The 55,784-nt window shown below is 59.5% G+C and carries 60 protein-coding genes (2 of these 60 running past the window's edge); 25 read left to right on the plus strand and 35 right to left on the minus strand.

The window, feature by feature from the left end:
* The 5 genes from ASC96_RS25475 to ASC96_RS25495 all read left to right on the plus strand — a co-directional run.
* Positions 1–249 carry the end of an arsenate reductase ArsC gene (locus tag ASC96_RS25475; protein ID WP_060505853.1) on the plus strand. The gene continues 276 nt to the left of window position 1, outside the view, so only the last 249 of its 525 coding nucleotides appear in the window; its start codon lies off the left edge, out of view; it ends in the stop codon at positions 247–249.
* A 4-nt stretch (positions 250–253) separates the two neighbouring features.
* Entirely contained in the window at positions 254–1,312 is a 1,059-nt protein-coding gene (gene arsB, locus ASC96_RS25480; protein WP_060505854.1) for an ACR3 family arsenite efflux transporter, read from the plus strand.
* A 2-nt stretch (positions 1,313–1,314) separates the two neighbouring features.
* Positions 1,315–1,737, plus strand: coding sequence for an arsenate reductase (glutaredoxin) (gene arsC / locus ASC96_RS25485; protein ID WP_060505855.1), 423 nt, complete (start codon positions 1,315–1,317; stop codon positions 1,735–1,737).
* Positions 1,694–2,440 (plus strand): arsenical resistance protein ArsH, encoded by a 747-nt coding sequence (gene arsH / locus ASC96_RS25490; protein WP_060505856.1) that lies wholly within the window; start codon positions 1,694–1,696, stop codon positions 2,438–2,440. The genes arsC and arsH overlap by 44 nt, the downstream gene beginning before the upstream one ends.
* Before the next feature lie 81 nt (positions 2,441–2,521).
* A complete protein-coding gene (locus tag ASC96_RS25495) occupies positions 2,522–3,103 on the plus strand; it encodes a cation transporter (protein WP_060505857.1) in 582 nt (193 codons plus the stop codon).
* 86 nt (positions 3,104–3,189) lie between these two features.
* On the opposite strand, the gene ASC96_RS25500 is transcribed toward ASC96_RS25495, so the two are convergent.
* The 3 genes from ASC96_RS25500 to ASC96_RS33240 are packed head-to-tail and all read right to left on the minus strand — an operon-like array spanning position 3,190 to position 5,006.
* The gene (locus ASC96_RS25500) at positions 3,190–3,996 is read right to left on the minus strand and encodes a sulfite exporter TauE/SafE family protein (protein WP_060505858.1); all 807 of its coding nucleotides are present in this window, start codon (positions 3,994–3,996) and stop codon (positions 3,190–3,192) included.
* Positions 3,997–4,033: 37 nt separating this feature from the next.
* On the minus strand, positions 4,034–4,900 hold the full coding sequence (locus tag ASC96_RS25505; protein ID WP_060505859.1) for an ATP-binding protein: 867 nt from the start codon (positions 4,898–4,900) through the stop codon (positions 4,034–4,036).
* Positions 4,857–5,006: a hypothetical protein gene (locus ASC96_RS33240; RefSeq protein WP_156407483.1), complete on the minus strand. Its 150-nt coding sequence runs from the start codon at positions 5,004–5,006 to the stop codon at positions 4,857–4,859. The genes ASC96_RS25505 and ASC96_RS33240 overlap by 44 nt, the downstream gene beginning before the upstream one ends.
* A gap of 176 nt (positions 5,007–5,182) precedes the next feature.
* Between ASC96_RS33240 and ASC96_RS33025 the strand changes: the two genes are divergently transcribed.
* Positions 5,183–5,359, plus strand: coding sequence for a hypothetical protein (locus tag ASC96_RS33025; protein ID WP_156393889.1), 177 nt, complete (start codon positions 5,183–5,185; stop codon positions 5,357–5,359).
* A gap of 49 nt (positions 5,360–5,408) precedes the next feature.
* Here ASC96_RS33025 and ASC96_RS25510 read toward each other — a convergent pair whose 3' ends face one another.
* From ASC96_RS25510 to ASC96_RS25555, 10 genes are all read right to left on the minus strand, one after another.
* Positions 5,409–6,608 carry a hypothetical protein gene (locus tag ASC96_RS25510; protein WP_244482314.1) on the minus strand — a complete coding sequence of 400 codons (1,200 nt, stop codon included), beginning with the start codon at positions 6,606–6,608 and terminating at the stop codon, positions 5,409–5,411.
* Between the two features lie 44 nt (positions 6,609–6,652).
* Positions 6,653–7,615, minus strand: coding sequence for a DUF2950 domain-containing protein (locus ASC96_RS25515; protein WP_060505860.1), 963 nt, complete (start codon positions 7,613–7,615; stop codon positions 6,653–6,655).
* Between the two features lie 24 nt (positions 7,616–7,639).
* The gene (locus tag ASC96_RS25520; protein ID WP_060505861.1) at positions 7,640–8,998 is read right to left on the minus strand and encodes a DUF3300 domain-containing protein; all 1,359 of its coding nucleotides are present in this window, start codon (positions 8,996–8,998) and stop codon (positions 7,640–7,642) included.
* A 376-nt stretch (positions 8,999–9,374) separates the two neighbouring features.
* The gene (locus ASC96_RS25525) at positions 9,375–10,808 is read right to left on the minus strand and encodes an FAD-binding oxidoreductase (RefSeq protein ID WP_060505862.1); all 1,434 of its coding nucleotides are present in this window, start codon (positions 10,806–10,808) and stop codon (positions 9,375–9,377) included.
* Between the two features lie 153 nt (positions 10,809–10,961).
* A complete protein-coding gene (locus ASC96_RS25530; protein ID WP_060505863.1) occupies positions 10,962–11,723 on the minus strand; it encodes an ABC transporter ATP-binding protein in 762 nt (253 codons plus the stop codon).
* Entirely contained in the window at positions 11,720–12,553 is an 834-nt protein-coding gene (locus ASC96_RS25535) for an ABC transporter ATP-binding protein (RefSeq protein WP_060505864.1), read from the minus strand. Before ASC96_RS25535 ends, ASC96_RS25530 begins: the two co-directional genes overlap by 4 nt.
* On the minus strand, positions 12,550–13,485 hold the full coding sequence (locus tag ASC96_RS25540; RefSeq protein WP_060505865.1) for an ABC transporter permease: 936 nt from the start codon (positions 13,483–13,485) through the stop codon (positions 12,550–12,552). The genes ASC96_RS25535 and ASC96_RS25540 overlap by 4 nt, the downstream gene beginning before the upstream one ends.
* Entirely contained in the window at positions 13,482–14,543 is a 1,062-nt protein-coding gene (locus tag ASC96_RS25545) for an ABC transporter permease (RefSeq protein WP_060506072.1), read from the minus strand. The genes ASC96_RS25540 and ASC96_RS25545 overlap by 4 nt, the downstream gene beginning before the upstream one ends.
* A 20-nt stretch (positions 14,544–14,563) precedes the next feature.
* Positions 14,564–16,207, minus strand: a complete 1,644-nt coding sequence (locus tag ASC96_RS25550; protein WP_060505866.1) for an ABC transporter substrate-binding protein — start codon at positions 16,205–16,207, stop codon at positions 14,564–14,566.
* A 47-nt stretch (positions 16,208–16,254) separates the two neighbouring features.
* The gene (locus ASC96_RS25555) at positions 16,255–17,310 is read right to left on the minus strand and encodes a dipeptidase (protein WP_060505867.1); all 1,056 of its coding nucleotides are present in this window, start codon (positions 17,308–17,310) and stop codon (positions 16,255–16,257) included.
* Between the two features lie 358 nt (positions 17,311–17,668).
* Between ASC96_RS25555 and ASC96_RS25560 the strand changes: the two genes are divergently transcribed.
* Both ASC96_RS25560 and ASC96_RS25565 read left to right on the plus strand, forming a co-directional pair.
* Positions 17,669–18,712: a DUF4105 domain-containing protein gene (locus ASC96_RS25560; protein ID WP_060505868.1), complete on the plus strand. Its 1,044-nt coding sequence runs from the start codon at positions 17,669–17,671 to the stop codon at positions 18,710–18,712.
* Between the two features lie 40 nt (positions 18,713–18,752).
* Positions 18,753–19,772 carry a substrate-binding domain-containing protein gene (locus ASC96_RS25565; protein ID WP_060505869.1) on the plus strand — a complete coding sequence of 340 codons (1,020 nt, stop codon included), beginning with the start codon at positions 18,753–18,755 and terminating at the stop codon, positions 19,770–19,772.
* On the opposite strand, the gene ASC96_RS25570 is transcribed toward ASC96_RS25565, so the two are convergent.
* From ASC96_RS25570 to ASC96_RS25585, 4 genes are all read right to left on the minus strand, one after another.
* On the minus strand, positions 19,769–20,821 hold the full coding sequence (locus ASC96_RS25570; protein ID WP_112834494.1) for a Gfo/Idh/MocA family oxidoreductase: 1,053 nt from the start codon (positions 20,819–20,821) through the stop codon (positions 19,769–19,771). The genes ASC96_RS25565 and ASC96_RS25570 overlap by 4 nt on opposite strands.
* Positions 20,821–21,606, minus strand: a complete 786-nt coding sequence (locus ASC96_RS25575) for a ThuA domain-containing protein (RefSeq protein ID WP_060506073.1) — start codon at positions 21,604–21,606, stop codon at positions 20,821–20,823. Before ASC96_RS25575 ends, ASC96_RS25570 begins: the two co-directional genes overlap by 1 nt.
* A gap of 121 nt (positions 21,607–21,727) precedes the next feature.
* A complete protein-coding gene (locus ASC96_RS25580) occupies positions 21,728–22,069 on the minus strand; it encodes an SMR family transporter (protein ID WP_060505870.1) in 342 nt (113 codons plus the stop codon).
* A 19-nt stretch (positions 22,070–22,088) separates the two neighbouring features.
* Positions 22,089–22,649, minus strand: a complete 561-nt coding sequence (locus tag ASC96_RS25585) for a TetR/AcrR family transcriptional regulator (RefSeq protein WP_060505871.1) — start codon at positions 22,647–22,649, stop codon at positions 22,089–22,091.
* Between the two features lie 155 nt (positions 22,650–22,804).
* Between ASC96_RS25585 and ASC96_RS25590 the strand changes: the two genes are divergently transcribed.
* Complete coding sequence (locus ASC96_RS25590; RefSeq protein ID WP_060506075.1) at positions 22,805–23,200, plus strand: group II truncated hemoglobin; 396 nt, start codon at positions 22,805–22,807, stop codon at positions 23,198–23,200.
* A gap of 2 nt (positions 23,201–23,202) precedes the next feature.
* On the plus strand, positions 23,203–23,571 hold the full coding sequence (locus tag ASC96_RS25595; RefSeq protein WP_060505872.1) for a DUF423 domain-containing protein: 369 nt from the start codon (positions 23,203–23,205) through the stop codon (positions 23,569–23,571).
* An 82-nt stretch (positions 23,572–23,653) separates the two neighbouring features.
* Here the strand turns inward: ASC96_RS25595 and ASC96_RS25600 are convergent, their stop codons facing one another.
* The 5 genes from ASC96_RS25600 to ASC96_RS25620 all read right to left on the minus strand — a co-directional run bounded on the left by ASC96_RS25600 (position 23,654) and on the right by ASC96_RS25620 (position 26,290).
* Complete coding sequence (locus tag ASC96_RS25600) at positions 23,654–23,968, minus strand: antibiotic biosynthesis monooxygenase (RefSeq protein ID WP_060505873.1); 315 nt, start codon at positions 23,966–23,968, stop codon at positions 23,654–23,656.
* A gap of 10 nt (positions 23,969–23,978) precedes the next feature.
* Positions 23,979–24,248, minus strand: coding sequence for a hypothetical protein (locus ASC96_RS25605; RefSeq protein WP_060505874.1), 270 nt, complete (start codon positions 24,246–24,248; stop codon positions 23,979–23,981).
* Between the two features lie 60 nt (positions 24,249–24,308).
* Entirely contained in the window at positions 24,309–24,728 is a 420-nt protein-coding gene (locus ASC96_RS25610) for a DUF2325 domain-containing protein (protein ID WP_060505875.1), read from the minus strand.
* A 184-nt stretch (positions 24,729–24,912) separates the two neighbouring features.
* On the minus strand, positions 24,913–25,827 hold the full coding sequence (locus tag ASC96_RS25615; protein WP_060505876.1) for an energy transducer TonB: 915 nt from the start codon (positions 25,825–25,827) through the stop codon (positions 24,913–24,915).
* A 25-nt stretch (positions 25,828–25,852) separates the two neighbouring features.
* A complete protein-coding gene (locus ASC96_RS25620; RefSeq protein ID WP_162246394.1) occupies positions 25,853–26,290 on the minus strand; it encodes a hypothetical protein in 438 nt (145 codons plus the stop codon).
* Positions 26,291–26,553: 263 nt separating this feature from the next.
* Between ASC96_RS25620 and hemP the strand changes: the two genes are divergently transcribed.
* The 7 genes from hemP to ASC96_RS25655 all read left to right on the plus strand — a co-directional run bounded on the left by hemP (position 26,554) and on the right by ASC96_RS25655 (position 31,698).
* On the plus strand, positions 26,554–26,691 hold the full coding sequence (hemP, locus tag ASC96_RS25625) for a hemin uptake protein HemP (RefSeq protein WP_244482329.1): 138 nt from the start codon (positions 26,554–26,556) through the stop codon (positions 26,689–26,691).
* Positions 26,692–26,700: 9 nt separating this feature from the next.
* Positions 26,701–27,759: a hemin-degrading factor gene (locus ASC96_RS25630; protein WP_060505878.1), complete on the plus strand. Its 1,059-nt coding sequence runs from the start codon at positions 26,701–26,703 to the stop codon at positions 27,757–27,759.
* A 10-nt stretch (positions 27,760–27,769) separates the two neighbouring features.
* Positions 27,770–28,720, plus strand: a complete 951-nt coding sequence (locus ASC96_RS25635; protein WP_060505879.1) for a hemin ABC transporter substrate-binding protein — start codon at positions 27,770–27,772, stop codon at positions 28,718–28,720.
* Positions 28,707–29,831, plus strand: a complete 1,125-nt coding sequence (locus ASC96_RS25640; protein WP_060505880.1) for an iron ABC transporter permease — start codon at positions 28,707–28,709, stop codon at positions 29,829–29,831. Before ASC96_RS25635 ends, ASC96_RS25640 begins: the two co-directional genes overlap by 14 nt.
* Before the next feature lie 3 nt (positions 29,832–29,834).
* Positions 29,835–30,620, plus strand: coding sequence for a heme ABC transporter ATP-binding protein (locus ASC96_RS25645; protein ID WP_060505881.1), 786 nt, complete (start codon positions 29,835–29,837; stop codon positions 30,618–30,620).
* Positions 30,621–30,763: 143 nt separating this feature from the next.
* Entirely contained in the window at positions 30,764–31,153 is a 390-nt protein-coding gene (locus ASC96_RS25650) for a DUF883 family protein (protein WP_060505882.1), read from the plus strand.
* Between the two features lie 113 nt (positions 31,154–31,266).
* Complete coding sequence (locus ASC96_RS25655) at positions 31,267–31,698, plus strand: hypothetical protein (RefSeq protein WP_060505883.1); 432 nt, start codon at positions 31,267–31,269, stop codon at positions 31,696–31,698.
* 19 nt (positions 31,699–31,717) lie between these two features.
* Here the strand turns inward: ASC96_RS25655 and ASC96_RS25660 are convergent, their stop codons facing one another.
* The 3 genes from ASC96_RS25660 to ASC96_RS25670 form a co-directional block, all read right to left on the minus strand.
* Complete coding sequence (locus tag ASC96_RS25660; RefSeq protein WP_060506077.1) at positions 31,718–33,223, minus strand: HWE histidine kinase domain-containing protein; 1,506 nt, start codon at positions 33,221–33,223, stop codon at positions 31,718–31,720.
* Between the two features lie 178 nt (positions 33,224–33,401).
* Positions 33,402–33,956 (minus strand): RNA polymerase sigma factor, encoded by a 555-nt coding sequence (locus ASC96_RS25665; protein ID WP_060505884.1) that lies wholly within the window; start codon positions 33,954–33,956, stop codon positions 33,402–33,404.
* 8 nt (positions 33,957–33,964) lie between these two features.
* A complete protein-coding gene (locus tag ASC96_RS25670; RefSeq protein ID WP_060505885.1) occupies positions 33,965–34,159 on the minus strand; it encodes a NepR family anti-sigma factor in 195 nt (64 codons plus the stop codon).
* Between the two features lie 142 nt (positions 34,160–34,301).
* Between ASC96_RS25670 and ASC96_RS25675 the strand changes: the two genes are divergently transcribed.
* Together ASC96_RS25675 and ASC96_RS25680 are read left to right on the plus strand one after the other, a co-directional pair.
* On the plus strand, positions 34,302–35,096 hold the full coding sequence (locus ASC96_RS25675) for a response regulator (RefSeq protein WP_060505886.1): 795 nt from the start codon (positions 34,302–34,304) through the stop codon (positions 35,094–35,096).
* Between the two features lie 191 nt (positions 35,097–35,287).
* Positions 35,288–36,301, plus strand: coding sequence for a sensor histidine kinase (locus ASC96_RS25680; RefSeq protein ID WP_244482316.1), 1,014 nt, complete (start codon positions 35,288–35,290; stop codon positions 36,299–36,301).
* Between the two features lie 253 nt (positions 36,302–36,554).
* Here the strand turns inward: ASC96_RS25680 and ASC96_RS25685 are convergent, their stop codons facing one another.
* The 9 genes from ASC96_RS25685 to ASC96_RS25725 form a co-directional block, all read right to left on the minus strand.
* A complete protein-coding gene (locus ASC96_RS25685) occupies positions 36,555–38,135 on the minus strand; it encodes an FGGY-family carbohydrate kinase (protein ID WP_060505887.1) in 1,581 nt (526 codons plus the stop codon).
* Entirely contained in the window at positions 38,135–38,830 is a 696-nt protein-coding gene (locus tag ASC96_RS25690; protein ID WP_060505888.1) for an HAD family hydrolase, read from the minus strand. The genes ASC96_RS25685 and ASC96_RS25690 overlap by 1 nt, the downstream gene beginning before the upstream one ends.
* A gap of 81 nt (positions 38,831–38,911) precedes the next feature.
* Positions 38,912–40,396: a mannitol dehydrogenase family protein gene (locus ASC96_RS25695; protein ID WP_060506079.1), complete on the minus strand. Its 1,485-nt coding sequence runs from the start codon at positions 40,394–40,396 to the stop codon at positions 38,912–38,914.
* A gap of 26 nt (positions 40,397–40,422) precedes the next feature.
* Positions 40,423–41,196: an L-iditol 2-dehydrogenase gene (locus tag ASC96_RS25700; protein ID WP_060505889.1), complete on the minus strand. Its 774-nt coding sequence runs from the start codon at positions 41,194–41,196 to the stop codon at positions 40,423–40,425.
* Complete coding sequence (locus ASC96_RS25705) at positions 41,193–42,194, minus strand: ABC transporter ATP-binding protein (RefSeq protein ID WP_060505890.1); 1,002 nt, start codon at positions 42,192–42,194, stop codon at positions 41,193–41,195. The genes ASC96_RS25700 and ASC96_RS25705 overlap by 4 nt, the downstream gene beginning before the upstream one ends.
* 27 nt (positions 42,195–42,221) lie before the next feature.
* Positions 42,222–43,046, minus strand: a complete 825-nt coding sequence (locus ASC96_RS25710) for a carbohydrate ABC transporter permease (RefSeq protein ID WP_037099024.1) — start codon at positions 43,044–43,046, stop codon at positions 42,222–42,224.
* Positions 43,047–43,059: 13 nt separating this feature from the next.
* Entirely contained in the window at positions 43,060–43,932 is an 873-nt protein-coding gene (locus ASC96_RS25715) for a sugar ABC transporter permease (protein WP_060505891.1), read from the minus strand.
* A gap of 190 nt (positions 43,933–44,122) precedes the next feature.
* Positions 44,123–45,433, minus strand: a complete 1,311-nt coding sequence (locus ASC96_RS25720; protein ID WP_037099029.1) for a sugar ABC transporter substrate-binding protein — start codon at positions 45,431–45,433, stop codon at positions 44,123–44,125.
* 153 nt (positions 45,434–45,586) lie between these two features.
* Entirely contained in the window at positions 45,587–46,543 is a 957-nt protein-coding gene (locus tag ASC96_RS25725) for a sugar-binding transcriptional regulator (protein WP_060505892.1), read from the minus strand.
* A 203-nt stretch (positions 46,544–46,746) separates the two neighbouring features.
* Here ASC96_RS25725 and ASC96_RS25730 point away from each other — a divergent pair, with 203 nt between their 5' ends.
* The 4 genes from ASC96_RS25730 (at position 46,747) to ASC96_RS25745 (ending at position 52,944) form a co-directional block, all read left to right on the plus strand.
* Positions 46,747–48,108 carry an NAD(P)-dependent oxidoreductase gene (locus tag ASC96_RS25730; protein ID WP_037099033.1) on the plus strand — a complete coding sequence of 454 codons (1,362 nt, stop codon included), beginning with the start codon at positions 46,747–46,749 and terminating at the stop codon, positions 48,106–48,108.
* Between the two features lie 15 nt (positions 48,109–48,123).
* Entirely contained in the window at positions 48,124–49,437 is a 1,314-nt protein-coding gene (preA, locus tag ASC96_RS25735; protein WP_037099036.1) for an NAD-dependent dihydropyrimidine dehydrogenase subunit PreA, read from the plus strand.
* A 226-nt stretch (positions 49,438–49,663) separates the two neighbouring features.
* Positions 49,664–51,334: an adenylate/guanylate cyclase domain-containing protein gene (locus tag ASC96_RS25740; protein ID WP_060505893.1), complete on the plus strand. Its 1,671-nt coding sequence runs from the start codon at positions 49,664–49,666 to the stop codon at positions 51,332–51,334.
* Positions 51,335–51,507: 173 nt separating this feature from the next.
* On the plus strand, positions 51,508–52,944 hold the full coding sequence (locus ASC96_RS25745) for a GGDEF domain-containing protein (protein ID WP_060505894.1): 1,437 nt from the start codon (positions 51,508–51,510) through the stop codon (positions 52,942–52,944).
* Positions 52,945–52,951: 7 nt separating this feature from the next.
* On the opposite strand, the gene ASC96_RS25750 is transcribed toward ASC96_RS25745, so the two are convergent.
* Positions 52,952–53,602, minus strand: coding sequence for a TetR family transcriptional regulator C-terminal domain-containing protein (locus ASC96_RS25750; RefSeq protein WP_060505895.1), 651 nt, complete (start codon positions 53,600–53,602; stop codon positions 52,952–52,954).
* Between the two features lie 290 nt (positions 53,603–53,892).
* Between ASC96_RS25750 and ASC96_RS25755 the strand changes: the two genes are divergently transcribed.
* Together ASC96_RS25755 and ASC96_RS33030 are read left to right on the plus strand one after the other, a co-directional pair.
* On the plus strand, positions 53,893–55,146 hold the full coding sequence (locus ASC96_RS25755) for a Zn-dependent hydrolase (protein WP_060505896.1): 1,254 nt from the start codon (positions 53,893–53,895) through the stop codon (positions 55,144–55,146).
* A gap of 202 nt (positions 55,147–55,348) precedes the next feature.
* Positions 55,349–55,784, plus strand: the 5' portion of a protein-coding gene (locus tag ASC96_RS33030; protein WP_060505897.1) for an endonuclease domain-containing protein. It continues 11 nt past the right edge of the window; the window shows 436 of its 447 coding nt (coding positions 1–436); the start codon lies at positions 55,349–55,351; its stop codon lies off the right edge, out of view.

Consider the following 55,784-nt stretch of genomic DNA (forward strand, 5'->3'; position numbering starts at 1 on the left):
GGCGAAGCGTGTCCGGTCTGGATCGGCCATCCGATGACTGCCCACTGGGGTGTCGAAGATCCAGCAGCGGTCGTCGGTTCCGAAGTTGAAATCCAGCGCGCCTTCGCACAGGCGGCCCGCTTCCTGAAGAACCGCATCTCCGCTTTCATCAATCTTCCGCTGGCCTCCATCGACCGCCTGGCGCTCCAGCAGCAGGTTCGCCAGATCGGTACGCTCGAGGGCGCATCCGTGAAATCCGCAAAGGCCTAATGAGATGTCCACGTTCGAACGATACCTGACCGTCTGGGTCTTTCTCTGCATCGTCGTCGGGATCGCCCTCGGCCACATGATGCCTGGCGTCTTCCACCTCATCGGCGGCGCCGAGGTGGCGAAGGTGAACATCCCAGTCGCGGTGCTGATCTGGCTGATGGTCATCCCGATGCTGTTGAAGATCGACTTCGGCTCTCTGGCCAAGGTCGGCAGCTATTGGCGCGGGATTGGCGTCACGCTCTTCGTCAACTGGGCGGTCAAGCCGTTCTCAATGGCACTGCTCGGATGGCTTTTCGTCGGATGGCTCTTCCGCCCCCTGCTCCCGGCCGATCAGATCGATTCCTACATCGCGGGTCTGATCATCCTTGCCGCCGCACCATGCACGGCCATGGTGTTCGTCTGGTCGAACCTCACCAAGGGCGAACCGCACTTCACCCTGTCTCAGGTCGCGCTGAACGACGCAATCATGATCGTCGCCTTCGCTCCGATCGTCGGGCTTCTTCTGGGACTGTCGGCGATCACCGTCCCGTGGGACACGCTGACGATCTCGGTTGTCCTCTACATCCTGATCCCTGTCGCCATCGCCCAGGGCGTGCGCAAGCTGCTCACCGCCGACGGCACCACGAGATCGCTCGACCGTCTTCTCGGTCGACTGCAGCCGCTCTCCCTGCTCGCACTGCTCGCGACCCTGATCCTGCTGTTTGGTTTCCAGGGCGAGCAGATCATCGCACAGCCGACGATTATCGGCCTGCTGGCGGTTCCGATCCTGATCCAGGTCTACTTCAACTCAGGACTGGCCTACCTGCTGAACCGGATGTCGGGCGAACAGCATTGTGTCGCTGGTCCGTCGGCGCTCATCGGGGCCAGCAATTTCTTCGAACTCGCAGTCGCCGCGGCAATCAGCCTGTTCGGCTTCCAGTCAGGTGCAGCCCTCGCCACCGTCGTCGGCGTTCTCATCGAGGTTCCGGTGATGCTGTCGGTCGTGTGGATCGTGAACCGTACGAAGGGCTGGTACGAGGCAGCGCCTGCCGTCGCCAAGAACACCGCAACCGAAAGGACCTGACGATGGACGTCAAGATCTACCACAATCCCGCCTGCGGGACTTCAAGGAACACGCTGGAGATGATCCGCAACGCTGGCATCGAGCCGACGGTGATCGAGTATCTCAAAACCCCGCCGTCGCGCGAGGAGCTGGCGAAGATGATCTCCGATGCCGGCCTTTCTGTTCGAGAGGCGATCCGGGAGAAGGGAACGCCATACGAAGAGCTTGGTCTCGACGACCCGGCGCTCACGGATGACCAGTTGCTCGATGCCATGCTGAAGCATCCGATCCTCATCAACCGGCCGTTCGTCGTCACGCCGCTCGGCACTCGCCTCAGCCGCCCGTCGGAAGTCGTGCTCGACATCCTGCCCGACACCCACAAGGGCGCCTTCACGAAGGAAGATGGCGAGCGGGTTCTCGACAAGGAGGGAAAGCGCATTGTCTGAAGGATTCCCGGCTCTCGATGAAAGTCATCTCCGCCAGCCCGATCTCGACACCCTTCGTCCGTCGTTCTCCGCGCACAAGCCTCGGATCCTGATCCTCTATGGATCGATCCGTGAGGTCTCGTACAGCCGGCTGCTCGCCCACGAATCCCGTCGCCTGCTGGAGCGTCTCGGATGCGAAGTCAGAGTATTCGATCCGAAGGGGCTTCCGCTGCCGGACGATGCACCCGTCAGCCACCCCAAGGTTCAGGAACTCAGGGAGCTGTCAGAATGGTCCGAGGGGCAGGTCTGGGTCAGCCCGGAGCGCCACGGCGCGATGACCGGCGTTATGAAGTCCCAGATCGACTGGATTCCCTTGGCGGTCGGGTCGGTTCGCCCGACGCAAAGCAAGACGCTTGCGGTGATGCAGGTATCGGGCGGCAGCCAGTCGTTCAACGCCATCGGCCAGCTTCGAATCCTCGGTCGCTGGATGCGGATGATCACCATCCCGAACCAGTCGTCGGTCGCCAAGGCGTTTCAGGAGTTCGACGCGGACGGGCGGATGAAGCCGTCGTCCTACTACGACCGCGTCGTCGACGTCTGCGAGGAGCTCGTGAAGTTCACGCTGCTGACCCGCGACGCCTCGTCGTATCTGACCGACCGCTACAGCGAACGGAAGGAGGACGCCGCCAAGCTGGAGCAGCGGGTGAAGTTGAAGTCCATCTGACGCTTCCTTGTGCTGCACCCCTTGACTGCGGTCAGAGCGGGAAGCAGAACCTGACCGACGCAGTAGCAGGAGCAACGGGTTATGGATCAAGGAATTCGGCGGATCGTACTAATCGTCGCGCTGGCGAACCTGGCATATTTCAGCATCGAATTCGTTGTTGCACTCAGAATTGGATCTGCATCGCTTTTTGCGGACAGCGCTGACTTCTTCGAGGACGCGTCCGTCAATCTGTTGATTTTCGTGGCCATGGCCTGGTCGGCAAGAAATAGGGCGCGTGCTGGCATGGCCATGGCGGTCATCCTGCTCCTTCCGGCGGTCGCGTTCCTGTGGACAGCGTGGAATAAGTTCGAAGTCCCTATTCCTCCAGAACCGTTCGCACTGGGTCTGACAGGGCTCGGGGCACTCGTCGTTAACGTATCGTGCGCCTATCTTCTGGCGGCTTACCGCAATGCCGGAGGATCGCTAACCAAGGCCGCGTTTCTATCCGCTCGCAACGATGCGTTCGCCAACGTCGCGATCATCGCGGCGGGAGCGGTCACGTTCTACCTATGGCGCTCGCCGTGGCCAGACCTCATTGTGGGCTTCGGTATAGCTTGGATGAACCTGGATGCAGCGAAGGAAGTTTGGGTGGCGGCGCACGAAGAGCATCGGGCCGTGGCGTAACGACCTAACTGACCGACCGCTACGGCGAGAGGAAGGAAGACGCCGTAAAGATCGAGAAGCGAGTGCAGTTGAAGTCGATCTGATGTCTACTTGTGTCGCCAGACCTTCACGGCGGACAGCAGAAGGATCACCGCCAAAGCCGGAAGCAGAAACGCGTTGGGCACGATGCCAAGCAGCCGCCCCCCGATGAAGGTTCCCACGATCGAGCCAGCGGCCATGACGATCAAGAACGCCTTGTTACGTCCGAGCACGGAGAAGCTCTGATCCTGGCTGTATCGGGTGAACCCCACAAGCATCGTCGGCAGGCTGACGGCAAGCGACAGCGATCCTGCCAGCTTTATGTCGACTCCGAACAGAAGCACGAGGGTCGGGATCAACAGTTCCCCGCCCGCCACTCCGAGCAACGCAGCGACGATGCCAATTCCGAAACCGGCTGCGATGCCCGCGATCAGTTGGGCAACGCCCGTCAGCAGCGGCTGCCCCGAGGTCGCGTCGTGGCCGACGATGAGAATGATCGCGATCGCGACCAACAGCGCGGAGATCACCTTGTAAAGGGTCTCCGAGCGAAGGCGGGTCGCCCATCCTGCGCCTAACCAGGCGCCCGCGAGACTGCCGGCAAGCAGATTGACCACGATCTCCCAGTGGGAGCCGATCTCGCTGAACGGAACAGTCTCGGCACGAAACGGCAGCGCAGTCGCAACGACGACCAGGCTCATGGCCTTGTTGAGGATGACTGCCTCCAGAGCGGCGAAATTGAAGATGCCGATCAGGAGAGGAAGGCGGAATTCGGCTCCGCCCAGTCCGATGAGACCGCCCAACGCACCGATGACCGCGCCACCGAAGAAGGCGGCGGGCTTGCTGCGATCCACTGGCGCATTGGCAGAACCGTCCATGCTCGTTATGTTCCCCGCGATATCACGTCGAGAAGTCTTATGCTGACAAGCCAGACCGCATGCAAGTGGTGTTCGACGGAAGAGGTGACACTAGCCCAGAATCGCTCGCATGAGCATCGTCGCGAGACCCGAAAGCGTCGACCTCGTCGATGAACAGGATTGCCGGCGCCGCATCTCTGGCTTCCTTGAAATTCTTCTGCATCGCCTTCAGGAAGTCGTTGAGGTATCCCTTCGCCTGCCACTTGGCGTACGAGGTGGCGATCAGCTTGACCCGGCATGAAGCAGCGAGGGCCCGGGCGAACATCGTCTTGCCCGTTCCGGGCGGTCCGGACAGAAGCACTCCCTTGTCGACGTCCTCCCAGGTGATCGCACCCGCGCGCCAGTCGGCGAGATCGTGCGCAAGTTCAAGGCCCCACTCCTTGGCTTCGCCGTAGCCCTCCATTTCTTCGAGACGGATATCCGAGAGCGCTTCGGGATCCTTCGTCTGCCTTGGTGCTGACGGCTCCTCCTGCGACATCTTTTCCAGAATTGCGAACACCCGCGAGATTGGCCGACCGCGTGTCATTGCAAGCTTCAGGCGCTTCCAGTTGGATTTTGCGAGGGACTCCGCCTGCTGCTCGGTGACACCGATGCCGTATGCCCAGCGAACCACGCCACGCACCAAGCGACTGTCGGGCGGCGGCACCTGGACGATTGCGTCGAGAGAGTGTCGGAGATCTGACGGGACTGCTTCTGCCGACTTGAAGAGGATGATCGTCTTCGTGTTCTGCAGCATGTCCAGCACCGACTCGATCGAGGATTCGGCCTTCTCGTCATCAAAGGCCCTAACCTGATCCCGGAAGCGGAAATCGAGTTCGCGGTCAACGAGTACGAGCGCCGCCCGGATAGCCGCCTGAGCCCGCAATGAAGCTTGCTATCCGGCCAAGCTTATCCAGCTCGACTTCGGAAAGGTTCCGGAAGACCGCAAGGGCTTCTTCCGGGGAGTAATGCTCTTCGTCAGGCTGTCCCACCTGCTCCTCCGCTTATTCTTGCTCATGTGTCGACCTCCTCCTTGATCTTCACTCTGTTTGCGCGCGGCCACGTAGATTCCGACAAAACTTTTTTCGTGTCGGAATCGTCGGCGTCGCACGCAACCAATGTGGACGAACGTGTCCTCCCAAACTCTATCAACTAGGAATCACAGACCATGACTATCGAACATCAGGAAACTGGCCGCGGCAAGAACACCGACATCGAAATCGCCGGGCTCGACCTCAACTTCCACGCTTTTGCGCTGGATATGGGGGTCACCCCGCCTTCAGTCCGCACTTACGCTAATCGCGTCCGAACTTCGGACATGCTCTCGGAGACTTTCTTCAATTAAATCAATTGGCGGAAATCCGGACTTATGTGCCGCTCTAAAATTTTGATGATCACAGCAGCAGCAACTTCTTTACCAGGTCGAACACATCCTTGAACGGTACCCGCGTCGATGCGACGATCGCGAACGGGAGAAGTGCCGCCGCTGAAACAGGGATCACTGCGGCGCGGTTCATCAGCAAGGTTGATAGCTTGCGCGTGGTATCGAACTGCTTTGAAGGATCCACGACGTCCTGAAATTGCTCGGCTTCGGCTACGTTGTTGGCAACAACGTTGAAGCCTGTAAGCTTGCGCTCCGACAGCCGATGATACTGCGTTGCCTGGGCGCCGAGAACAACCAGCGTCGCCTTCTTGAGATCGCTGAGAGGCTTGGAAAAGGCAGAAAGCGGAAAAGCGAACAGCGCCAATACGATCAGCAGCCAGCTAACCATCAAAATGGTGATGTTCGTCATCGATGCTGTTTCATGCAACAGGTTCTGGCCAACTGCGGCGGCAACGGCGCAGCTCATGCCGAAGATGAACGTGGCATAGGCGTTTGGATAATCCCCCAGAAATCCCAGACCGGCGCGGCCGTCCGGATGCGTCGAGACCAGCCGCAATTCCAGTCGCGCCAGTTTCCGCAGGAGCAGCGACCAGACGAAATGACGCCAAAGCCCGCGCATGACGAGAAACCAGAACAGGGGCATGCTGACAATGACGAACCACCAGCCCGCCAGGGTGATCGAGTTTGCTCCCGGCGCTGCTGCGACAGCCCAGCTTGACGTGTCGACCGTCAGCAGGTGCCGAAGCGCAATGCCCGCAGCGATGATTGCATTGACGAGGCAGACAGCTTCCGCGACGCGGGAATCGCGCCGCTTCAGCGCCTGATTGACGGCTTGTGCTGCTTGCGAAAGGGAAGACGGCGCAACGATCGGCGCCACCGTCACCTGCTGCAGCTTCGCCCGCAAGCGTTGCTCAACCTGTTGCTCAGCCAGCATGAACGCACCGATCGCGACGAAAAATTTCGCCCAGGCGCCCGCATCCAATAGATATGGCAGGCCGTTTGCGGCATCAAACGACAGACTGTGCGGCAGGCCGAGCAGAAGCGGCACCAACCAGGCGAGCCCGATAAAGATCACGGCACGTCTGCCAACTTGCAAGGTGCGCTCTTGCAAAAGACCGAGCCTCGACTGCAGCTCATAAAAGGGACCGCCACGGGAGGCGAGGAAATCAGCGACCGTTTCCGGTTGGTGGTCAACCTGCACATCATTCATCGAGACAGTCTCTCCGCGCATGTCTGCCATCGGGTTCAGGGAGTTCAGTCTGACGTTACGGTCCAGTTGTCATCCGGATTGAACGTGTTGATCCCTGCAGCCATCTTCGCAGTGTCAGCCCCCAGGTCTGCCTGATAGACGATGCCATTGGCATTGACCTCGAACGTATGGATACCCGTCTCGCCATAGCGGATCGGCCACGCAATCAACGCAAACCCGGCGATCATGTTGCCATTGATGATGTAGTCGAATTTACCGCCGGCAATGTTCGGGCCTTGGCTGGTCAAAATCTTGTAGTAATAGCCGAAATATCCTGCGCCCGCTTTCGCCTTGCTCAGCACCGCCTCACTTTTAAACGCGTCGCCTGCCGGGCTATCACCAACGCCGACATCCGGTGCCCAATACAGCCCGTCGGTCTTGCCATCACTGCTGATCAGTTTCTGGGCGTATTCGAGAACGCCGTCATCATCATGATCGACGGAAGAATATTCATGCTGGGCATCAACATAGGCACGCATCGTCGCAATGGCCTGCAGTTCATTCTCTCCGACACGGCGGTTAATGATTTCTTCAAACCCGGCATAGGTGTCGAACGACCACTTGCCGTCCGTTCCCTTGACAATGGGGAATGGCAGCGGCCACAGCCTCTCACCGATATCGAGGATCTTGCGGCCGTCGATATCCTGGATGACGACTTGTTTCTTTGCCCCATCGCGGATCTCGGCGTAGGTGTCCATCACCCCTTCACCCGCCTTTGCCTTTGCCGGATCAAGGCCGAGCAGCGTTGCAAGCTTGCCGAAATCATCCGCCGCGAGCGCGGCCTTGAAGGCATCGACTGCCTGCTCCGGCGTATCGAAGACAGGCGGATCATTCGGAGAGGCAAAGCTCGCAATGATACTTGCCTCGGACGGTTCTGCGGCGAAAGCTGAAACAGCAATAGATGCGTCCCCCATGAGCAGTGCGGCAAACACCGAACCCAGGAGCATGCTTTTGACTGACTTGGTCATAACGGTCTTCCTTGTCCCTGGGATTTAGCGATGACGTCCGCCGCCGCGGGGCATTTGCCGATGCCCGCCGCCGCCACGGTTACCGCCACCCATGGCCTGCCTGCCGCGATCGGACTGCATCTGCGTGCGCCGACCATTGTCGACTTGGCCGAGCGCGGATGGTTTCGCCGCCCGATTGTCAGCCCGCGCCGCAGGCTTCGGCCGCGAGACCGGGCGGTCGAAATTGGCCTTATTCTTGATGTCGCCCGCAGGCTTGTTCAGCTTGCCGCCATCCGGCTTGCGGTTCTGAACCGCCTGGCCCGGCCGGTTGCCTGCCGGGTTGCCGATCTTGTCGCGATTGATCCTGTCTGCATCGATCTTGCTGTTGCGGACATCCTTAACGCTAATGTTTCCCGGCTTGTTGCGGATATTTGCGGCACGATCGTTGCCGATCACATTGGCCTTTGCCTTGAGGTCGTTGCCGCCATCCGCCTTGATGCTGTTCCTGAAGGAGGTGTTATCCAATTTGTTGAACTGGTTTTTGTCGAACTTGATCTTGCTGCGGTCGACATTCTTCCAATCGACGTCGTTGATGTTCACCCGGCCATTGATGTTGTTGAAGCATTGGTTGCAATCAATGTCGACGTCACCTTTCCAACGGCCGCCCCAGACACCCCAGTCGTCCCAGTCGACCACGGAGGCCCAGATTGCCCCCGTAACAGCACCTGCGAAAAAAGTGGCTGTCGGGTAGTAGTAGTTCGGATAGGGATCGGGATAATAACTGATGGGAGCTGCGGCATAGCCCGGCTCATACAGCATCTCGGGCGCATATTGCGGGACGTAGACCTTTTCCGGGTTGGCGGAGACGATAACGACTTTGTCATTCTCCTCACTCACCTTGATCTTGTCGTCACTCTTGATGATGCCGTTAGCGACCGCCTTGTCGCGTAGTTGCTGGATGGCGATCAGCACATCCTTCTGCTGATAGGACAGCGCCCCGCCCAACGACTGTGTCCAGTCCAGATCTTCGCTCATCATCTTGACGATATCGGGATAATTCAGCAGCGAGACGATACTGCCGTCCCAACTCGCCTTCGGCTTGAGCTTGGCATCCTTCTTGAGGTCATCGAGGTAACGTGCCGCTTCGATGACCTGCAACGGATAGAGCGAGGCGGATGATATCACTGCGACGAGTTCATCGGGGTAAAGCGCGATGCGGGCAACCAGTACCTCAAGCTCATCTTCACTCAAGGGCGCCGGCGTATCGTCTGCCGCTGCCGCAGTGTCCGCAGAGGCAGCCTCCTGTGCCAGGGCGACGGACATGATGATGGGCGAAAAAGACAATCCAGTAAGAGCGATCAGGCATACGCCCGCTGCAAGGAGCACTCCATAAGGTCGAGGCATAATGGCAATCCCTTGTATATGTCGGACTTCTCTCAAAGATTAGACGGGCTGGCCTTCCCTGTATCATTCAACGCCTGGCACGATGAATGCAAAGCTCCGTTTATTGCCCTTGGCCGGCTGTCTGTAGTGAACGCGGTCAAAACCTAAGACCTAACCGCAGAAGATATTGAGACCTGCAATAGTTGCAACATCTTTCCTTCACTCTTGAAAAGATATTTCTATCTCGAATTTTAACAGGGAATTGCCGTGTCAGAACTGCCGTTAACGGACGGCAGGCGCAAAGAGCGGACAGCACGGCAGCCGTCGAAGAATGCAGGCTGCCGGTTGGTCGGATGAGCTGGCGCATCCACTTCAAGAAGGGAGTGTCTCCTTCAGACTACCCCGCCTGCCCTTTCGGCTTCACATTCTGGTTCAGACGAAACAGATTGTCGGGATCGTATCGCCGTTTGATCTCGCCGAGCCGCTGATAGTTGCCGCCATAGGCGGCAGCGACGCGGTCGCCCTCGTCTTCCGGCATGAAGTTGATATAGGCCGTCCCGGCAGAATGGGGTTTTGCCGCCTCGAAGAGCTGGCGCGCCCAGCCAATGCAGGCCGCGTCCATCGCCGGTTCGCGCCAGCGGGCATGCACATTCATGACGAAATGTGAGTTCCGCTGCGGGAAAGCGGTGGCATCAGCCGCGATGCGGCCAGCAGCACCACCGACATGGCCGATGAAGATTTCGCATTCCGGACCCGGAAGCTTGCGGACGGCATCGAGCAGAACAGCAATCGCTGCATCGGAAAGCTCGATGAAATCATGGCTCTTCCAATAGTTACGGGCGCCGGGTGTCAGCAGCGGATCGAATGCCTGCTGCCAGCCGGTAAACGGACTGGGGCCGACGACGTCGGCGATCGGCTTGCCAATCGAGCGTAACCGGGCGGTGGCCGCATCGGCTGATGCAGCGTCGCCGCAGTAGCATATGGCAAGGACCAGCACCTCCTTGCCATGCCACTCCTCGGGCAAAAATGGCAGCGGCGGCGCCTGCCGCATCACTACCCAGCAGGTCAGTTCGTCTGGCGCGGTTTGCAGCGCTTGCCGGTACTGCTCGAGCACTGTTTTCGCGTCGGCGAATGGATGAACGACGAGACCGGCGGTCACCTGCGGGCCAAGTTGATGGAGCTTAAATTCGAAAGCCGTGACAATACCGAAATTACCGCCGCCACCTCTCAATGCCCAGAACAGATCACTGTTTTCCGTCGCACTTGCACGCACCAGATTGCCGTCCGCGGTCACCACATCGGCAGAAACAAAACTGTCGATCGTCAGGCCGAACTTGCGCGTGATCCAGCCGAAACCACCGCCAAGCGTCAGTCCGGCAATGCCCGTCGTGGAATTGATCCCGGTCGGTATCACAAGCCCGAAGGACTGGGTTTCGCTATCGACATCAGCCAGCGTTGCTCCGGGCTCGACCCAGGCCCGTTTTGCCGCAGCATCGACGCGTACGGACTGCATCGGCGACAGGTCGATCATCAGGCCACCGTCACAGACGGCGTTGCCGGCAATATTGTGCCCACCGCCGCGCACTGCGACAAGCAGCTGATTGTCGCGGGCAAAGCGTACGGCCCGTACAACGTCCGCAGCGCCGGCGCATCGCACGATCAGGGCCGGTTTACGGTCGATCATGCCATTCCAGATGGCCCGTACGTCGTCGTAGGACGCGTCGCCGGCATCCAGCACGTCTCCGCGCTGCTGCCACGCAAACGCTTCAATGGCCGCCGCGCTTACGGTCGTCTTTCCTGCCTGCAGATTCATGAGGCTCATATCGTTCATGACATACCCCTCCAAGGTAGACCATGCCCCAGCACTGGTATTTTGCGCCTTTCTAATAAACGGCGCAAGGCGGGTCAGACGGAGATCATCAGGCTAGCACGACCGGTGTGGAGGCGGCGTCACGAGCCGGCACAGCAAGCGCCGGAGTGGGACTCAGGCGATGCTTGCGTCGCGCACAAACCCCTTGCTCGCCACCATCAGGTTCTTGGTGTAATCCTCCTTGAGGCGACCCGCGACCAGATCGGCAGACGACAGCCGCTCGACGACTTTGCCGTTCTTCATCACGGCCAACCGCTCGCACATATGCGTGACGACGCCGAGGTCGTGGCTGACCATGATGTAGGTGAGCTTGCGATCGCGGCGGACCTGTTCAAGGAGGTTGAGGACTTCGGCCTGAACGGACGCATCGAGCGCCGAGGTCGGCTCATCAAGCAGCATAATCTGCGGTTCGATGATCAATGCCCTTGCAATCGCAATACGCTGGCGTTGGCCGCCGGACAACTGGTGCGAATAGCGGAAGCGGAACGACGAGCCGAGACCGACTTCATCCAGCGCCCGCAAAATGCGCTTTTCGGCATCGGCAATACCGTGAACGGCCAGCGGTTCCTGCAACAGCCGGTCAACCGTCTGGCGCGGATGCAGCGAGCCGTAGGGGTCCTGAAACACCATCTGAACCTGTCGATAGAACGTCTTGTCGCGGCGCTTGACGTCAAGCGGCTTGCCGTCAAGCACGATCCGCCCCGACGCCACCGGCGAAAGCCCTGCGATAGCGCGCAACAGCGTCGATTTTCCGGAGCCGGATTCACCGACAAGACCGAAGGATTCGCCCGGCGCGACATCGATGCTGACAGCGTCGAGCGCCAGAAAATCGTCATAGGCGACGGTCAGGTTTTCAGCGGAAACGATCGCGGTCATAGTGCCCACTCCGGCTGGCGGTCGAGCACGGGCAGCGGATGTCGGTTGGTGCCGAGCGCCGGCATGCAGTTGAGTAGCCCCTGCGTATAGGGATGCTTGGCATTGCCGAGATCGGACGCTGCCAGTTCCTCGACGATCTTGCCCGCATACATGACGATGACGCGGTCGCAGAAGGACGAGACCAGCCGAAGGTCATGCGAAATGAAGATCAGGCCCATGCCGCGTTCGGCAACGAGCTTGTCGAGAATACCGAGCACCTCCAGCTGCACAGTCACATCGAGCGCCGAGGTCGGTTCGTCGGCAACCAGCAGTTCGGGACCGGCAATCAGCATCATCGCGATCATCGCTCGCTGGCCCATGCCACCGGACACCTCGTGCGGATGAAGATCGAAGACCCGACCCGCATCACGGATCTGAACGGCCTCGAGCATGGCGATAGCCCGGTCGCGAGCCTCGCGCTTGCTGACATTTTCATGTGTGCGCAGCGTCTCGACGATCTGGCGGCCGATGCTCATCACCGGGTTAAGTGAGTACTTCGGATCCTGCAGGATCATCGCGACGCGGTTGCCGCGCAGATTTCGGCGGACCTTCGGCGGAGCCGTCAACAGGTCGATGCCGTCGAAGTTCAACGTCTTTGCCGAAATCTTCGCATGCGCCGGCGTCAGGCCCATGATCGCCCTGCCCGTTTGTGATTTCCCGGAGCCGCTTTCGCCGACAATGCCCAGCCGTTCGCGCCCAAGCGTAAACGACACACCGCGCACCGCCTCGATCACACCGGTGCGGGTGGGAAACGAGACCCTGAGATCATCAACCGTCAGCATCGTGCTCATTGGCCACTCTCCCGTGGGTCGAGCGCGTCGCGCAGGCCATCGCCCAGCAGATTGAAGCCGAGGCTGACGATCAGGATGGCGATGCCGGGCATGGTGGCAACCCACCACTGGTCGAGAATGAAGCGGCGGCCGGACGCAATCATCGCGCCCCATTCCGGCAGCGGCGGCTGTGCGCCGAGGCCGAGGAAACCGAGGCCGGCGGCGGTCAGGATGATGCCGGCCATGTCAAGCGTCACACGCACGATCAGCGACGACGTGCACATCGGCATGACGTGCCGGAGCACGATGCGGAATGGCGAAGCGCCCATCAGCCGGACGGCAGCGATATAATCGGAATTGCGCACGCTCAGCGTTTCGGCCCGGGCGATACGGGCATAGGGCGGCCACGATGTAATGGCGATGGCGATGATGGCATTCTGGATACCCGGCCCCATGGCGGCGACAAAGGCGAGCGCCAGCACCAGCTTCGGAAACGCGAGGAAAATGTCGGTGATCCGCATCAAGACGGCATCGACCCAGCCACCGGCATAGCCGGAGATGGCGCCAACCAGAAGGCCGATCGGGGCCGCAATGATTGCCACGAGCACGATGACCAGCAGCGTCAGCCGCGATCCGTGCAGCAGGCGCGAGAGGATATCCCGGCCCTGATCGTCGGTGCCAAGCAGATAGCCGGGGCTTCCCGGCGGCAAAAGCCGTGCCCCGCCGAGATCGCCGATGACTGGCGAGTGCGGCGCCAGGACGTCGGCAAAGATGGCGACGAGAATGAGCAACAGGATGATGCAGAGACCGGCAACGGCCAGCTTGTTGGCGGAAAACCGCTGCCAGGTCATGTAGGCCCGGCCAAGACGCGCCTGTAGGCGCGATTGCGGCCTGTCGGACATCAGCCATTGGCGGCGGGTCATGGGCGTGGTCTGGAGGCTCGACTGGCTCATCGCGCGCGCGTCCTCGGGTCAAGTGTCCGGTAGAGAAGATCGGACAGGATATTGATGGCGATGAAGACGGAACCGATGACGATGGTGCCGCCCAGAACCGCGTTCATGTCGGCATTCTGCAGCGAATTGGTGATGTAGAGCCCAAGCCCCGGCCATGCGAACACCGTTTCGGTCAGCACCGAGCCTTCGAGAAGCCCGGCATAGGAGAGCGCAATCACCGTCACCAGCGGCACTGCCGCGTTGCGAAGCGCATGGCCCCAGATGATCCGGGTTTCCGACAGGCCCTTGGCACGCGCCGCAACGATATATTCCTGGCTGAGTTCGTTGAGCATGAAACTGCGGGTCATGCGGCTGATATAGGCAAGCGAGAAATAACCGAGCAGGCTGGCCGGCAGGATGATGTGGCGGAACACATCGCGGAACACATCCCACTGCCCCTGCCAAAGCGAATCCACCAGATAAAGCCCGGTAATCGGCGTGAAACTGTATTCGTAGACGATATCGATACGGCCCGGATAGGCGACCCAGCGCAGCTTGGCATAGAAGAACAGCAGCGACAGCAGCGCCAGCCAGAAGATCGGCACAGAATAGCCGACGAGCCCGACGACACGAACGATCTGGTCGGCGATCGAGCCGCGCTTGACGGCAGCAAGCACACCGAGCGGAACGCCGATCAGGCTGCCGATGATGGTGCCAAGCGTTGCAAGCTCCAGCGTGGCAGGAAACACGCGGCGAATATCGGCCATGACCGGATTGGTTGTTAGTACCGATGTGCCGAAGTTGCCGGTCAGCGCATCACGGACATAGATATAGAACTGTTCATAGAGCGGCTTGTTGAAGCCCATCAGCTCGCGGGTTCGCTCGACGACATGCGCCGGCGCCCGGTCACCGAGAACGGCGAGAACCGGATCGATCGGGATGACGCGGCCGATGAAAAAGGTCACGGCGAGAAGGCCGAGATAGGTCGTGACGATGACGACCAGGAAGCGCAGGACGCTCTTTACCCAGCCGTTGGCACGGGCGCGTGAGCGCCCGGCCGTTGGTGCTGTTTCAGGAATGCTCACCGTCTATCTCGGGCTCAATCCTTGGAGACCGTGAAGACGTAGTTGGTATCGAAGCTCGGACCGAGCTTGAAACCCTTCACGTTACCACGGACACCTGCAACTTCGGTCTGCTGAAAGATGACCACGAACGGGCTCTTTTCCAAGACCTTCTTCTGCAGGTCCTTGTACATGTCGGCGCGCTTGGTTGCGTCCTTTTCGAGGAGCGCAGCCTTGCTCTCCGCTGTCCACTCTGCCGGAACATCCCAGGCATTGCGCCAGGCGAGCGTCTTGTTCTTGCCCTCGTCGGAATTGTCCGGGTTGACGGTGAAGGTTTCAGCGTTCGAATTCGGATCGAAATAATCCTGGCCCCACTGGCCGATATAGATGTCGTGCGTGCGGGCGCGGTATTTGGTCAGCGTCTGCTTGCCGTCGCCGGGGACGATTTCCATCTTGATGTTGGCCTGAGCCAGCGTCTGCTGGATGGATTCGGCGATACCCGTGATCGGCTGCGTATTGCGCACGTCCATGGTTACCGAGAAACCATCGGCAAGACCGGCCTTGGCCAGCAGTTCCTTGGCCTTGGCGACGTCGAGCTTGTAGGGGTTTTCCGGCAGTTCGCCGAGAACGCCCTTCGGCAGGAATGTCTGATGGATTTCGCCGATACCCTTGATCAGGGTCGAGCCGATCGCATCATAGTCGACCAGATATTTGAAGGCTTCTGCCACTTCCGGCTTGGCCAAATTGGCATTCTTCTGGTTGAGGCTGAAGTAATAGACGGTGCCCTTCGGCGCGTTGGTGGTGGCGAGCTCGGCATTCTTCGAAACGGCATCGAAATCGCCCGGCTCGAGGTTGCGCGCCACGTCGATGTCACCGGCTTCTAGCGCCAGACGCTGACCGGAGCTTTCCTTCATGTGGCGGTAGATGACGCGCGCAAGCGGCGTCTTTTCGCCGTAGTAGTTGTCGTTGCGTTCCATGACAACGACTTCGTTGGCGCGCCATTCGCGCAGCTTGAAGGCACCCGAACCGGCATAACCAGTCTTCAGCCATTCATTGCCGAAATCGTTGTCGTACTTGTATTCGGCCGACGGAGTGACCGCAGCCACATGCTCCAACACCAGCTTCTTGTCGACGACGGCGCCGACCGTCGCGGTCAGGCAGTTGAGCACGAAGCTTGGCGCGTAGGCCTTGTCGACGGTGAACGTGAACGTGCTCGCATCCGTCGCCTTCGCCTTTTCCGCAACATTGTCGCCGGTCAGGCCAAACTGGGTGAGAATGAAGGCCGGGCTCTTGTCGAGTTTGACGACGCGTTCGATAGAATAGGCAACATCCTCGGCAGTTACCGGATTGCCGGAGGCAAATTTCGTGTCGGGCTTCAGCTTGAACGTGTAGGTCAGGCCATCATCCGAAACCGTCCAGCTTTCGGCGAGATCCCCAACAACCTTCGACGTATCGTTGATATCGAGGCGGACGAGATAGCTATAGGTATTGGCGGTCACTTCAGCGGTCGACAACTCGAACGCTTCGCCCGGATCCATGCTGATGATGTCGTCGATCGCCCAACCTTCGACCAGCGTATCGGCCGGTGTTTCGGCGAATGCGGGCGCACCCGCCATCAAGATCAGCGACATGGCGGCACCGGCCGTCAACATGCGGACATGCTTGTTCAATGAATGCATCATCTTTCTGTTCCCTTTTTGGAGCCCGTGCTGGGCTTTCTCTTCTTGGTTCAGGCGGCTTCGTGCCAGGCCTGAGCCAAAACCCTCAACCAGTTTTCCCGGCATATTTTTGTCAGTTCGGCGTCACCATATCCGGCGCCTCTGAGAGCAGCAATCAGGTTCTGGTTGCCAGCCGCATCGGTTACGCCTTCCGGAATGGTTGCGCCGTCAAAATCGGATCCAAGTGCCACGCAATCGATGCCCATGCGCTCGACCATGTAATCGATATGGCGCACCATGTCGGAGATCGGCGTATCGGCATTTTCCAACCCGTCGGGCCGCAGCATGGTCGTCGCGTAGTTCAGTCCTGCCAGCCCCTTGCTGTCACGGATCGCATCCAGCTGACGATCTGTCAGGTTGCGGGCAACGGCGGTTAGGGAATGGGCATTGGAATGGCTGGCGATCAACGGCTGGTCGGTGGTTTTCGCCACGTCCCAGAAGCCTTTTTCCGTGATATGGGCCAGATCGATGAGAATGCCGAGACGATTGCACTCGCGCACCAGATCAAAACCGGCGTCCGTCAGGCCTGGGCCGGTGTCCGGCCCCATCGGATAGGCGAACGGCACGCCATGGCCAAAGATGTTGTTGCGGCTCCACACGGGACCAAGCGAACGCAACCCGGCAGCATGAAATGTTTCAAGCGCGGTGAGATCGGCACCGATCGCCTCGCAGCCTTCCATATGCAGTACGGCGGCAAAGATGTCGTTTTCCATCGCGGCGCGGATATCAGCCGTCGAACGGCAAAGCTTCCAAGCACCGGCCCGATCAAGCCGGAGTGCGATGGCGGCAAATTCCAAGGCGATGTCGAGAGAGGGCTGCCGCTCCAGCGGCTCGGATAACTGCGTCGCATAATGACCGTTCTCGTCGGGCGTCTTCAGGACGAGGTGATCGGACGGGATATAGATCGCCGACAATCCGCCGATGAGGCCGCCCTTCCGGGCGCGCGGGCCGTCGATATGACCTTCCGTCGTTCCTTCGGAAAACTCAACAACCGGATCAGCGCCAGTCTTGGCATTGCTCCACAGTCTCAGCAACACATCATTGTGACCGTCGAAAACCGCCTGCATTCAAAAAATCCCGTCCTGCGTAGTAGATCTATCGGCGTCAGCCAATTTTTGTCCGATTGGTCAAGAACGCGATGCTATTCAAACATATGACAAATAACAATGCGGCTCTTGCAAAATTCAACAGGCAAAAAACAATGGTGGTATAACAGCTTAACTGCCCGCATCCGGTGAGGCTGTCGCCATCGCAGAAACGGCCGACATGCGCGCCTGCATCGCCGGAAAATGCGGAAAAACAAAAAAACGATGTCTGTTTGCGGGAAAATCTGGCATTGCAGGATAGGGAAACGAAGGGGGCTGTCATGGACATGAAATGGCACAAAGGGCTTGCAATGCAGGCCGCCATGACAGTTGGCGCACAATGAGCGAACCTGTTCAACGCCCCCGCTTTCACCTCTTGAGCTTCGTTATCCGGGTGATTTCGACCCTCGCCATTCTCGGCTTTGCAGTCTGGGGCGCGATGGCGCTCTTCTATCAGGCGCCCGGCCCGGCTCCTGTGAGAATACTCATCGCTGCAGTTTGGGCCGCCGTTTCGCTTTTCGCACTCTACGCCTATCTGCGCTGGCATCCGCGTCTTGCATCCCTGCTCTATCCGCTGCTGATCGCCGCTCTCCTGTTTTGGTGGAACGCAATACCGGCGAGCAACAGCCGCGACTGGGCAGACGAGGTCGCCCATATCGTCGCAGGCGTCGTCAACGGTCCCGAGGTCACGCTTGCCAATGTCCGCAATTTCGACTGGCGGACATCGACGGACTACACGGCGCGCTGGGAAAACCGCACCTACAACCTCGACAAGCTGGCCTCCGTCGATCTACTCCTGTCCTATTGGTCGAGCCCGGCGATTGCCCATACGCTGGTGTCCTTCGGTTTCGAGGACGGCCAGTTCGTCACGTTTTCAGTGGAAATCCGTAAGGAGCGGACGGAGAGCTTTTCGGAAATCGGCGGATTCTTCAAAGAGTTCGAGATGAGCATCATTGCCGCCGACGAGCGCGATATCGTCAGGGTGCGGACCAATGTCCGCAAGGAAGACGTCTATCTCTACCGCCTCAACATTCCAAAGCCGGCAATGCGGTCGCTTTTCCTGTCCTATGTCGATATCGCCAACGGCCTCAACGAGACCCCGCAATATTACAACACGATCACCGCCAACTGCACGACGATCGTTTTCGCCATGATCAATCACATCGCTTCCGGCGCACTGCCGCTGGATTACCGGCTGATCCTTTCCGGCTACCTGCCTTCCTACATCATCGGCGTAAATGGCTTCACCCCCGGTTTTACGCTGGAACAGCTCGAGAGCGGCGGCGCCATCAGCAAGCGCGCGCAGACGGCAGACAACGCGCCCGACTTCTCCAACCGGATTCGCGAGGGCGTGCCGGGCGTAGCCCCCTTGCCGCAGCCATGATGCGTCTTAAACTGGGGCAGCAGACAACAGGGATATCCGCATGAACCTCAAGGAGTTCGCAAACCGGCTCGAACTGTCGCAGACGACGGTCAGCCGCGCCTTGAGCGGCTACCCGGAAGTCAAGCAGGCAACCCGCGAACGGGTGCTGAAGGCAGCCCTCGAATATGGCTACCGGCCGAATACAAGCGCGCTCGGACTTGCGACCGGCCGGGTCGGTGCCATCGGCATCGTGCTCAAGGGCGGCGGCGAATTCGGGCCACATACCAGCGAGTTCATGGGCGGGCTCGGCGGGCGGTTGCAGCAGGAGGAAATCGACATCCTCGTCTCGACGGTGGATTCGCCCGAGGCGGAACTGGCCACCTATCGCCGCCTTGCCGCCAGCAAGCGCGTCGATGCCATTATCCTGCATTCGCCGTTTCTCGACGACCCGCGCATTGCCCTGCTGAATTCGTTGCGTCTGCCGTTCATCGTACATGGACGAACCAATTCGGACGGCAATTTCGGCTGGCTGGACATCGACAATTTCGGCGCGGTGCGCCAGTCAACCAGCCATCTGCTCGATCTCGGCCATCGCCGCATCGCCCTGCTCAACGGTTATCGCGGCCGGATTTTTGCCGAACACCGGCAGGATGGCTACCAGACGGCGCTGAGCGCCCGTGGCGTCACGATCGATCCGGACCTCTGTGGACATGGCGAGTTCACCGACGAGATGGGCTTCCGCCTGATGCAGGGCTTCCTGAAACTCAAGGACAGACCAACCGCCGTCGTCGCCGGATCGATGATGTCGGCGCTGGGCGCCATGCGGGCGATCCGCATTGCCGGCCTGACGGTCGGCGAGGACATCTCGCTGATCGCGCATGACGACGTCTTTCCCTATATCAGCCCGGACCACCTCGTGCCGACGCTGTCGACGACACGATCATCGATCCGCGCGGCGGGCGCGCGGATCGGCGAAATGGTGTTGGAAATGCTGCAGGGAACACCGGCCGAAAACCTGCGCGAGGTCTGGCCGGTGGAACTGGTGATCCGCAACTCGACGGCTGCGGTGAAGAGAACTTAAACCGCGAGTTCGCGGCGTTCCTTCTCGGTGACCATGGCTAGATCGAGAACCTTCTGCAGATCGGCGGCATGGCGGAAGCCCGGCTCGACGGTCTTTCCGGCGCGCACCGCATCGATGAAGCGCTGGTAATTGGTCAGCACGGTTCCGGCATCGATATCTTTCCAGATGCCCTTTTCGATGTCCTCACCCAGGCAGGCCTTGAGCGTCGAACCATCCGGCGTGTGGATCACCTCGATCGCCCCCTTGTCGCCGTGCATACGCAGGCGCAGTTCATTGAGATGGCCAACAGCCCAGCGGCTGGCGTGGATCACGCCCATGGCGCCGTTATCGAACTCTGCCGTCATGGTAAAACTGTCATTGGCGTCGAGATCGTATTCGCCGATCCGGTTGCCAGGCGCCTTGTCGAAGGTCTTCAACCGGGCGAAAATGTGCTCCACGTCGGTTGCCGCACCATAACCCGCGAAATCCAGGATATGAATGCCGACATCGCCGAGTACCCCGTTCGATCCGTGCTTGGTCGACAGCCGCCAGAGCCACTGCGATTCCGTTGCCCAATCGCCCCACGCCTTGGAAACCAGCCAGCTCTGCAGGTAGGACGCCTCGATATGGCGGACCTTGCCGATCTCGCCGGCGAGAACCATCTGACGGGCCTTCTGGACTTCGGCGACATTGCGGTAGGTGAGGTTGACCATCGTCACCAGACCGGATTTCTCCGCTGCCGACGCCATCTCGTCAGCCTTGGCATAATCCTCGGCCAATGGCTTTTCGCAGAGCACATGCTTGCCGGCAGCCAAAAGCTTGAGCGTCGTTGGATAATGGATCTTGTCTGGCGTCACATTGGTGACCGCATCGAATTCGCCCCAGGCAATCGCTTCATCGAGCGAGGTGAATGTCTTGGCGATCTTGTGACGCAAGGCAAATGCATCGACCCGAACCTGATCGACATCGACAGCCGCCACAAGTTCGACGCCATCAATGGTGGCGAAGTTCATCGCATGAGTATTGGCCATGCCGCCGGTACCGAGAACGAGAAGACGGATGGTTTTCATCACTTGTACCCCTCCTCGCCCGCCTGATGCAGGCGCGGGCCGCGTTCGACGATCGGCTCCAGCGCCTTTTCGACGGGAACGTTCGGCGCATCATGGATGGCGCTGTAAGTACCCTGCGGATTGTAGGCCCACTTGACCGAATTGCGCAGGACCTTGTGGACGTTGGCGTCATGATAGGTCGGATAGGTCTCATGACCGGGGCGGAAATAGAAGATGTTGCCCGCACCACGGCGCCAGGTGAGACCGGAGCGGAACACTTCTCCACCGGCAAACCAGGAGATGAACACCGTTTCCAGCGGTTCCGGCACGGAGAACTGCTCGCCGTACATTTCTTCGTTCTCCAGAACGAAATTCTCGTCCAGGCCTTCGGCGATCGGATGGCGCGGGTTGATCACCCACAGGCGTTCCCGCTCACCCGCCTCACGCCATTTCAGCGCGCAAGGCGTGCCCATTAGCCGCTTGAACGGTTTTGAGAAATGGCCGGAATGCAAAACGATCAGGCCCATGCCTTCCCAGACCCGCTTGGCAACGCGCTCGACGACCTCGTCGGACACCGCGCCATGATCCTTATGTCCCCACCAGAGCAGAACATCGGTCTTTGCCAGACGCTCGACACTCAGGCCGTGTTCCGGCTCTTGCAATGTCGCCGTGGTGGCCTCGATCGACGGGTCCGTATTCAGCGCTGCGGCAATCGTGTTGTGCATGCCGTTCGGATAGATGCTCCTGACAACCTCGTTGGTCTGCTCATGGATGTTTTCGCCCCAGACAACTGCTTTGATGGTCATGACCAATCCTTCCTTCAGCACCGCGTTCATCAGCGCTCGATAAAATTGAAACCGCTTTCAATTTCCAGCGATAGAATCCGTCCAGCACTTTTGCAAGTGAAAATCTGGTGACGCGATGCGTTTAATGGAAAGTAGATTTGGAGAAGACGTTCAGCACGACAACACCGGCAATGATCAATCCGAGACCGAGAATGGCAGCCAGATCAAGCTTCTGCCCGAAGACGAAATAGCCGACGAGCGAGATCAACACGATGCCGAGACCACTCCAGATCGCGTAGGCGATGCCGACGGGAATGACACGCAGCGTATAGGACAGCAGATAGAAGGCGATCGCATAGCAGACCACCATGACCAGCGTCGGCACCAGTTTGCTAAAATGCTGAGCGGCCTGCATGGCTGAGGTACCGAGCACTTCGAAAACGATGGCGCCAACCAGGACGGCGTAAAGCATGACAGGATTCATTCGAGGCTCCGGTAGCCGGTTACTGCAAGGAAAGTGCGATGAGTTGCGCCCGCATCGCCTGGCGCAACGGCTGGTCGATATCGTGGCTCTTGAGAGTATCCGCCAGCCACAGGCCATCGGCGGCAAACCGCGCCAAAAGGCAACCCGGTGACGAATCGGTGCCGACGAATTCATCGGCATGATCAGCCACCCACAATCGCCAGCGCTCGCGCAGCTGCGGCTCCGACAAGAGCGCGATGGTCAGGACCTGCCAACCCTGCGCATCCGGATCCTCCCCCAATGCGAAAACGACGGACAGATAGGCGCGGGTGAAACGGCCGTGGGCGACCGGATCGTTGCGCATTTCTTCCTCGATCGCCCGCTCCATTTTGCCGGTGAGATCATCGAAGAGGCCGTTCAGAAGCGCCATCTTGTTGGGGAAATGATGCAGCAGCCCGCCCTTGCTCACGCCTGCGGCCTGCGAAACGGCGTCGAGTGTCACGCCTGCAGCCCCCTGCTCAAGTGACAAACGCGCGGCGACCTCCAGCAATTGCTGACGGACCAGTTCCGGTTGCTTGCGGCGATGATGAGCGATAGACATAAGTAAATAATCATACCGTCTGGACGGTTTGTCAAGCTCGATCGGGTTGCGCGCAAACGGCGCGGTTAATCGACGCAACCCCGCCTCCCTCATGAAAAATGGTTGGAACGGCGAAACGCGGCACGCTAGAACCACCAGCAATCAGGGACACGATGATGACGGACGGCCAGACCGAAACACTATACAACGCAATCGGCGGCGACAGAATTGTCCGCGCCCTCACCCACCGCTTCTACGAACTGATGGATACGCTGCCGGAAGCTGCCCGCTGCCGTGCGATCCACCCGGCCGACCTCTCCGGCAGCGAGGAGAAGTTCTACGAGTACCTGACCGGCTGGCTCGGTGGACCGCCGCTGTATACCGACAAACGCGGCCATCCACGCCTGAGAAGCCGCCATTTCGGTGCGGCGATCGGTGCCGAGGAACGCGATGAATGGTTACTCTGTTTTACCCGGGCTCTGGAAGAGACAGTGCAGCATCCGCAATTACGGACGATCATTCTGGAGCCGGTGACACGGCTCGCCCACCATATGCAGAACAAGGACGAATAGACATGCAGAACGGGCAATTGCGGCCGGTTACCCTTTTCATCGCTGGCTTGATGGGGCTGTTCGGCGTCATCAGCGCCGCTGCCGCATCCCATGGCGCCGATCCGCGCCTGCTGGGCGGCGCTTCTGCGATGTGTCTGGCACACGCCCCTGCCCTGATCGCGCTTTATGCCGCCTGGCCCGTCATGCGGACGGCCCCGATTGCAGCCTTGCTACTGTCAGCAGGGACGACCCTGTTCGCCGCCGACCTGACGGCACGCCATTTCCTGGGTCAAGGACTGTTCCCGATGTCGGCACCATCGGGCGGCGTGTTGATGATGCTCGGCTGGCTTTCCGTCGCCGCCGGCGCATTCTTCATGCGCAAGGAGAGCTGAGCTTCGCGTGCGTGCCAAAACGCTCTACCTCTGTTTTTGAGCCATTCCGGCAAACTCATCCCGCACTCTTGCTGGAACTGCTTTAAGCGCCCTCGACGGCCGAGAAACCTTCAAACTTCGGGGGGCCGAGATACATCGCCCGGTTATCGCCGGCACTTTTAAGGGCTGCCCGGAAATTCTCAGATTTGGTCCAGGCAATAAAGGCTTCACGGCTTTCCCAGATCGAACTGGAGATGAACAACGTATAGCCTTCATCAGCCACGGTATCACCACGCAACAGCTTGAACTCCTTGAAACCTGCATTGTCCGCAAGGCTGGAATCACGGTTCTTCCACACGTTTTCGAACGCCGTCTCGTGGCCGATCGCGATCCGGAAGCGGTTCATGGCGAAATACATGCGAGAATCCTCAAGCTCGATCCTTGGTCTGTACCGCAGCAGCAGCACCGGACGGAAACGGCAGGATATTATCTCTCGGCTCAGGCGCAAGCCCCAATGCGGAGCGCACCGGCGGGCGCGCCTGCCAGGCCGGAAATTCCGTGACGTTTGGATTGTCTTCAATCATGCGCGCACGGCGTGACAGAAGCTCGTACAGTTCCGGAACCAACCCGTCGCCGAATTGCGAGGCCAGTTTGTGCAGTCCGATCATCGTGAACTGATCGGGACGCTCGTTGTTCATGTCTAATCTCCAGAGAGTCGGGCGAGGAAAATGCGCCCGGATATCGACCTGAACCGCAAATCAACTGGCGTTGCTGCGGCTCGCCTTCAGGTCCAGGAAAGCGCGTTCCAGGCTCGACTTGCTGCCGTTGCGAAGCGGTACGAAGGCCTTGCCCCACTTCTTGCAGCCGGTCTTTACCCGCAGACACGCATCATGGCTGATACAGTCGATCGGGCAGAAGACGCAGTCGACGGACGGAAGGATATTGTCGATGCGGGACACCGCCTCGCGCAGGCCGCCATCATGATGGATCAGTTCTGCACCATGGGAACTGGCGATCTGGCGCAGATGCGCCACCTGGCAATCGCGGCCACCGACATAAAGAAAGCTGCGGCCTTCAAGCCGTGTTTCCTGCGTCTTGGCGGAAACCGGCGCGTTGCGCGCTCCTGCCTCCCGGCTCTGCTTCTGCTTCGGCTTGAGCTGCTGCCGCTTGTCACCCATGTCAGTCTCCGCGTGTTTCGGAATCGGCCGTCCGGCTGATCGTGCAGGAACCCTATTTAACTTGATAAAAAGAGTAAAGTATAAAGATGAGTTTTTTTGTCATATTATCCGCGGGCGTTTTGCCGCAGTATTCCAGATGTGGCGTAGGCCCGTGATGTTCCAGACAAAACGGGCTTACGTGGCACTAACGGCCGAACTGGAGCGGGATCACAAAAGGCCAGCTGCCGCGATTGGCGGCCTCGGGAATTTTAGGAAATGGTTCCGCCTTTTTCACCGCACTCACCGCAGCGTCATCAAGCACCGGTGATCCGGATCCCTTGACAATCCTGACGCTGGATACACCTCCGCTCGCAGATACCGTAAAGCTCACCGTCACCGTTCCGCCCAAACCTTCACGATTTGCCGATTTGGGATAACGAAAGTGCCGCTGTACTTTCGAGCGGACCTTGCCCTTGTAATTGCTCTCAGCCGCATTTCCGAATTCTTGGGCAGCCTTGCCCTTCTTGCCGGTACTGGCGGTGGCGGCAGCACCTTCGACCCCATCCGCCTGCCCCTTGGTCACCGTTTCGACCTGCTTGCCGGCATCGCCCGCCTTCTTGCGGACAGGCTTCTTCTTCGGTTTTTCCTCGTCCGGTTCCTTCTTCGGCTCCGGCTTCTTTTCAGGTTCAGGCTTTATTTCCGGCTTTTCCTCCGGAATGACGGTCTCCACCGGCGCAACGGTTGCCGTGATCTCCGGCTGCTCGGCAGTGGCCGGCACTATTTCCTCGGCCGGAAGAATGACGTCAGCTTCGGTGGGAACGATATCGGTCGGCGTCTCCGCAGTCACCTCGGATTGAACGGGCATTATCTCCGCCACTTCCATCGGCTCCGGCTCGACCGGCTCAGGTTCCACCTCTTCCGGTTCGATCGCTTCGCTGGGATCACCTGCCAGGACGGTCTCTTCGAACGCGTTGCCGAGGACGGCTATTTCCATGGCCTCCCCACCTGCGATCAGTGCCTGCTCTGGCGGTTTTTCGTTGGGCTCAAACAGCTGCGTCGCGCCGGCATGCGCCAATAGCGACAGCAAGATCGCTCCGGTCCATTTAATCGTATTGTTCATCACAGATACCGACGCAGAATCCGCATCAGCCCTTCAACTCAACAGCGGATTTCGACCCTGTCTTCAACGCCTTCATGCAGGCGTCCTTGGCAACACCGTCACCAGCGCAGACCGGGGCATCGTTGATCAGCAGGCTCTTCACAGCCTCGCATTTCGTTCCGGGCAGATCAAACTGCCTAACCTTCGTCTTGCCAGCGGGCAGATCGCGGAAGTCGAGGACGGCCATCCGCTCCACCAAGCCCTTTTCATCGAAGAGCACGAATTCGAAGGAGACTTTCGACAGCGCTTGCGGCAGCTCGTTCGCTGCCACGAATGTCAACTTGCAGCCTTTTTCGGATGGCGCAAGATCATTGATCTCGATCGACAGATTGCCGGACGTGCCCGCATCCTGCGCTAAAGCCGCCGCGGCAGAACACGAAGCCGCCAAAATAGCCAGAGAGAGCAGTCTAACAAATTTCATCATCGTTTATCCATCCTCACAGAGTGGCGTACCGCAACCGGCCATCAGCCCCTGTCAGCCCGATCCTCCGACCGCGCATTTCGGCCCGGCGATTAAACTGGACTAAAAAAATCCTGTATTGCGTCCATAATAAAAGGTGAGTAATGAAGTCAAGATACTAATCACAATGCCCCGGCTAAAGAAGAAGGAAAACCCTTGTTTTTCGGCCGCATGATCAGGACCGGAAACCTGTGACACCGAATGAATCAGATGCCGCGCCGGCCGTCGTGCCGGCAGGCCAGACGCAGCGCATCGTTGAAAGCCGGGAGCTTTTCCGGGGCGCAAACGAAATCCTCATTGCACATGAAGGCGCGATCTACCGCATGAAGATCACCCGCCAGGGCAAACTTATTCTGAACAAATAGGCCAGACACATGACCCAGACATCCCGCTCGACTCCATCCGAAATCCGCGCCTACCGGGCCGCCAATCCGAAGATGCGCGAGCGCGACATCGCGGCTCAGCTTGGCATTTCGGAAGCAGCCCTCGTCGCCGCGGAATGCGGCCTGACCAGCATTCGCATCGATGGCAGCGCCAATCGCTTTCTGGAACGGGCGGCGGAACTTGGTGAAGTGATGGCGCTTACCCGCAACGAAAGTGCGGTTCACGAAAAGATCGGCGTCTTTGAAAACATCACCCCCGGCAAACACGCCTCGATCGTACTTGGCGAAAATATCGACCTGCGCATTTTTCCGGGCGCCTGGGCCCATGGCTTTGCCGTGACCAAGACCGATGGTGACGACGTGCGCCGCAGCCTGCAGTTCTTCGACAAGCAGGGAACAGCCGTCCACAAGATACACCTGCGCCCGGCTTCCAATCTCGACGCCTATCACAGCATCGTCGAAGCATTCCGGCTTGAGGATCAGTCACAGAATTTTATCCCTGAGGCCAAGGTCGAGAGCATTGCCGAAAGCGAAACAACGCCAGTCGATGTGGCGGCGCTGCGTGACGAGTGGAGCAAGATGACCGATACGCATCAGTTTCATGGATTGCTGCGCAAGCTGAAAGTCGGCCGCCGCGAGGCGCTGCAATCGGTTGGCGAAGACTATGCCTGGAAGCTGCAGCCCGAAGCTGTCGAAGCGATGCTGCGCGAAGCGGCCAGGATCGAAGTTCCGATCATGTGTTTCGTCGGCAATCACGGCATCATCCAGATCCATTCGGGACCGGTCGCCAATATCCAGACGATGGGGCCGTGGCTCAACATCATGGATCCGACATTGCATCTGCACCTGCGCAGCGATCACCTGGCCGAAGTCTGGGCGGTTCGCAAGCCGACCGCCGACGGCCATGTAACCTCGCTCGAAGCACTCGATGCCAAGGGCGACATGGTCATCCAGTTCTTTGGCAAGCGTAAGGAAGGCTTTGCCGAACGCGAGGAATGGCGCGCCGTCATGGAAAATCTCGCACGGCTCGACATCACCGAAGCGGCCTGAAGGAACGGTCATGAAAGCTCTCTATGATTTCCGCCGGCTGCGTTCCTGGGAGCTGGCGCTGGCGATTTTCGCGGTCTCCACCCCCTTCGTACTGCCGGCAGTCCTGCCGGATGGTGCATCGTTCGTCCGTACCGCCGTCGCACAGGAAATGCAGAAGGCCGACACGTCCCGGCTCGTTTCCGTCGGGGGCGCCATCACCGAGATCATCTACGCGCTTGGTGAAGAAGGAAAGCTCGTCGGCCGCGACTCGACCAGTCTCTATCCGGAAGCGGCTACCAAGCTTCCCGATGTCGGCTACATGCGGCAACTATCCCCGGAAGGCGTGATCGCCATCAATCCGAGCGCCATCATCGCTGTCGAAGGCAGTGGCCCCGCCGAAACACTGGCTGTTCTGAAAGACGCCAATATTCCCTTCCAGACCGTTCCGGAAACCTATGACCGTGAAGGCATTCTCCTGAAAATCCGCGCTGTCGGCGACTTCCTCGGCGTGCCGGAGAAGGCAGCCGCCCTTTCCGGTCAGGTGAAGGTGGATCTCGACGCAGCCGTGACCGACGCCGCCAAGCGTCCGGAAGGCGAACGCAAGCGCGTGATCTTCATCCTCAGCACGCAGGGCGGCAAGATCATGGCATCCGGTACGGGAACGGCTGCCGATGGCATCATCGCTCTCTCCGGCGCCATCAACGCCACCGGCACATTCCAGGGCTACAAGCCGCTGACCGACGAAGCGATCATCGAAGCAAAGCCCGATGTTGTCTTGATGATGACCCGCAGCGGCGGCCATGCCGCCAGCGACGATGAATTGTTTGGCCATCCGGCCCTGAGCCTGACCCCTGCGGCAAAGACCAGGACGGTCATCCGTATGGACGGCCTGCATATGCTGGGCTTCGGTCCGCGCACCGCAAGCACGGTGCGCGAACTCAATGCAGCCATCTACGGAAAAAAGCCGAATGCCTCGCAGTGAAATGGTAATGGGTGACGGCCGGTCGCAGTCTTTTGCGGCACGCTTGAAATCCGATTGGCAACTGGGCGACCGTTCACGGCTCGCCCAGTTGCTCATCTTTGTGCTCATGGTGGTCGCTGCAGCGATGTTCGCAGCATCGATCATGACCGGGGCAGCCGATGCCTCACTCAGTAACGTCCTGCGTTGGCTCCTGGGTATGGAGGGCGCCGAGCAGGCTTTAAGCGTGCGCGATCGTATCATCATTCTCGATATTCGCCTGCCGCGCGCCGTACTCGGTCTGATGGTCGGCGCGTCGCTGGCCGTCTCTGGCGCCGTGATGCAGGGCCTCTTCCGCAATCCGCTGGCGGACCCGGGTCTGGTCGGCGTTTCTTCTGGTGCCAGCCTTGGTGCCGTGTTGCTGATCGTGCTTGGCAGTTCGTTTTTCGGCCCGCTGTTTGCAATCTTCGGCTTCTATGCACTGCCGGTTGCGGCCTTCGTCGGCGGTCTCATCACCACGTTGCTGCTCTACAAGATTGCTACCCGCAGCGGCCAGACATCGGTGGCAACCATGCTGCTCGCCGGTATCGCACTCGGCGCTCTGGCCGGTGCCGTCACCGGCGTTCTGATTTTCATGGCCGACGACAAGCAGTTGCGCGACCTGACATTTTGGGGTCTCGGTTCGTTGGCCGGCGCCAACTGGATGAAAATCCTGTCGGCCGGTCCGATCATTCTTGTATCGCTCGCAGTTGTTCCCTTTTTGGCGCGCGGCCTCAACGCCCTGACGCTTGGAGAAGCCGCGGCCTTCCACATGGGCATTCCGGTTCAGCGGCTGAAGAACATCGCCATCGTCAGCGTCGCGGCCTCCACCGGCGCTTCGGTTGCCGTCAGCGGCGGTATCGGCTTTGTCGGCATTGTCGTTCCGCACGTGCTGAGAATGGTGATCGGGCCTGACCACCGGTATCTTTTGCCCGCATCGGCGCTGCTCGGCGGCACATTGCTGATCTTTGCCGATATGATCGCCCGCACCATCGTTCCGCCGGCCGAATTGCCGATCGGCATCATCACCGCTTTTGCCGGCGCGCCGTTCTTCCTATGGATCCTGCTGCGCGGCCGCTCCCATATGGGGCTTTAGACCATGATCAAGGCCAGTAATCTCTCCGTCCGGCTTTCCGGCACGCAGGTGCTGCACGGCGTCAATATCGAGGCTACGGCCGGACAGTTGACGGCGATCGTCGGGCCGAACGGCTCCGGCAAGACCACCAGCCTCAAGGCCATTGCCGGTGAAATCCCCTATGACGGCACCGTCAGCATCAACGGTCATAACATCACGACGTTGAAGCCCTGGGAACTGGCATTGAAACGGGCCGTACTGCCGCAATCCACCGTCATTTCCTTTCCGTTCACCGTGCGAGAAATCGTCCGCATGGGCCTGTCGGTCGGAGCAAAAGCGGATGCCGCCGATACCGACCGGATTGCCCGCGATGCGCTTGAAGCCGTCGACCTGTCCGGTTTTGCCGGTCGCTTCTACCAAGAGCTTTCCGGCGGCGAGCAGCAGCGTGTTCAGCTGGCGCGGGCGCTCTGCCAGATCTGGGAACCGGTCCAGCATGGCGAACCCGCCTTCCTGTTGCTGGATGAGCCGGTATCGAACCTCGATATCCGCCATCAGTTGACCATCATGCGGCTGGCCAAGGATTTTTGCGAACGCGGCGGCGGCGTCATCGCCATCATGCACGACCTCAATCTGACGGCGATGTTTGCCGACAGGATGATCATGATGAAGGCCGGACGGGTCCATGCGACGGGGCATCCGAACGAGGTGATGACAGATGCGGTGATGGAAGCGGTGTTCGGTTGCGCAATGCGGGTCAACGCAACACCGCCGGGCAATGTCCCGTTCGTGCTGCCCCATACGGCAGCCTAGATCACTTCGAACTATGGAACCAAATTCCAACTTGCGCGTTGATGTGGCGAACCGCTGACACGGTGACGATGTCACTTGCCGGCACGACAGCACATCGGGATACGGCTTGAACCTCCGGTTCCGACGCACGAAGGAGTTTATTCATGGCCACAGGTCTCTTTTCCGGCGCAAGGAAGCGCAATGGCAGCCTTCTCGATGCCCCGATTGAAGATCAGATCAGCGAAATCCGTGACGAGATCGCTTCACTGGCCAAGCTTCTGTCCCAACGCGGCGCCGACGCTTCGAGAGATGTGCGTTCAAGGGCCTCTGAAGCATCCAAGGACGTTCGCGAGCGGGCTCATGATGCACGTGACCAAGCGGAAGCCGGGCTCCAGGATCTTTTGGAAAATGCCGAAGCGCTGTTTGCCGAATTGCGCAGCCGCTACTCGGTGACAGAGAAACAGGTTCGCCGGACCGTCCGCCAGCACCCTGTTGCAACTTTGGGCGCCGCTGCGGCCCTCGGCCTGCTGGTTGCTTCCATGATCCGCCGATAAACAAAGCGATTGAGACAGGCGGCAGTCCAAAAGGCCGCCTGCTTTCCTGTCAGAGGCTGGCGAAACAATACGGTTGTCATCCTGCCTTTGTGAACTCCCTCCTGGAGAAAAAAATGGGTCCTCTGGCCGCAATGCTTTCGGCGCTTGTCGTGACGGATGTGAGCGCTACCGTCTCGCGCTACAGGCGCAATGGCGCGATGTGGGCTGTGGCGTCGCTGTTCTTCCTCACTGCCTACATCTTCGCACTCGTCGCAGGCGCGATTTATTTGAGTGCACTCTACACGCCCTTGAAAGCCACCATCATCCTGGCAGCGATCTCCATCGTTATCGGCCTCATCATTATCGGCCTCATCTATGCGCTCAATGCACGCGATAAGCGCGTCGCCGCCGAAAAGCGCCGCCGATCGCAGGCGCAAACCACTTTTGCGATTGCCACAGCGTTGACACTGTTCCGCAAGCAGCCGCTTCTGGCCGCAGGTCTTGCGGTCGGCGTGGGTACAGTCCTTGGACTGATGCGAAAGTCTGGCGACAGTGACCAGTCTTGAGAAAGAGCAAAAGATTTTTTCAGAGCGGCAGGCGGACAATCGCGGTCAAGCCTGCCGGTAGATACTCGACCTTCACCGAACTGCCCATCACCTTGTCCAGGCTGCGTTCGATCAGGATAGAGCCAAAACCGCGCCGTTTCGGCTCCTCGACTGGCGGCCCATCGACCTCCGTCCAGGTCATATGCAGGACACGGCGGCCCTCTTCATCGACACTACGGGCGGTTAAAACCACCCGGCCGCCATAAACCGACAGCGATCCGTATTTCGCCGCATTGGTTGCCAGTTCGTGCAGGACGAGCCCCAGTCCAACAGCCTGATCCGGTCCAAGCAGGATCTCGTCCTTGTGGACCTCGATCTGTTTCGCATAATCCCGGACATGCGGCGCCAGTTGTTTGGCCAACAAAGCCGACAGGCGGATTTCACCCCATTCATGGTCCGAAAGCAGCCCATGCGCTTCGGAAATTGCCTGCAGCCGCCCGGCAAAGGCGATCATGAATTCTTGCGGGTCACTTGTCTGCCGCAGCGTCTGGCGCGCCAGGGATTGCAGCATGGCCAACGTATTCTTGACGCGGTGATTGAGTTCGCGCAGCAAAAGCCGGGTCCGCTGGGTCGCTCCCTGTTCCTCAGTCACATCGACATTGATTCCGAGAAAAACAGTCGCCTTGCCCTCGGCATCGCGCTCGTGAACACGGCCGCGGCCAAGCAGCCAGCGTCCCGTCGATGCAACCCGGAAGGTGCCGTCATATTCCTGGTCGTGCGTCATGGCGGACCGGAACTTCGACAGGGTCGCCACGCGGTCCTCGGGGTGAATGGCACTAAAAATATCGCGGGCCTGGACATTTTTGGCGGATGGCATGCCGAACATCCGCAGCATTGGCCCGTTGCAGGAAACATTGCCCGAGCGGATATCCCACAGCCAGCTGCCGACATTTGCCGCATCCAGCGCCATTGCATGCCGCTGCTCCTCGCGGGACAGCACGGCTTCCTTCAAGGCGCGCTGCCGAGCTTCGTGCTTCAGGGTGAAGAGAGAAGACGCGATGCGGGACAGCCGTTGCAACTGAACAACAAGATGGGGTGCGAGATCGGCGCGTGGCTTGACATCGAATACACAGATCGTGCCGACCGATTGGTCGTTGATGACCAGCGGAACCCCTGCGTAAAACCGCAGGAAGGGTTCACCGGTAACGCGCGGCTGATTAGAGAAGCGAACGTCTGCAGTTGCATCTGCAACCACCAATGCGCCATCCACTGCCCCGGCGACCGTGTGCACACAGAAGGAATCAGCCGCAGGTGCCTGCGTCTCGCTCACGCCACTGGCTGCCTTGAACCACTGGTTTTCAGCATCGACAAGGGTCACCAATGCGACGGGTGCATCGAAGAGATTGGCAGCGATTTCCGCAAGGTCGCTGAAATCAGCATCCGATTCAGCCATATCTGGTACGACCGCGCGCAGAACATCAAGCCTTTCGGCTGATGTCAGAGCAGCTGCCACAGCCGGCTGCAGATGGCTCGTCTCTTTGTTCATGAATTCCATATCCAGCTCAGGCAGCACCACAATCCTGTACCGCCCTAGCGCTGCAACGCGCCCGCCACAGTTTCTGCACGATTGCTGCCCGCGACGCAATCATGCCGTATGACACTGTGCATCGCCCGCCCCGCCAAACTTTGGAGGTAAGGTTTTTTTCAGGCGGACGATGCAGAAATCAGGAGATGAAAGCGCGCGACGTCATGGGCGCTGATGTAGCATCCGGACCGTATTCGTTTACACCGGTCACGTTGAGGATATCCTGCAATCGCTGACGCGCACGATTGACGCGGCTCTTGATCGTGCCGAGCGCACAACCACAAATTTCCGCCGCCTCCTCATAGGAAAAGCCGGAGGCACCGACGAGGATGATAGCCTCGCGTTGATCCGGCGGCAGCGTTTCCAGCGCCCGCTTGAAATCCTGCAGATCAAGCGAGCCGTACTGCGCGGGATGCTGGGCAAGCGACTCGGTAAAGTAACCGTCGCTGTCCTGAACCTCCCGGCCGCGTTTGCGCATCTGACTATAGAGTTCGTTGCGAAGGATGGTGAACAGCCATGCCTTCATGTTGGTTCCCATCTCGAAATGGTCCTGCTTGGCCCACGCCTTCATGATGGTATCCTGAACCAAATCGTCGGCACGATCATGCCTGCCGATCAGCGACATGGCAAAAGCACGCAGACTCGGAAGGGCCGCGAGCATTTCACGCTTGAAACTGGGCTCCTCAGACTTCATGCCGCCACTCATTCTGCCACATCCGGCATCGACTGGCGCTCGACGGCGTCGAGCTTCTCAAGCAGGTCAAGAAAGCGGTCCGGAATGGCTTCTTCCTGTACAGAAAGATAAAGCGCACGAAGCTTTGTTGCAATCTGTGCGTTTGGATTGTCGGTGCGCGCAGGCCTGGTAGTCTCGCGCCCTGCCCCAAGTTTGTCGGTCATCAATGCCAAATACCTTCAATATTCATCTGGCAGCATAATGCGCGGCGAAAAAAAATGTTCCGCCGATAAGGAACCTTTTTTTCCGCCTGGCGTTTTCGAGCTGTCATGGCCATTACCTCGGCCAGATTGAGGGAGTTTTTACATGTCACTTTCCACCCGGATCGCTCCGTTCCTGCCCTATCTGCGCCGGTATTCCCGCGCATTGACGGGATCGCAGACATCGGGCGACGCCTATGTCGCAGCCGTTCTGGAAGCGTTGATCACCGATGTCAGCATTTTTCCCGAAGCCAGCAATGACAGGGTTGCCCTGTTTCAACTTTATACCAAGTTGTTCGGCTCGTCCTCGGTCCTCATCCCGGAACCGGTTTCACCCTTTGCCTGGGAAAAGCGTGCTTCGATCAATCTCGCTTCGGTCTCGCCGCTCGCGCGCCAGGCCTTTCTCCTCGTTTCGGTTGAAGGGTTCCGCACCAGCGAGGCCGCCGAAGTTCTCGATACTACCGAAAGTGGGATGAACCAGTTGCTTGAGCGCGCGTCCGAAGAGATTTCGCGGCAGGTGGCAACCGACATCATGATCATCGAGGACGAGCCGCTGATTGCGATCGATATCGAGCAGATGGTCGAAAGCCTTGGGCATACCGTTACCGGCATCGCCCGCACGCGTGACGAGGCAGTTGCACTGTTCAATGCGACGCGGCCAAGCATGGTGCTTGCCGATATCCAGCTCGCCGATGGCAGCTCCGGTATCGATGCGGTCAATGACATCCTGAAGAACACCGCCATTCCGGTGATTTTCATCACTGCATTTCCCGAACGACTGTTGACCGGCGAACGTCCTGAGCCAACCTTCCTGGTCACAAAGCCGTTTAACCCGGACATGGTCAAAGCGTTGATCAGCCAGGCATTGTTCTTCAATGAATCCACCAAGGCTGCGGCCTGAGCCTGGTTCCGCCTGAAAAAGCACGGTTAACAGTCTCGCTGAAAAGGTTCACGGGGGGCAAATAGGCACCCCGTCTACATCTATTGGCATAGAGCCGGTTTCATTTCCGGTCAGAAAGCCGATCGAATCTGCCGCTTTCCCGAACCAGGGAAGTCCACACAGAGCCGATCAGAGAATGGAAGGCGCTTCGTGTGGTCACTGCAGGCAATCCCGCCCCGATCAAGACCGGCGCCAGCGTTAGCAAGGTCCTGATGGAGCTGGTTTTAAAAAAATCAGGCTCGGGTTATGTCTACCAGTCGGACAATTTCGATACTGTTCTTTCCGGAAACCTGCCTGAAGAATTGCAGCTGCTGGCAACCGCGCCCGACGCAGATGAAACCGTTTTTGGCGCAGACGACGGCGCCCGCCTGACCGCTCTGAAACGCGGCGTTGCCGGAACCAAAATCCCCGCATCGACCGAAATCGACGTCCCATCGCCCACTGGAATGCTGACCTACCGGCTCGATATCGAACGCGTCGAGACTTCAGACATGACTGGAATTCTCTCCGTGATCACCGACATCTCGGAAACTCGGCATCGCGAACGTATCCTGAAGACACTGCTGCGCGAACTCAGCCATCGCTCCAAGAACCTGCTCGCCATTATTCAAGGGATTGCCACGCAGACTGCACGCCAGGCCCTATCACTCGACTATTTCCTGACCAAGTTTCGCGGGCGTATCCAGTCACTATCCTATTCACAGGACCTCGTCACCGATTCCAGCTGGCGGGGGGCTTATCTGTTTGCGTTGACCGAGCGCCAGGTCAGCGCCTATTGGCCCGATTCCCAAGTGCCGATCGCGATCACCGGCATCAATGCCCATCTGTCGCCAAATGCGACGCTGCACATTGGCCTTGCGCTGCACGAACTGATCGTCAATTCGGCATCCTACGGTGCCATCTCTGCGGGCGTGAACTCCCTGACGATCGACTGTTTCGAGACCCTGTTTGATGATAATGCGGCCATCGAGATGGCCTGGGTCGAACATGTGCCGCTGTCAGTCGTCCAGCAGGAAGTAGAGGAACATACATTTGCGCGCACGGTGCTCGAGCGTGTCGTGCCGGTGGCGATCGGTGGCAAGGCGACGTACCTGACGGCACCCGATCGCATCGAATACCGCCTGATCATTCCATCCCGGGAATACGAAATTATCGCCGAAGCATGATACCGCAAGGCTGAGCGGCCCGCGGCAAATCCTGACCTCAGAAAACAGGTCAAAAAAACAGCCAGCGCCGGGGGATGGCACTGGCTGATATTGACAACTCACCGAGGGGGCGTGTGAGTTGATTGCTGGATATAATTATTGGGGTTCCCATTGGGGGCGATGTGAACCTCTATCCAGACATCATGGAAACGGACGCACAAAGAAAAGGTTCCGTCCAGTTGCGATTTTTTTTGAAGCCTGAAAACTCCGTTGCCTACAGCGTTTCCAGCTCGGCGCGGTGCCTGTAGAGGCTCAAGAACTTGCGGTAATCGCGATCGTAGGTTTCCCGCATATCCGCATTCGGGTGTTGCGCATGACCACCGGGAGACATGGCCGGTCCGGCAGCGCGCAGGTCCGGATAAACACCGCCAGCAACCGCCGCAACCATGGCCGTACCAAGCAGCACGGCATCATTGGTTTCCGGAACAACGACCGTGCAACCGGTCACATCGGAATAGAGTTCCATCAGCAGCACATTGCGGACGTGACCGCCGGTGATGTGCAGGGTATCGAGATCGTACCCCGCCTCCTTCATCATTTCGAGAATATGGCGAATGCCGAGCGCTATTGCGACGCAGGTCCGCCAATACAGGCGGCAGAGCGCATCGAACGAACTGTCGAGCGTCAAGCCGCTGATGACACCGAGCGCATGCGGATCGGCAAGCGGTGAGCGGTTACCGTGAAAATCCGGCAGAACGTGCAGGCGCGCTGCAAATTCGCTCCCGTAGGCTGCACGCAATTCCTGAATACGCAGCACGATCCGCGCATGAACCTCCGCGTCCGGCTCGCCACCGGCGCTATGGCTGCGCACCACGTGATCAAGCAGCGCGCCGGTTGCCGATTGCCCGCCCTCGATCAGCCAGCTGTCTGGAAACGCCGCCTCGTAATAAGGCCCCCACATGCCGAAACCCGGCTTCATGTCCTTGGAAAAGGCGACGATGCAGCTGGAGGTGCCGGCGATCAAAGCGAGTTGCCGTTCCAGCCTGTCCGGCTCGCCAGCAAATCCGCCAAGCACGCCGATCGCGCCGGCATAAGCGTCGATCAGCCCCGTCGCCACGGCGCAGCCCTCGTGCAGGCCCAGTTCCGCCGCAGCGGCCGCCGTCAAGTGTCCGACCGATTGCCCGACGGACAGCGTCTTTTCCGGCAAACCGCCTCGCTCGCGCAAATCCTCGAGCCCGATCTCCTGGAGAAACTCATCCTGCCAGCCGTGGTCCTTGTGCGAAAGATAATTCCACTTGGCCGTCAGCGTGCAACGCGACCGGGCGGCATTGCCGGTTGCCCGCCAGGACATGAAATCGGCGAGGTCGAAGAAATAGCCCGTCTTTTCCCATTGCTGCGGCAGGTTCTGCTTCAGCCACATCAGCTTCGGCATTTCCATTTCCGGAGACATGACGCGGCCGGAATGGTTCAACACCGGATGTTCGGTGGCCGTGCAGAAATCAGCCTGCTTGAGCGCCCGATGATCGAGCCAGACTATCGTGTCCCAACGGGGCTCGCCCTTGCGATTGACCGACAACGGAGCACCATCCTTGTCCCGGACGACCAGCGAGCATGTCGCATCGAAACCGATTGCGGCGATCGATTCGGCGGTCACCCCGGACTTTGCACGAGCCGTCTTCACGGCGATGCAGACGGCAGCCCAGATATTTTCTGAATCATGCTCGGCGTGATTTTCTTCCGGCCGGTTCATGGCGATCGGATAATCCGCGCGGGCCAATTGCTTGCCATGCCGATCGAAAATGCCAGCGCGAGCGCTGCCGGTTCCGACATCGACAGCAACGATCAAATCCGCCATCAAAGCCCTGCGTTCCCATCCCTTTGTTCTTTACGGACAAAATGGATCAATTCCCGCATGTCGTCAAACAGCACGTCGGGCGAAAGCCGCCGCAATGTTTCCAGATGCCGCTCGGACTTTGCATGAGAAGCGCCGGCGAAGGCAAAAACCCGCATGCCTGCAGCCTTGGCCGCCTCGATCCCGGCTGGGCTGTCTTCAACGACGATACAGTTTTCTGGCGGGGTCGCCATCTCTGCTGCGGCGTGCAGAAAAAGATCCGGCGCCGGCTTACCGTGCTTGACCATGCTGGAACTGAACAGATGGGGCTCGAGCTTGCCGATCAGCCCGGTGATGGTAAGCGAGAGCCGGATACGTTCCATTTGGCTCGACGAGGCTACACAGCGCGGCAAATCAAGCTGATCAAGCGCCGTGGCGATCCCGGCAACCGGCTGCAGTTCCTGACGAAACCGCTGGTAGAGATCAAGCCGCATCTGCTCCAGAAAATGATCATCGACTGCAAGACCGTAATCCTCATGCAGAATATCCGACATGGTCTTCAGGCTTTTACCAAGAAAGCGCTCGGTTGCCTCTTCGGCGTCCATATCGACGCCGGCATTGCGAAGGACACGAACCAGCACGTCAAGCGACAAGGGCTCGCTATCGACCAGAACCCCATCGCAATCGAAAATCACCAGTTTTGCCGGATGCGTAATCATGTCCGTCAAACCACAGCTTGCCCGCCAGAGTGGCCGCAGGATGCGGCCACGACGTTACCCGGGGGCTGAAGCGTCATGAGGTCATTCTCCAAGTTTTCCGTCGAGATAGAGCTGCAGCGTTGCCCGCGTGCCCTTGTCCCAGAGCGTCCGCAACGCATGCGCGAACCGCTTCTGGAACAGCGTTGATTGCGCAACATCGCCGAAGATGTCCGAAAGCGCAAGAAAGGCCTGTGGATCGTCCTTGGCTTTTACCGCCGCCGCATGCAGCCGGTCGGCACTGGCATCGTTGAACGTGATCGGCTTGCCGCTATCGGTGGTGCCTGCAAAGTACCGGCACCAGAGCGCCGAGACCAAGGCAAGGCCGACGACATCCTCGCCGCGCCGCAGCCGGTCTGCCGTCGTCGGCAGGATGAATTTCGGCTGACGGTTGGAACCGTCCTGCGCCAGACGCGGGATCGTGTCGGCAATTTTCGGATTGAACAGCCGCGACTCGACCTTCTTGAAATAGGCAGTGAGATCGGTGTTCGGCACAGGCGGAATGACCGGGATGATCTCGTCTTCTTCCAGCTTGGCGAGGAATGCACAAACCGTCCTGTCTTCCATCGCTTCATGGACGAAGTGGATGTCGAGCAGCGCTGCCGGATAGGCGATTGCCGCATGGCCGCCGTTGAGGATACGAATCTTCATATGCTCGTAGGGCGCAACATCCAGCACAAACTGGACGCCGACCTTTTCAAGCGCCGGACGTCCGGCCGGAAAATGATCCTCCAGTACCCATTGCTTGAACTCTTCGCAAAATACCGGCCAGTTGTCGTCGATACCGTAGACGTCAGCGACGATACCGACTTCACGCGGACCAGTCGCCGGTGTGATACGATCCACCATGCCGTTCGGGAAGGCAACATTGACCTCAATCCACTCGGCGAGCGCCGGATCGGACAGACGTGCAAGACCTGACACCGCTGCATGCGTCACTTCACCATTGCCCGGAATATTATCGCAGGACATCACCGTGAACGGCACGATGCCCTTGTCCTTGCGGGCCTTCAACCCGGCAATGATCAGACCGAAGACGGTCTTCGGATCGCCAAGGTTCTGGCTGTCGGCGACGATAGCCGGATGGCTTGGGTTGAAGACGCCGGATGCCGGGTCGATGAAATAGCCGCCTTCGGTGATCGTCAGCGACACGATGCGGATCGCCGGGTCCGATAGAGCAGCAATGGTCGCTGCCGCGTTGCCCGGCCGCAGATAATCGATCATTGGCGCGGTGACGCGGGCCGAACTCTTGTCATTGTCCTGCTCGACCACCGTCGTCAGAAAGTCCTGCGCTTCGAGCTTTGCCCGCATCGCCTCGTCGGACGGCAAGACCCCTGCCCCGACAATCGCCCAGTCATGATCGCTGCCGGTGTTGAACAAGTCGTCGAGATAGATTGCCTGATGAGCGCGATGGAAATTGCCGACACCAAAGTGGACGATGCCAGCCTTCAACGAGGATCGGTCATAGGCCGGGGTCGCGGCTGTCGCCTTGATGGCATTCAGGTTGGCGAGCGAGAGTTTCGTCGTCATGTTCATTCCTTTCGACGAGCTTTAGCTCAGCTCATCCAGTTGCCGCCGTCGACATTGTAGGTTTGCGAAACGACATAGTTGCTGTCTGCAGAGGCGAGAAAGACCGCCATCCCCGTCAGGTCTTCAGCCGTGCCCATGCGTCCGAAAGGAACCTCGGCGCCGACAAGCCTCTTCTTCTCGCCCAATGGGCGGTTTTCATATTTGGCGAACATCGCATCGACGCCATCCCAATGTTCACCATCGACGACACCGGGCGCGATCGCATTGACGTTGATGCCATGCTTGATCAGATCGAGCCCTGCGGATTGGGTGAGGCTGATGACGGCGGCCTTGGTGGCGCAATAAACGGCCACAAGAGCTTCACCCCGGCGCCCCGCCTGGCTGGCCATGTTGATGATCTTGCCGCCGCGTCCCTGCGCAACCATCTGTTTTGCAGCGGCCTGCATGGTGAACAGCGTGCCGGAGACATTGATCGTAAACAGCCTGTCGTAACTGTCCCGCGTAATCTCGACGATCGGTGCGAGATCGAACAGGGCCGCGTTGTTGACCAGAATGTCGATACCACCGGCCTTTGCGACCACTGCCGCAATCGCTGCATCGATTGACGCCTGGCTGGTCACGTCCATCTCAACCGCATAGGCCGAAGGTCCAAGCTCGCCGGCCGTCACTTTGGCCCGTTCAAGATTGATATCGGCAATCGCAACGGTAGCCCCCTCGCGGATATAAGCCTCCGCGAACGCGCGTCCGATACCACGCGCCGATCCCGTGATCAGCGCGTTTTTTCCCAAAAGCCGTGTCATCGAATTGCCAGTCCCTTGTCGTTGAATTTGTGCACCCGGCCGTCTTCTGGCGTGAGGAAGACCTTGTCGCCGTGTTTGACGGCGAAGTCGCCGCCGACGCGGGCCGTGACGAGGCCGATGCCATCGACGTGGATGTGCAGGAACGTATCGGATCCGAGATGTTCGGCGACACCGACGGTGCCGCGCCATGTTCCGGTCTCGGTCGAGAGCTTGAGATGTTCCGGACGAACGCCGATCGTATGGGCGTCGTGCGGCTTGGCGAACTCGCCCGTGGCAAAGTTCATGCGTGGCGAACCGATGAAGCCGGCAACGAAGATGTTGTCGGGCCGGTGATAGAGGTCAAGCGGCGAACCGACCTGCTCGATATTGCCGGCGCTCAACACGACGATCTTGTCGGCCATGGTCATGGCTTCGACCTGATCATGGGTGACGTAGATCATCGTCGTCTTCAACTGATGATGAAGCTCGCTGATCTCCAGCCGCATCGTGCCACGCAGGGCGGCATCGAGATTGGACAGCGGTTCGTCGAACAGGAAGGCCGAGGGCTCGCGCACGATGGCCCGGCCGATGGCGACGCGCTGGCGCTGGCCGCCGGACAGCTGGCCGGGGCGCCGGTCGAGATAGTTGGTGAGATTGAGGACTCGGGCCGCCTCCGTCACCTTCTTGTCGATCGCCCCTTGATCCATCTTCGCCATCTTCAAGGGAAAGGCGATATTGTTGCGCACCGTCATGTGCGGATAGAGTGCGTAGGACTGGAACACCATGGCAAGCCCCCGCTTGGCCGGTGCGGCCCCCGTCACATCACGCCCATCGATCTCGATCGTTCCGGACGTGGTATCTTCAAGGCCAGCGATCAGCCGCAGCAGCGTTGATTTCCCGCAGCCCGAGGGACCGACGAAGACGACGAACTCGCCCTCGTTGATCGTCAGGTCGATGCCTGGAATGACCTGCGTCGCGCCAAAGCTCTTGTTGACCTTTTTCAGAGTGATATTGCCCATGCGTGCCTCCCAAGTCTTTTCTGTGCGTTACTTCACGGCGCCAAAAGTCAGGCCGCGGACAAGTTGTTTCTGGCTGAACCAGCCCATGATCAGGATCGGCGCGATCGCCAGCGTCGATGCCGCCGACAGCTTTGCCCAGAACAGGCCCTGCGGTGAGGAGAAGGAGGCGATGAAGGCGGTCAATGGGGCTGCATTCGTGGTGGTCAGCCGGATCGTCCAGAACGCTTCGTTCCAGGCGAGGATGATGTTGAGCAGCATGGTCGAGGCAATGCCCGGCACCGCCATCGGCGTCAGCACGTACCAGATCTCGCCCCACAGCGACGCCCCGTCCATCCGCGAGGCTTCGAGGATTTCGCCCGGAATTTCGCGAAAGTATGTGTAGAGCATCCAGACGACGATCGGCAGGTTGATCATCGTCAGCATGATCGTCAGGCCGAAGCGGCTGTCGAGCAGGCCGAAGTCGCGGAACAGAAGGTAGATCGGCACCATGACGGCTGCCGCCGGCATCATCTTGGTGGAGAGCATCCACATCAGGATGTCCTTGGTCCGATTGGTCGGCGAAAACGCCATCGACCAGGCGGCCGGCACAGAGATCAACAGCGCGATCAGCGTCGAGCCCACCGAGATGATCACCGAGTTCAGGAAGAACTTGAAGTAGTTGCTCTGCGCCTGAACGGCCTGATAGCTTTCCACCGTGCCCGAAGGAATGAGGTTAAAGCCTTGAATCGCCTCCGTTTCGGATTTGAACGAGGTGATGATCGTGTAAAGGATCGGGAAGAAGATCACCAGCGCGATGATCCAGGCGGCGATGGTGAAGACGACGGTTCTTCTGGTCGAAACGGCACGGGCCATGGTCTTGCCTCCCTTACTTGTCGAGGTTCTTGCCAACGGCGCGCATCAGGAAGAAGGCGACGATATTGGCGAGGATGACGGCGATGATGCCGCCTGCCGAAGCGCCGCCGACATCGTAGCCAAGAAGGGCCGTGCGGTAGATCAGGAACGGTAGGTTGGTTGACGCGTAGCCCGGGCCGCCATTGGTGGTGACGAGGATTTCGGCATAGACGCCCAGAAGGAAGATCGTCTGGATCAGGATGACAACCGTGATCGAGCGGGCGAGATGCGGCACCGTCAGGTAGATGAAGCGGTTGACGAAACCGGCACCATCCATTTCCGCGGCTTCCTTCTGTTCGCCATCCAGCGATTGCAGCGCGGTGAGCAGGATCAGCGTTGCAAACGGCAGCCATTGCCAGGCGACGATGATGATGATCGAAAACAGCGGATACTGCCCGAACCAATCGACCGGCTGCAGCCCGAAGAACCGGCTGATATCGGCAAACACCCCATATTGCGGGTGCATGATCATGTTCTTCCAGACCAGTGCCGCAACCGGCGGCATGACGAAGAACGGCGAGATCACCAGGATGCGGACAAGCCCCTGCCCCCACATCGGCTGATCGAGCATCAGGGCGATGGCGATGCCGCCGATGACCGTGATAAAAAGCACGCCGCACACGATAAGCAGCGTGTTCCAGATGGACTGGAAAAAAGCCGGATCCGTATAAAAATACTGGTAGTTGAACAGGCCAGCGAAACTGACATTGCCGGGGTTGAGCAGGTTGTAATTCTGGAACGAGAACCACAGCGTCATCGCCAAAGGCACGATCATCCAGATCAGCAGAAGCCCAACGGACGGGGCCATCATCCAGCGCGCAAGCGCACGCGTGTTCTGCGTTGCCATTTCAACACCCTCCCTCTGATGCCGGTACGGACACCCGCCCCGCCGGGAGGGCAGCAATCCGGCCGCCTTGGTCGTCTTTTAAGAAAAGCCTGGCGTCATGCGCGGCGACAACAGGCCTCGCAGCGAATAACGCCAGGTTTAAGTTGGCAACCCGGATGGTAGTCCGGGCCGCCTGTCCTTGGGAAGGAACCTACTTGATGTAGCCGCCGCGTGTCATTTCGCGGGTGGTTACCTGCTGAGCCTGCGCCAGCGCATCATCAACCGTCATCTGGCCGGCCAGAGCCGCCGAGAAGAGCTGCCCAACCGTCGTGCCAAGCCCCTGGAATTCCGGGATGGCGACAAACTGAACACCAACGTAAGGCACGGGCTTCACGGATGGGTTCTTCGGGTCGGCAGCGTTGATGCTGTCGAGCGTCATCTTGGCGAATGGAGCCGCCTTCTGGTACTCGGGGTTGTTGTAAAGCGAGGTGCGCGTGCCCGGAGGAACGTTGGCCCAGCCTTCCTTGGCGGCAACGATGTCGAGATAGTGCTTGCTGGTTGCCCAGGACACGAACTTCTCGGCCGCTTCCGCCTTCTGAGTGCCTGCCGGGATGGCCAGGTTCCAGGCCCACAGCCAGTTGCCGCGCTTGCCAAGACCCGTATCGGGAGCAAGAGCGAAACCGACCTTGTCGGCAACGGTCGAGTCCTTCGGGTTGGTCACGAACGAAGCAGCCACCGTGGCATCGATCCACATGCCGCACTTGCCCTGCTGGAACAACGCCAGGTTTTCGTTGAAGCCGTTGGACGAAGCGCCTTGCGGGCCGGCATCGTTCATCAGCTTGACATACATGTCGAGCGTGTTCTTCCACTCCGGCTGATCGAACTGCGGCTTCCAGTTTTCATCGAACCAGCGTGCGCCAAAAGCGTTGGACGTCGCCGTCAGGAACGCCATGTTCTCACCCCAGCCAGCCTTGCCGCGAAGGCAGATGCCATTGATGCCGGCAGCACGGTCGGTCATCTTGCGGGCAGCATCGCCGATGAACTCCCAGGTCGGAGCATCAGGCATGGTGAGCCCCGCCTTTTCCATCAGGTCCTTGCGGTACATGACCATCGAGCTTTCGCCATAGAACGGTGCCGCATAGAGCTTGCCGTCCGCGGTCAGGCCCGAACGGATGGCCGGAAGCAAGTCATCGACATCGTAATCGGCGCCGAGATTGTCGAGCGGCAGAAGCCAGCCCTGCTTGGCCCAGATCGGGACTTCATAGGTGCCGATCGTCAGCACGTCGTACTGGCCGCCCTTGGTGGCGATATCGGTGGTGACGCGCTCGCGCAGCACGTTTTCTTCGAGCGTGACCCATTCCAGCTGAATGTCCGGATTGGCCTTGGTGAAATCGTCCGTCAGCGTCTGCATGCGGACCATGTCGCCATTGTTCACCGTGGCAATGGTGAGGGTTTCAGCCTGGGCGAAACCCGCGATGACGATTGCCGAGCATGTGCCCAGCAGGAAAGTTTTCAAGTTCATATATCTTCCTCCCAGAAGAGTTGTGAGCATTTGCCTTGCTCGTGGGCAATTACTCACACAACTACGAAAAATGTCAATCGGCATTCGTTGCTGCAGTGCAGAAACGTCCGATGGCTCACTTGATTTTGTTCAGGAAAATTTCTGTTTATTCGCTCAGTTGGCGAGCAAAAACTCAGCAGTCGACTCGTCCGTAATCAAACCGTTGATCACGCGCCCCCGGAGTGCCGCCCTGAGCGCCACGTACTTCCGTTGCCCCTTGGCAATACCGATGACGGTCGCCGAATCGCGCGACGGCAACGGCACGCTGGCGACGCGCTTGTTGATGCTGCCAGGCAAGAGCTGTCCGTCGCGGTCAAACATCCAGCCACAGATCTCGCCTGCGGCCCCTTCTTCTTCCATCAGCCGCGCCATTTCGTCCGGCGCAAGAAAACCGTCCTCGCACAGAGGCGCCTGCTGGCCGAGTTCGCCGACGCCGACAAAGGCGACATTGGCTTCCGAGCCCAGCTGCAATGCCGATTTGACCAGCGCCTGATTGTGCAACAGCGCACGCTCCTCCGGTGAAGAGACCAGAACCGGCAGCGGCATCGGAAAATGCCGCGCCTTCACCGCATCCGCCATCGAGAAGATGACGTTGTAATAGGCAGCCGATCCATCGAGGCCGATATTGCCGGTCAAGGACACGATGCGATGCTGCGGACATTCCATCGCCGGCAACTGATCAATCGCCGCCTTCAACGTTCGGCCCGTGCCGATTGCCAGAATGATCGGATCGGCCGATTTCAGCCAGCGCTCGATCTCGGCCGCCCCCGCCTCGGCAATGCCGACCGTCGTCGATGAAGAACCGGGATCACTCGGCACGATATCCACTTGCCGCAGATCGAATTTCTCCTTGAGGCGAAGCCCGAGCTCGAGGCAGGCAGCGATCGGATGATCAAGGCGGACCTTGATCAGGCGTTCGGCCATGGCCAGCGAAACGAGCCGCTGCGCCGACTGGCGCGAGATACCCATCGTGGCCGCGATTTCGTCCTGTGTGCGCCCGGCAACGTAATAGAGCCAGCCCGCACGCGCGGCGTCATCGAGCCTGTTATTGCCGTCCGGTCTACGCGCCATTGTCCGTACTCCCTGTGCGATGTGCTGACATTTTTTCCCGGCGTCTGTCAAACACAGACCTTGGCACCTTCCCTGACAGACCCTTTCAAACCCCTACGGCGCTGGGATTCCTGCTATTTTCATTTTAAAATTTTACCGTTTGATAAAAAAATAAAGCGTGTTACCGTTTCGACATCCTGAGGCACGACATTTGGGAGCAAACAATGGGAACGACTGAAACTGGAATACTGAGCGGGCGCCTGTCTCCCGTCGAATACGAGAGAAATTTTTCCGATCTGCACCCACCGCTGGATGAGCATGAAGCACTGGTCGCCTCCGACCGCTGTTATTTCTGCTACGATGCGCCGTGCATGACGGCCTGTCCCACCTCCATCGATATCCCGCTGTTCATCCGGCAGATATCGACTGGAAACCCGATCGGGTCGGCAAACACCATCTTCGACCAGAACATTCTCGGCGGCATGTGCGCCCGGGTCTGTCCCACCGAAACGCTCTGCGAGCAGGCCTGCGTGCGCAACGAGGCCGAGCACCGGCCGGTCGAGATCGGCCGACTGCAGCGTTATGCCACCGATATTGCCATGCGCGAAAACCGCCAATTCTACCAGCGCGCCGAACCGACGGGTAAATCCATTGCCGTGATCGGTGCCGGTCCGGCTGGCCTTGCCTGCGCCCACCGTCTGGCCGTCAAGGGTCATGACGTCGTCATCTACGATGCCCGCGAAAAAGCCGGCGGCCTCAACGAATACGGTATCGCCACCTACAAGGCGGTCGATGATTTCGCCCAGGCCGAGGTCGACTATGTGCTTGCCATTGGCGGCATCGAAATCCGCAACAACCAGATGCTCGGGCGCGATTTTTCGCTGAGCGACCTGCTCTCCAAGCATGATGCCGTCTTCCTCGGCCTCGGCCTTGCCGGCGTCAATGCGCTCAGGGCGGAAGGTGAAACCGCAGAAGGCGTCGAGGATGCCGTCGATTTCATCGCAGCGCTGCGGCAATCAGCAACCAAGGCCGACATCGCCATCGGCCGCCGTGTCGTCGTGCTCGGCGGCGGCATGACGGCCGTCGATGCGGCCGTACAGGCCAAGTTGCTCGGTGCTGAGGAAGTGACCATCTGTTATCGCCGCGGCAAGGAGCACATGAACGCTTCCGAATTCGAGCAGGATCTCGCCGCCGCCAAGGGTGTCACAATCCGCCACTGGCTGCAGCCCAAGCGGATCATTGCCCGCGACGGCAAGGTTGCCGGCATCGAACTCGATTATACGAGCATCACCGACGGCCGCCTGACGACCACCGGTGAAACCGGCGTCCTCACAGCCGATCATGTTCTCAAAGCCATCGGCCAGACCTTCGAGGCTGACGGCCTCGGCATCATCACCCTGCAGTCCGGCCGCATCGTCGTCGATGCTGAAGGCCGCACATCGCTCGACCGCGTCTGGGCGGGTGGCGACTGCGTTCTTGGCGGCGAAGACCTGACGGTTTCCGCCGTGGCACAAGGCCGCGACGCCGCCGAATCGATCAACCACGTGCTCGCCGCTGCTTCGCAGCCGGCCGTTGCCGTCGCGTGAAGGGGAGAATGAACAATGGCTGATCTGCGCAACAATTTCGTCGGCATCAAGTCTCCGAACCCCTTCTGGCTGGCGTCGGCACCGCCGACCGACAAGGCCTACAATGTCGAGCGCGCCTTCAAGGCGGGCTGGGGCGGCGTGGTCTGGAAGACGCTCGGTGAAGAAGGCCCACCGGTCGTCAACGTCAACGGCCCGCGCTACGGCGCGATCTGGGGCGCCGACCGCCGCCTGCTTGGATTGAACAATATCGAACTTATCACCGACCGCGACCTCTACACCAACCTGCGCGAAATGAAGCAGGTGAAGATGAACTGGCCGGATCGCGCCCTGATCGCATCGATCATGGTGCCCTGCGAGGAAAATGCCTGGAAATCGATCCTGCCGCTGGTGGAAGAGACAGGCGCTGACGGTATCGAACTCAATTTCGGCTGTCCGCACGGCATGTCGGAACGCGGCATGGGCGCTGCGGTCGGACAGGTGCCGGAATATATCGAGATGGTGGTGCGCTGGTGCAAGCAGTACACCCGCATGCCGGTCATCACAAAGCTGACGCCGAACATCACCGACGTCCGCAAGCCGGCGCGTGCGGCAAAATCCGGCGGCACCGATGCCGTGTCGCTGATCAATACGATCAACTCGATCACCTCGGTCAATCTCGACACGTTCTCACCGGAACCGTCGATTGACGGCAAGGGCAGCCATGGCGGCTATTGCGGCCCGGCGGTCAAGCCGATCGCACTCAACATGGTGGCCGAGATCGCCCGTGATCCGGAAACCTACGGCCTGCCGATTTCCGGCATCGGCGGCATCACCACATGGCGGGACGCGGCCGAATTCCTCGTTCTCGGCGCCGGTAACGTGCAGGTCTGCACTGCGGCGATGACCTACGGTTTCAAGATCGTTGAGGAAATGATCACCGGCCTCTCCGCCTGGATGGATACCAAGGGCCATCGCACCCTCGATGACATCTGCGGCCGGGCCGTGCCGAACGTCTCCGACTGGCAGTATCTCAACCTCAACTACATCGCCAAAGCCCGGATCGACCAGGATGCCTGCATCAAATGCGGCCGCTGCCACATCGCCTGCGAGGACACCTCGCACCAGGCGATCACCCAGTATGTCGATGGCAAGAGACATTTCGAGGTGATGGAAGACGAATGCGTCGGCTGCAATCTCTGCGTCAACGTCTGTCCCGTGCAGGACTGCATCACCATGGTCGGCCTTGAGCCGGGCGTGCTGGACGAACGGACTGGCAAGACCGTCGATCCGAACTACGCCAACTGGACCACCCATCCGAACAACCCGATGGCCCGTCAGGCCGCCGAATAAACCTTCTGGGCATGACGTATCAGCCGCCTCGCTGGAAATGCGAGGCGGCTGATCGCCGTTCAACCCTGACAAATACGGCGGGATTTTACGGCAGTGCCGCCAGGCACCGGATTGGACACGAAATTGCGACGCTGCGTCCACAAAAACGTGCGTTGCCCCTCACCGCGAACTCGTCAATAAGAGGATATGACGAGATGCGGCCTGGCCGCCAACACCGGATGCCTGCTTGAAGATCGCTTCCTCACGAACCCGCAAAAGGCTGCATCTGCTGACGGGCGCCTGCCTGGGCTTTTTCCTGCTGACGCATTTCTCCAACCACGCCCTCGGCCTTATTTCCATCGACACCATGGAAGACGCGCGCCGGATTTTCAACATGATTTGGCGCAGTTGGCCGGGCACGGTGCTGCTCTACGGATCCCTGCTCGTCCATTTCGTGCTTGCGCTTGAAAGCCTCTATCGCCGCCAGACTTTACGCATGCCAATGCGCGAGGCGCTGAAAATCATCTTCGGCCTTACCTTCCCTTTCCTCATCGTCAGCCATGTAGTGAGCACCCGGGTCGAGTGGATGCTTACGGGCTACGGCGACGGCTATTATCAAGTGTTACCCGCGCTCTGGTCGAGTTCTTACAACGCGACACGGCAATCGCTGGCTTTGATTCTCGCCTGGGCGCATGGGTGCCTGGGTGCCTGGTTCTGGATGCGAGGCCGCAGCTGGTATCCACGCTATTTCCTGTTTTTCTATTCCTTCGCCATCCTCGTTCCACTGCTGGCTCTCCTGGGCTTTGCCGTCAGCGCCCGGTCGCTGGAGGTGGGCCTACCATCGACAACCTGGTTTATGCCTCACCGCACCCCACCCGAAATGCTCGGACAAATCAGGACATCCATCGTTGCAGGCCTGCTCGCGATGATCGGTGGAACCTTGATCCTGCGCGCCATTCCGGTACGGGGAAAAATCCGTGTTACCTATCCCGACCGGGTCATTTCGGTGGCAAAAGGCTTCAGCGTACTGGAGGCAAGCCGCGCCGCCGGTATCCCGCATCTGTCGATCTGCGGCGGCCGCGGCCGCTGTTCGACCTGCCGGGTGCGCGTAACCGAAGGTCTGGAACGCCAGCCACCGGCCGGCGACGCCGAACGGGCAACGCTGACTCGTATCCGCGCGCCCGACAATGTGCGCCTCGCCTGCCAGCTGCGGCCGAGCCACAATCTGTCCATTTCGCCCATTCTTGGGGGCGACAATATCGGCCTCAAGGCTCAACCGACCGAGCAACAGGCAGCCGGCCGTGAACGCCATATCGCCGTCTTGTTTTGCGATCTGCGCGATTTCACGCTGCTTGCCCAAAAGCAGCTGCCCTTCGATACGGTCTTCCTGCTCAACCGCTATTTCGAGACTATCGGGGAAGCGGTAGAAGAGTCGGGCGGCGTGATCGACAAGTTCATCGGCGACGGCGCGCTGGCACTTTTCGGATTGAACAACAGCATCGAGGAGGCCTGCGCACAGGCGCTGACCGCGACCGCACGCATCGCCAAGGGAATCGATGTCCTCAACCGCAATTTCATGAGCGAACTGGACAAGCCGTTGCGCATCGCCATGGGGATGCATGCAGGCCCGGCGATTATCGGCCAGATCGGCTATGGCAAGGCCTCGTCGCTGACCGCTGTCGGCGACACGATCAATGCGGCAAGCCGCCTGGAAGGCTTTGCCAAGGAATATGATGCCCAGCTTGCCGTTTCCGCCGACCTGGTCCGATATGCCGGGCTGAACGTCAGTGACCGGGAAAGCTACAACATTTCCATCCGGGGCCGCAGGGGCACGCTTGAAACCTTGATCATCCAGAACGCAGCCGACATCGAGGCGATGATGGACGCGGAAAAGCACCAAGCCAGCCCGCCGGCCTGACGCAGGATAGCGCGGGGAGTTACTATTGCATGCACTGCGTGCATGCCTGCAATCCAATCGCGGGTGACGACAGGAGTGCAGAATACCCCTAGAATTTAATGGTACTGTTTGATTAAACTGACGTTGCGTACAACAAATACGCACAAGAGCGACGATACTATGCCAACGTATATATGGCTGCCATGCCTCCACTGATCGCCCAGAACTGGAAATCGTCACAGGGCACTCTGACTGGAACCGCCCGGGATGCAATTATTCTGGCCGGTATCGTCTTCGTCGCGGCTCTCCTCGGTATTCTGACGCGTCCGATGGGCCTGCTTGCCCTGTTGTGGCCCGCAAACGCCGTCCTGTTGGGCGTGATGGTCCGGCGCCCCGGTTTTGCTACCGCGTTTGGCTGGGCGGGAGCCATTGCCGGTTACATTGCCGCCGACATGATAACCGGCGGCACCCTGACCAAGACCCTTTGGCTTACCGGCGCCAACGTTACCGGTGTCTTTGCCGGCAGTCTGCTCTATCGTCTCGCCGGCCGTGGTCACCAGCGCCTTCGCGAGCCTCAGTCCGTCATCATCATGTTCGCGATCTGCAGCGTTGCGGCCCTCGCCAGCGGGCTTGTCGGCGGCTTTGCTGCAGGATTTTCGCTTGGGCAAACCTATTTTTCCGGATTCTGGTTCTGGCTGGTTACAGAGCTTGTGAATTTCATCGTCATTTTGCCCGTGATACTCATCGCGCCGTCGTTCCGCGAATGGCCTGCCAAGCTGGCAGCCTCCAGCCGAACGGCGCTGTCAGAGAGACGCCATGCTCTTCCCTTGGCGGCCCTTTTGCTGTCGATGCTCGCCAGCAGTTTCATCGGCGGCCCCGGAGCTTTCGCGTTTCCAGTTCCGGCCCTGCTTTGGTGCGCCACCAGTTTCTCGCTGTTTCCGATGACCCTGCTGACTATGGTCTTCAGCATCTGGGGTATGATGACCTTCAGCACGAGTGCACCAGAGGCCGTGGATCCTCTTTTGTGGATGCAATCCATCCGGCTGGGCCTTGGCATGATTGCGATGGCCCCGCTTTCGGTGGCAAGCATTACGACGACCCGAAACGGGCTGCTGCAGCGCCTTCAGGATTCTGTCGACCATGATTTCTTGACCCGCACGCTCGCCCGCGGCACCTTCATGGCACGCAGCGAAAACGCCATTTCGCAGGGCGGCAACGTCGATGGCTCGGCCGTTCTCGTTCTCGACATCGATCACTTCAAATCGGTCAATGATCAGCACGGGCATGCGGTCGGCGACAATGCGCTAATTGCCTTTTCATCCGCCGTCACTTCAACGCTGCGGAAAGACGACCTCTTCGGGCGGACCGGAGGCGAAGAGTTCTGCGTGGTGCTGCCAAGGGCCTCGGCAGCCGCCGCAAGAATGGTGGCGGAACGCATCCGGCAAGCCGTCGAGCGCCTGGAAATCGATGCCGGCGATGGAACAACGCTGTCGATCACGGTGAGTGGCGGCCTGGCCGTTTGCAGCAGCACTTCAAAATTGTCGTTCGAGGAAATGCTGACCCGAGCCGACATGGCGCTGTACCGCGCAAAAGCGGAAGGCCGCAACCGGATCGTCAGCGACGACTGCTAATTCCGGATCAGGCGCCACCGTTGCGGATTTCCAGCCCACTGACGAAGAGCTGCTCGAGGAACCGCGCAGCATCTTCGAAACGCCCTTCGCCGGAGTGCTCCTCGCCGAGCACTCCGCGCACCTGAACGTCGAAATCCGCATAATGCTGCGTGGTCGACCAGATGGCGAAGATCAGGTGATAAGGATCGCATTTGGCGATCTTGCCGGACTTGGCCCAACTGCGGATCACCTCGGCCTTCTCGTCGACAAGCGATTTCAAGGGGCCCTTCAACTCGTCCTCGATATGGGGGGCACCTTGCAGGATCTCGTTGGCGAACAACCGGCTTTCGCGCGGGAAATCCCGCGCCATCTCCAGCTTGCGGCGGATGTAACTCCGGATTTCCGTAACCGGACTCCCCTCCGCATCGAACTCGCGCAACGGGTCGAGCCAGTTGTCGAGCACCCGGTCGATCAGCGCCCGGTGCATTGCTTCCTTGGTGCGGAAATAATAGAGCAGGTTGGGTTTGGACATGCCCGCCACTTCAGCGATCTGGTCGATGGTGCTGCCGCGAAAACCGTGGGTGGCAAAGACGTCGAGCGCCGCCTCGAGAATCAGTTCTTCCTTCTCCTCCTGGATGCGGGTTCGCCGTTGCGTTCGGGCTGCCCTCGGAAGTACCATCTTTCCCCCAGTCTTCTCACCAATCGCCGCCGGCGTACGGCTTGAAAACCTCCGAAAACCGCGTGGTCCAAAAATTCGGACGGCACTGACGTTTTTTCTGTTTTTCGTCTTGAGTGCGGCAACGGAAGTTGTAATGTTTTACCAACCGGTCAAATTATCAGTCAGTTCAAACTCAAACGCAACGGCTGATCGCAGGGCAATCGAAAAAACCAGATGCCCCGATTTGACCACGGGAACGATGGGATGCGCAGCCAAATCTGCCTCCCTTAAAAAGAATGAGGAGAACCGTCATGGCTCATGCACCGGGCGAGAACATGCGCGTCAACGCCGACCGTCTGTGGGATTCCCTGATGGACATGTCCAAGATCGGCCCCGGCATTGCCGGTGGCAACAATCGCCAGACATTGACCGACGAAGATGGCGAAGGCCGTCACCTGTTTCAAAGATGGTGCGAAGACGCCGGCATGACCATGGGCGTCGACAAGATGGGCACGATGTTTGCCACCCGCCCCGGTACCGATGCCGACGCCCTTCCCGTTTATGTCGGCAGCCATCTCGATACCCAGCCAACCGGCGGCAAATATGACGGCGTGCTCGGCGTTTTGGGCGCATTGGAGGTCGTGCGTACCATGAACGATCTCGGCATCAAGACGAAGCATCCGATCGTCGTCACCAATTGGGCAAACGAGGAAGGCGCGCGCTTCGCGCCCGCCATGCTCGCTTCCGGCGTCTTTGCCGGTATCCATGAGCTGGATTACGCCTATGGCCGCAAGGATCCCGACGGCAAGTCCTACGGCGACGAATTGAAACGGATTGGATGGCAAGGCGAGGAAGAGGTTGGCGCGCGAAAAATGCACGCCTATTTCGAATATCACATCGAGCAAGGCCCGATCCTCGAGGCAGAAGAAAAGACTATCGGTGTGGTGACGCACTGTCAGGGCCTGTGGTGGCTGGAATTCACCTTGACGGGCCGCGAAGCGCATACCGGCTCGACGCCGATGAACCTGCGCGTCAATGCCGGGCTGGCGATGGCGCGGATCGTTGAAATGGTCCAGGGGGTCGCGATGGAAAACCAGCCGGGTGCCGTTGGCGGCGTTGGCCAGGTGTTCTTCTCGCCGAATTCGCGCAACGTGCTGCCGGGCAAGGTTGTGTTCACCGTCGACATCCGCTCGCCCGACAAGGCCAAGCTCGACCGCATGCGGGCGAAGATCGAGGCCGAAGCACCGAAGATCACGGAAGCGCTCGGCGTTGGTTGTTCCATCGAGGCCATCGGCCATTTCGAGCCGGTGACCTTCGATCCGGCGCTGGTGACCGCCGTACGCACCGCCGCCGAGAAACTTGGCTATAGCCACATGAACCTGATCTCCGGCGCCGGCCACGACGCCTGCTGGGCCGCCAAAGTCGCCCCCGCCACCATGGTCATGTGCCCCTGTGTCGGCGGGTTGAGCCACAACGAGGCCGAGGAGATCTCCAAGGAATGGGCTTCCGCCGGCTGCGACGTGCTGTTCCACGCGGTGGTGGAGACTGCGGGGATCGTGGGGTGAAGACCGTGGCCGTGGCCCCCTCATCCGGCCCTTCGAGCCACCTTCTCCCCGCTGAGGAGAAGAGGGTGTTTGCCGTGCTAACAATATCGCCCTTTACCTCTGCGCTTTCAGAACTATCCGTAATGCGCGGGGCCTCCACGCACTCCCTCTTCTCCCCAGCGGGGAGAAGGTGGCCCGAAGGGTCGGATGAGGGGGCCTTCCGATGAATGCCCAAAAGAACAACGACATTACCAAGCACCGCAGCGGAGCAACAGCCAAGGCTCGCCACCTGCGGCAGGAAGAGACAGAGGCCGAATACAAACTCTGGAGTGAACTGCGCAATCGCCTACTCAACGGGTACAAGTTCACACGGCAAGTGCCGCTTGGACCTTATGTTGCTGACTTCGTCTGTCGCGAAAAAAGCCTCGTGATCGAACTTGATGGCGCGCAACATTCAGGTTCGCTTTCCGATATTGTTCGAACACGCTGGCTGAACCAGAACGGCTATTCAGTTCTGCGGTTTTGGAACGACGAAATTCTTCGGGAACGGCGCGCGGTTCTCGACACCATACTCGCAGTCCTGTCCGGCGAGATTTCCGCACGCTGCGATGCGGCCCGCTTCTCGCCCGCAGGCGTCTTCGCGAACACCAAAGAGGTAA

Source organism: Rhizobium sp. Root1204 (assembly GCF_001424965.1).
Taxonomy (GTDB): Bacteria; Pseudomonadota; Alphaproteobacteria; order Rhizobiales; family Rhizobiaceae; genus Pararhizobium.

Bases quoted from the DNA above. Each gene is read 5' to 3' on its own strand.
- arsB (WP_060505854.1), top strand. From the start codon at position 254: ATGTCCACGTTCGAACGATACCTGACCGTCTGGGTCTTTCTCTGCATC.
- arsC (WP_060505855.1), top strand. From the start codon at position 1,315: ATGGACGTCAAGATCTACCACAATCCCGCCTGCGGGACTTCAAGGAAC.
- arsH (WP_060505856.1), top strand. From the start codon at position 1,694: ATGGCGAGCGGGTTCTCGACAAGGAGGGAAAGCGCATTGTCTGAAGGA.
- ASC96_RS25495 (WP_060505857.1), top strand. From the start codon at position 2,522: ATGGATCAAGGAATTCGGCGGATCGTACTAATCGTCGCGCTGGCGAAC.
- ASC96_RS25500 (WP_060505858.1), bottom strand. From the start codon at position 3,996: ATGGACGGTTCTGCCAATGCGCCAGTGGATCGCAGCAAGCCCGCCGCC.
- ASC96_RS33025 (WP_156393889.1), top strand. From the start codon at position 5,183: ATGACTATCGAACATCAGGAAACTGGCCGCGGCAAGAACACCGACATC.
- ASC96_RS25510 (WP_244482314.1), bottom strand. From the start codon at position 6,608: ATGAATGATGTGCAGGTTGACCACCAACCGGAAACGGTCGCTGATTTC.
- ASC96_RS25515 (WP_060505860.1), bottom strand. From the start codon at position 7,615: ATGACCAAGTCAGTCAAAAGCATGCTCCTGGGTTCGGTGTTTGCCGCA.
- ASC96_RS25520 (WP_060505861.1), bottom strand. From the start codon at position 8,998: ATGCCTCGACCTTATGGAGTGCTCCTTGCAGCGGGCGTATGCCTGATC.
- ASC96_RS25525 (WP_060505862.1), bottom strand. From the start codon at position 10,808: ATGAACGATATGAGCCTCATGAATCTGCAGGCAGGAAAGACGACCGTA.
- ASC96_RS25530 (WP_060505863.1), bottom strand. From the start codon at position 11,723: ATGACCGCGATCGTTTCCGCTGAAAACCTGACCGTCGCCTATGACGAT.
- ASC96_RS25535 (WP_060505864.1), bottom strand. From the start codon at position 12,553: ATGAGCACGATGCTGACGGTTGATGATCTCAGGGTCTCGTTTCCCACC.
- ASC96_RS25540 (WP_060505865.1), bottom strand. From the start codon at position 13,485: ATGAGCCAGTCGAGCCTCCAGACCACGCCCATGACCCGCCGCCAATGG.
- ASC96_RS25550 (WP_060505866.1), bottom strand. From the start codon at position 16,207: ATGATGCATTCATTGAACAAGCATGTCCGCATGTTGACGGCCGGTGCC.
- ASC96_RS25555 (WP_060505867.1), bottom strand. From the start codon at position 17,310: ATGCAGGCGGTTTTCGACGGTCACAATGATGTGTTGCTGAGACTGTGG.
- ASC96_RS25560 (WP_060505868.1), top strand. From the start codon at position 17,669: ATGAGCGAACCTGTTCAACGCCCCCGCTTTCACCTCTTGAGCTTCGTT.
- ASC96_RS25565 (WP_060505869.1), top strand. From the start codon at position 18,753: ATGAACCTCAAGGAGTTCGCAAACCGGCTCGAACTGTCGCAGACGACG.
- ASC96_RS25570 (WP_112834494.1), bottom strand. From the start codon at position 20,821: ATGAAAACCATCCGTCTTCTCGTTCTCGGTACCGGCGGCATGGCCAAT.
- ASC96_RS25575 (WP_060506073.1), bottom strand. From the start codon at position 21,606: ATGACCATCAAAGCAGTTGTCTGGGGCGAAAACATCCATGAGCAGACC.
- ASC96_RS25580 (WP_060505870.1), bottom strand. From the start codon at position 22,069: ATGAATCCTGTCATGCTTTACGCCGTCCTGGTTGGCGCCATCGTTTTC.
- ASC96_RS25585 (WP_060505871.1), bottom strand. From the start codon at position 22,649: ATGTCTATCGCTCATCATCGCCGCAAGCAACCGGAACTGGTCCGTCAG.
- ASC96_RS25590 (WP_060506075.1), top strand. From the start codon at position 22,805: ATGACGGACGGCCAGACCGAAACACTATACAACGCAATCGGCGGCGAC.
- ASC96_RS25595 (WP_060505872.1), top strand. From the start codon at position 23,203: ATGCAGAACGGGCAATTGCGGCCGGTTACCCTTTTCATCGCTGGCTTG.
- ASC96_RS25600 (WP_060505873.1), bottom strand. From the start codon at position 23,968: ATGTATTTCGCCATGAACCGCTTCCGGATCGCGATCGGCCACGAGACG.
- ASC96_RS25605 (WP_060505874.1), bottom strand. From the start codon at position 24,248: ATGAACAACGAGCGTCCCGATCAGTTCACGATGATCGGACTGCACAAA.
- ASC96_RS25610 (WP_060505875.1), bottom strand. From the start codon at position 24,728: ATGGGTGACAAGCGGCAGCAGCTCAAGCCGAAGCAGAAGCAGAGCCGG.
- ASC96_RS25615 (WP_060505876.1), bottom strand. From the start codon at position 25,827: ATGAACAATACGATTAAATGGACCGGAGCGATCTTGCTGTCGCTATTG.
- ASC96_RS25620 (WP_162246394.1), bottom strand. From the start codon at position 26,290: ATGATGAAATTTGTTAGACTGCTCTCTCTGGCTATTTTGGCGGCTTCG.
- ASC96_RS25630 (WP_060505878.1), top strand. From the start codon at position 26,701: ATGACCCAGACATCCCGCTCGACTCCATCCGAAATCCGCGCCTACCGG.
- ASC96_RS25635 (WP_060505879.1), top strand. From the start codon at position 27,770: ATGAAAGCTCTCTATGATTTCCGCCGGCTGCGTTCCTGGGAGCTGGCG.
- ASC96_RS25640 (WP_060505880.1), top strand. From the start codon at position 28,707: ATGCCTCGCAGTGAAATGGTAATGGGTGACGGCCGGTCGCAGTCTTTT.
- ASC96_RS25645 (WP_060505881.1), top strand. From the start codon at position 29,835: ATGATCAAGGCCAGTAATCTCTCCGTCCGGCTTTCCGGCACGCAGGTG.
- ASC96_RS25650 (WP_060505882.1), top strand. From the start codon at position 30,764: ATGGCCACAGGTCTCTTTTCCGGCGCAAGGAAGCGCAATGGCAGCCTT.
- ASC96_RS25655 (WP_060505883.1), top strand. From the start codon at position 31,267: ATGGGTCCTCTGGCCGCAATGCTTTCGGCGCTTGTCGTGACGGATGTG.
- ASC96_RS25660 (WP_060506077.1), bottom strand. From the start codon at position 33,223: ATGAACAAAGAGACGAGCCATCTGCAGCCGGCTGTGGCAGCTGCTCTG.
- ASC96_RS25665 (WP_060505884.1), bottom strand. From the start codon at position 33,956: ATGAAGTCTGAGGAGCCCAGTTTCAAGCGTGAAATGCTCGCGGCCCTT.
- ASC96_RS25670 (WP_060505885.1), bottom strand. From the start codon at position 34,159: ATGACCGACAAACTTGGGGCAGGGCGCGAGACTACCAGGCCTGCGCGC.
- ASC96_RS25675 (WP_060505886.1), top strand. From the start codon at position 34,302: ATGTCACTTTCCACCCGGATCGCTCCGTTCCTGCCCTATCTGCGCCGG.
- ASC96_RS25685 (WP_060505887.1), bottom strand. From the start codon at position 38,135: ATGGCGGATTTGATCGTTGCTGTCGATGTCGGAACCGGCAGCGCTCGC.
- ASC96_RS25690 (WP_060505888.1), bottom strand. From the start codon at position 38,830: ATGATTACGCATCCGGCAAAACTGGTGATTTTCGATTGCGATGGGGTT.
- ASC96_RS25695 (WP_060506079.1), bottom strand. From the start codon at position 40,396: ATGACGACGAAACTCTCGCTCGCCAACCTGAATGCCATCAAGGCGACA.
- ASC96_RS25700 (WP_060505889.1), bottom strand. From the start codon at position 41,196: ATGACACGGCTTTTGGGAAAAAACGCGCTGATCACGGGATCGGCGCGT.
- ASC96_RS25705 (WP_060505890.1), bottom strand. From the start codon at position 42,194: ATGGGCAATATCACTCTGAAAAAGGTCAACAAGAGCTTTGGCGCGACG.
- ASC96_RS25710 (WP_037099024.1), bottom strand. From the start codon at position 43,046: ATGGCCCGTGCCGTTTCGACCAGAAGAACCGTCGTCTTCACCATCGCC.
- ASC96_RS25715 (WP_060505891.1), bottom strand. From the start codon at position 43,932: ATGGCAACGCAGAACACGCGTGCGCTTGCGCGCTGGATGATGGCCCCG.
- ASC96_RS25720 (WP_037099029.1), bottom strand. From the start codon at position 45,433: ATGAACTTGAAAACTTTCCTGCTGGGCACATGCTCGGCAATCGTCATC.
- ASC96_RS25725 (WP_060505892.1), bottom strand. From the start codon at position 46,543: ATGGCGCGTAGACCGGACGGCAATAACAGGCTCGATGACGCCGCGCGT.
- ASC96_RS25730 (WP_037099033.1), top strand. From the start codon at position 46,747: ATGGGAACGACTGAAACTGGAATACTGAGCGGGCGCCTGTCTCCCGTC.
- preA (WP_037099036.1), top strand. From the start codon at position 48,124: ATGGCTGATCTGCGCAACAATTTCGTCGGCATCAAGTCTCCGAACCCC.
- ASC96_RS25745 (WP_060505894.1), top strand. From the start codon at position 51,508: ATGGCTGCCATGCCTCCACTGATCGCCCAGAACTGGAAATCGTCACAG.
- ASC96_RS25750 (WP_060505895.1), bottom strand. From the start codon at position 53,602: ATGGTACTTCCGAGGGCAGCCCGAACGCAACGGCGAACCCGCATCCAG.
- ASC96_RS25755 (WP_060505896.1), top strand. From the start codon at position 53,893: ATGGCTCATGCACCGGGCGAGAACATGCGCGTCAACGCCGACCGTCTG.